Consider the following 54,232-nt stretch of genomic DNA (forward strand, 5'->3'; position numbering starts at 1 on the left):
GCGGGGACCGGCGGCGGTGGTGTCGCCGGCGACGACCGGGGAGAGCGCGTAGTACCAGGCCGCGAGCTGGCGGAGGTGAGCGGCGGCGCGCTCATCTCCCTGGCGCCACGACTCCTTATTCGTATTCGCCTCCTCGCCTCCGAGAACGACGGCCAACGCGACGAGGCGGGCCTTCGCGGGGTTCGCCTCGATGAGCGCGCCGAAAGTGTCGGCGTGGAAGCCGGAGGGCTGCGTGATCACGAGGAGGGTATGCGCGAGGGCGTTGCCGCCGCTCATCCCTGAGGACACCGAGAAGCGGTGCACGGTGAGGCCCAGGGCGACCACCCGGTCCGCGTCCTTCGGGAGGGTGTGCGGGAGAGTAACGAGGCGATCGACCCGCGGCAGACCGTCTCGGCCGCGTACCACGCCTTGTTGTTGGCGACGAAGATGCGCCGTTCGGCTTTCTGCTCGTCGGTCAAGGGGCCTGCGGTGGCGCCTCCTTCCTTGCCGAAGCCCGCAGCTTGCGGGTCGGTGAGGTAGTAGCTGACATCGGCGCTCTTGCCGGTAAACACGATCCGGACGTAGGCGGCGCAGCCGTCGACGTTCTCGATGCCCGACGCGCCCACGGTGGAGCCGCCTCGGGTACGACCAATTGGTGTCGGTGTCATGCCTGCACTCCCGACGTCACTACATCAGTGACACATTCTGATAAGCGCGCGGGAATGCTCGAACTGGGGGTGCCTGCCTCATCCTCTGACAGCTACTTTGAGGCCCGCCGGTCTGCATCTCGCCCTAGTCCCCGTCGCGTATCCGCACGACGACCATCGTCCTCGAAGCCAGATCCCGCGAGGCAAACCCGCCAGAATCAATTCGTCGTCGATGGCGATGATCTCCCCCCGCGCTCGACGCGGTCCACGCGAAAGCAGTCCCGTGACTTCTCGACAGTCCATCCTGAGCTGGTTCGCAACGGTGTCGGTGGTTGCCCTCATCGCAGTAGGCGCACCCAGCGCCACTGCCGCCGAGGTGGAAGGCGCCTCGGTCAGCCGGTACATCGTCCGGACAGCAGGGAACACGGTCGCAGCCAGGGTGGCTGCCACGATCCCCACGGATCGGATCCTCCACCGCTACAGCCAGGCTCTGTCCGGCTTCGCCGCCGAGCTGACCGGAGCCGAAGTCAGGTCTCTCCAGCGGCTGTCGACAGTGATCGACGTCACGGCCGACGAAGAGAGCCGCGCCAGTGCAGAGCAGGTCGATCCGACCTGGGGCCTGGACCGCATCGATCAGCGGCCGACGAGCGGTGACGGCGTCTACCGGTACTCCACGACCGGGTCTGGAGTGACGGCCTATGTTCTGGACACCGGCGTCAGCGCCAGCCACAACGAGTTCGGCGGGCGGGTGCATGGCGGATGGGACTTCATCGACGGGGATGAGGACGCCCGGTCGGACTGCAACGGCCATGGCACGCATGTCGCCGGAACCATCGGCGGAGCGACCTACGGAGTAGCCAAGGACATCGGCATCGTCCCCGTGCGCATCTGGAACTGCAACAGCCGAGGCTGGATGAGCGACATGATCGCCGCGATCGATTGGGTGATCAGCGATAGGAGCGGGCCGTCCGTCATCAATATCAGCGGATCCGGTGGCGCTTACCCGCTCACCGATGATGCGGTGCAGAGAGCGGTCGACAGCGGGATCCCGGTCGTCGTCGCCGCGGCGAACGACTACACCGACGCCTGCACCGCCAGCCCTGGCCGTGCGACCAACGCTCTCACGGTGGGAGCCACCGAATACGACGATCTCCCCGCTTACTACTCGAACTACGGATCCTGCCTGGATGTTTGGGCGCCCGGCTCCTCCGTCCTCTCCGCCTCGCCCGCATCGGACGATGCCTCCGCCTACTTGAGCGGAACGTCGATGGCGACTCCCCACGTCTCCGGAGTCGTCGGTCGTCTCCTGGAGGCCGAACCGTCGGCGACCCCTGCACGCCTGGCCTCGCTCGTCACGTCGACCGCCACCTCCGCAGTCAGCGACCCCAACGGATCGACGAGCAAGCTGCTGTACGCGGCCGGCCCGACGACTCCGAGCGTGCCGACCGCCGTCTCGGCGACCTCCGACGCTGGGACCCGTGCGGCGACGCTCGCCTGGCAGCCACCGATCTCCGACGGAGGCTCCCCCATCACCGGATACCGCGTCTCTCGCACCGGGACCGACGCCGCGGGGAACGGCCCGTGGTCGACGATCGTGTCGTCGTCGTCCAGAACCCAGCGCTTCACGAACCTCACCGCCGGTTCGACCTACAGCCTGAGTGTCCAGGCGGTCACCGCGACCGCCAGCGGGACAGCCGCATCGGCCAGCGTCCTGGTCGCCGGCGTCACGACACCGGGGGCGCCGACCGACGCCACAGCCGTGAAGAACGATTCGACCCGATCGGCCACCTTCAGCTGGTCACCTCCCCTCTCCGACGGCGGCTCCGCGATCACGGGCTACCGCGTCTCGCGTGATGGCACGGACGCTGCCGGCAACGGCTCCTGGACGACCGTGGTGCCCTCCTCCTCCCGGTCGCAGGAGTTCACCAACCTGGCGATCAGCTCGACCTACACCTTCACGGTGAAGGCGATCACTGCGATCGGGACCGGAGCGGCATCGAGCGCTTCCGTCCGCATCTCGCCGACCTACAGCCTCACCACCGCCACCCCGACGATCACCGGCAGCGCGAGGGTGGGCTCGGTCCTCACGGCGACCACCGGCACGTGGGGTCCCGCTCCCGTGGCCCTCGCCTACCAGTGGAAGGCGAACGGCACCGTGCTCTCCGGAGCGACGGCGAGCACCTACACGCCCACGAGCGGCACCGTCGGAAAGACGATCACTGTGACCGTGACCGGGACCAAGACCGGATACACGACCACGGCTCGCACCTCGACGGCGACCGCAGCCGTCGGCTCAGGCACCTTGACCACCTCGACGCCGACCGTCACCGGCACGGCCAAGGTCGGTTCCACTCTGACGGCGAACCCCGGCACCTGGGGTCCGTCATCAGTGGCCCTCGCCTACCAGTGGAAGGCGAACGGCACCGCGCTGTCCGGCGCGACGAGCAGAACCTACAGCCCGTCGAGCGCCACCGCGGGCAAGGCCATCACTGTGACGGTCGCAGGTACGAGCGCCGGCTACACCAGCGCGACTCGCACCTCGGCCGCCACAGCAGCGGTCGTGGTCGGCACTCTCACCGCGCCGACTCCGACCATTACCGGCACCGCGAAGGTCGGCTCCACCCTCACCGCGAATGCCGGGGCGTGGGCCCCTGCCCCGGTCGCGCTGACCTACCAGTGGAAGGCCAGCGGGACCGCCATCAGCGGCGCGACCGCCGCCACCTACAAGCCGACCAGCGCGACCGTCGGCAAGAAGATCACCGTCACCGTCACGGGGAAGAAGACGGGATACACCACCGTCGTCCGCACGTCGGCTGCTACAGGTGCGGTGGTCCGGTAGTGACCCGAGTGCCAGTGCGGTCGCCTTCTCCGGCACGAGTCGAGGTGACCGCGCCGGGTCGGGCGGAGTGGGTAGAACCTCTCTGAGGTGACGATCTCTGATTCCTGTCCAGAACTCGCCGCTGACGAGCTGGGTTCCGTCTCCCTCCTCGTGAAGTGGTGACCCGCCTGGGCGGCATCGGCCCTTTCCCGATCGACGGATCGCCCCTACTCTCAGGGCTACTACAGCCCGGAGTGGGAGGGCGCGGTTCATCGACGCTCACGACACGGACCAGGAACAGAGTGCAAGCACCCTGGGAGTCGTACGCGTCCGCGAGTGAAGTGACGCCGGAGAGCGCGGCTCGACACGAGCGGTCTCGTGTCGGCACCAGCAGACGATCGGAGAACCGATGAACCAAACGCCCGACAACACCCTCCTGCTGTCGCCGCTCATCGTTCCGCCCGAGGCCGAGATGAAGAAGGCCCTGCTGCTGAGCGAGCGGTTCGCGACGATCTCTCCGCGAGGATTCCCACCCACCGAGACCCTCACCGAGATGGAGGATCGAGGCTGGTGGATCCCTGCTGACCTCGACGACCTCGACGAGCACACGCGAGAGCAGGCCGTCGGCGAGTGCATCCGCGCCGCAGAGCGGTACACCTTCACGACCGACGACTGGCAGCAGTCAGACAGGCTGTTCGCCCGCAAGCTCCCGTATGAACTGGAGCACTGGCTCGTCGAGAACGACTACCTCAGGCCCGCTTCTCGCGACGGATCCCAGTTCCGGGCGACCAGACAGAACCTGGTCCCCGCGCTCCTCGCGATCTGCGGCCGGCGCCTCTGCCAGGCGAAGGGCTGGCAGTACGGCGTGGCCACGACGGCGACTGCCCGGCAGGCGCTGTTCGCGATCGACGACGCCTCCGATCAGCGTGCACTCGCCCTCACGCTCTACGACATTCCCGAGCCGCATCCGAATGCGACCTTCGACGACATAATGGCCTTCCGGCAGAGCAAGGAGAAGCTCCTCGCCCGGTACATCGACGGTCTCCGGGACGTGCGGCTCGCCGTCGCCGAGGCGGAGGACGGCCGGGAGCTCAAGGACGCGCTCCTCACCTACAAGGCACGCGTCACGGAGCTGCATCGAGCGTCCGGTCCTCTGAAGGGCAAGACCGGCGGGCGACTCGATCCGATGACTCTGCTGATCCCGATGACCGAGGTCGGCGTCGCGGTCGGAGACTGGTTGACCTCAGGGCCGAGCTTCGCTCCGATCGTCCTGGCGGTGAGAGCCGTCGCCTCGGTCGTCACCCTGCGCCGGCACGACGCGACGTCCTACCTCTCCGCTGCGGCGGCGAAGAACCTGATCGAGGCGCCAGAGAGCCGGGCGGTGACGGTCGGCCTGCGGGACTGACCGCTTCACAGCGGCTCCCGTCATAACTCCGCCGACCGCGGGCCCGGCCAGGGGGCTGCCACCCCCGCTTCGGTACCGTCTCCCCCATGCCCGACCTCACTCCCGACGCCCCCGAGGTCGCCGCCGAGCACCTTCGAGCGGAGCTGCAGCTGCGGCGCTTCGGGCGGCTCCGCCTCACCATCGACATGGCGCTGGGCAGCGGGTTCCTCGCGCCCTACGACCTCGTCGTCGTCCGCCTCGATACCGGGGCCGAGATCATCCGCGTGAAGGCCGATCTCACCGATCCCCACTACCTGCTCGGGCAGGTCGAGCTCGACCTCGAGACGAAGACGGTCGCCGAGTTCCTCGAGGAGTGGCGCCCCGCCTGACCGGGCCGGCGCCGAAGCGACCTGAGCAGGACTGCGGAGATCCGCCCCCCTCGCCTCACAGATCCGCAGGAACCCTGTCGCGCTCCTCGTCGGCGGCCACTACCGGCACCCATGCGCCGCGCGCCGGCCGCCCCGCCCACCACACGTACACTCCGGCGGCTACCACGGCGCCTCCGGCCCCGACCGCCCACCACGGGAACCCGGCGACGTCGGGCGACTCCCCCGCCGCGTCCACGTCCGACTGCGGCGTCGGGATCACCCGTTCGCCGGTCACGAGGATGCGGTGGGTGTTGATCCCGAGCGGGGTGCAGGTGACGAGGGTCAGGAGGTCCTGGCCGGGCTGCACGAGGAGGCTCTGCGTGTCCTCCGGCTCGACGACCAGCGTCTCGCGCACGCGGTAGGTGATCACCTCGCCGTAGACCTCGATGGTGAAGGTGTCGCCGACGTCGACGCGGTCGAGGTGGGTGAAGAGCTCGGCCGAGGCGAGGCCGCGGTGGCCGGTGAGCACCGAGTGGGTGGAGGGGCCGCCGACCGGCAGGGCGGTGCCCTCCAGGTGGCCGACGCCCCGCTCGAGGACGGCGTCGCTCGTGCCGTGGAAGATCGGCAGGTCCACGTCGATGGCGGGGATCCGGATGCGGGCCATCAGTCCCTCGGCGTCGCCGCGCAGGAGGGAGGAGTAGCGCTCGCGGTCGGCGACCTGCTCGTCGTCGGCGAGGGGGAGGCGCTCGTTCGCGGCGACGGCCGCGCCGCCTCCGCTGAGGCTCTGGTTGTAGGCGCGGGCCTCGACGAGGTTCTGCCGGAGGGTCTCGGCGCCGAGGTCGGTGATGTCCTGCGTGAGGGAGTCGATCTCGCGCGCCTGCTCGACGGCGCTGAGCCAGCTGGCGGCGACGGGGTACAGCAGCAGCGCCACTCCCGAGAGGCTGATGAGCGCGATGACCAGCGGGGCGATCGGGAGCCGCCAGCGCGGCCGGCGGTGGATCCGCCTCCGCGGAGGAAAAGGGCTGGAGACAGAGGAATGCGAGGCACCCGACGGGTGCCCCGCATTCGACTTCGTCATGGTGTGACGTTACTCCGCGGTCTGAGCAGCCAGCGCGGTGCGGCGGCGCGAGGCGATCAGGCCCGAACCGATCGCGAGGGCGAGGAGCGCGCCTCCACCGAGGGTGAACCACTGCGCGCCGCCACCGGTGAGGGGCAGGGCGAACGCCGGCACCTGGGTGTGGAGGAACTCGACGTAGTTCTGGATCGGCGCGGTGGCCGAGCTCGGTCCGGCGACGACCTGCGTCAGCACCTGGGCCGGGGTGGGCAGACGGAATCCGGCGGGCGGGGTCAGCTCGCGGACGTAGTAGTTGCCCGGCGTGATGATCGGGATCTCGACGATGCCGTTCGCTCCGGTCGTCCAGTTCTGGTTGCCGTTGATGAACACCGGGTTCTGGCCGAGGTTGGCGTCGTTCTCGGTGAGGAACACCTGGTAGACCGCACCCGCGAGCGGCACGCGGTTGGCGCCGTTGTTCTGGTAGGCGTACACGGTCAGCTGACCGATCGGGGTGCTGCCGGTGACCGTCTCCGTGGCCCCGTTCACGACGCTCGTCGCCGAGTTGGTGATGATGCCGTTGGCCGGGATGGCGGTGGCGCGGGTGAGCACCGTGAGGGTGACGACGCCGCCCTGAAGACCCTGGAGCTTCGTGAGGCCGGGCTGCAAGAAGTTCAGCGTGACGTTCCGGGTCGCGGCGTCGTAGCCGAGCGTGTAGTCGGTGTTCGCGATGAACGCCGGTGCGGGCGCGGTGCCCGCGGCGCTGGTCACCGTGATGCCGGTGGGCGCGACGCCGGCCGGTCCGGTCGGCAGGTAGGTCAGCTCGGCGGGGAGCGTGTCGGTGAGGGTGAACGTGTCGAGCGTGTCACCGGCGGCGAGCACCGGGACGTCCGAGGCGATGGCCCAGCGGATGAGGTCGGGGTTGCGCGCCTCGACCGAGTTCGCCGCCGCGGGGACGCGCGTCTTGGTGAGCTCCGTGACCGCGTTCTTGGGGTAGACGTGGACGTCGTAGATCCACTGGTTCGCCGGCGCACCGGTCGGGCCCGTCGGGAACGGCAGGGTGACGAGGAACGGCGCCGCGCCGTTGGTCGCTCCGGCGGGGAGCTGGGTCTCGGTCACGAGGTAGAGGCCCAGCGGCATGCTCGCGCCGTTGTTGAAGACGGCCTCGCCGTCCGCGGCGCTGGTGGCGGTGAAGGTGTCGGCGGCGGTGACGCGGGTCGCCGCGGTGCCCGGGGTCAGGTTCGCGACCTGGTTCCAGCCGTCGGGAGTGGTGAGGTCGACGCCCTGGACGCGCGCGGCGGTGAACACGGCGCCGGGCAGCGGGTCACCGGGGACCGAGATCTCCTGGCCGGTGCCGATCTGCTGGCCGTTGTTGGAGCTCAGCGCGAGCTTGTGCACGGTGAGGGTGCGGTCGATGCTCGTGTCGATGTTGCCGGGCAGCGTGACCGCTGACGCCGGCGCGATGGCGGTGAACACCGCCGCAGCGCTCAGCGCGAGGACGCCGGCTGCGGCGGCGAGCCGCCTGGTGAGTGTGCGGGACATGTGATCTCTCCTACTGAGGTCGTGAGTGCTGGTGTCGTGGAGTCGAGGGTGTGCGGGAAAGGGTCTGCGGGAGAGCGCCGGGGCTCTCGGTCGGGGCGTCACCGGGAAGGGCCTCGCAGCCTTCGGCGCCGCTCCCAGAGGAGGAGGCCGAGTGCGAGAGTGAGCACCGACCCCCCGCCCAGGAGAAACGCGTCGGTGCTGGCGCCACCGGTCAGTGGCAGGCGTGTGGGGTCCACGGGGGCGTTGACGAAGCGGTAGACCGCTGTCTGCCCGGCCGTGGGGGCCGTGATGGTCCGCGAGGCCACCGGGGACCACGTCGTCCCGGTCAGGCGCTCGAGACGCAGCTCCTGGTAGGCGAGGCGACGGGTCGGGTCCGTCGCCGCCTCCGACAGCGTGTAGCCGTGGCCCGGTCGCACCTCGAAGGTGCTCGCGGGGTTGCCCGTGGCCACGTACTCCGCGCCGGCCCGGGTCTCGGTCGGGAGCGTCGCCCCGGCCAGTGCGGCGGGCGTCGCGGTGACGCGCCAGTCGGGTGCCCGGAAGCCGGTCTGGGGGCGCAGGACCTGCTTGACCAGCGTGATGGTCGCGCTGGCGTTGTCCACGGTGCAGGTGACGGCGGCTCCGTTGGTCGGGGTCACGTCTCCGGCCGCGCTCACGGTGAGGGCGGCGCCGGTGTCGGTGCGGCACTGCCAGGGTCCGGTCTGCACGTAGGTGGCGGAGCCGCCCGTCTCGGCGAGCCGGTAGGCGGCACCCGGGGTGACGGGGATCGCCGACACGCTCGAGGAGCCCGCGCGGCCGTTCGGGCCGGGCAGGGCGCCGGTCGGGCCGGTGGCGCTGAGCGTGAAGTCACTGGGCAGCGCGCTGCCGGAGCTCACCGTCTTCACGAGCGTGAGGGACGCCGTGGGCCGGTTCACGATCGAGCACTCGACGACCGCCGCGGAGGCGATGCCGGTGAGGCTCGCGCTGATGACGGTCCCGGACTGCGAGAAGGTCGTGGCCCGGGCGGCGCCGTTGACCGTGCAGGCGCCGCTGACGAACGCGAAGCCCGTCTGCTGCACCTCCGAGACGGTGAGGGTCGCCCGCGACGCCTCCGTGCCGAACAGGACGGTCCAGGTGGCCTGGCCCGCCGCGTCCGTCTGCTGGCGGGGCGACTGCTCCGGCAGCAGGGCGACGGTGCCGGCGGTGGCCGTCGCCGTCGTGCCGACGGTCCAGTCCGTGCCGGGGCGGGTGGTCCCGGAGGCGTCCCGGATCGTCTTGGTGATCCGCACGGTGGAGGCCGGGCGCGGGGAGTTGAAGAAGGTGCAGGTGACGTTGACGCCGAGCCGGTTCGGGAGGGTGACCGTCCCGGTCGGGTTCGAGCCCGTGCTCACCCGTACGCCGTCCGCGTAGCACTCGTAGATGCTCGTGTAGGCGGTGATCGGGGAGGCGGAGCCGGCCGCCATCGCCTCCGAGACCGTGACGGTGCTGTTGATGGGCGTCGGGAAGGGGCCGATCTGCGCGGTCTGGCGACCGGTCGTGGCGCCGGTGGTGGTGGCCGTGGCGAACGGCGTCACCGGCGAGCCGGCGGAGGCCGTGAGCTGGAACTGGTCCGCCGCGGCCAGGCGCCCGACGACGCTCTTCTGCACGGTGATCGTGGCCGGCGAGGAGCAGCCGGAGAGGTCGACGGCGTTGACGCTCACGCGCGGCGTGCCGCTGACGCGGGTCCAGGTGGTGACGTCGAACTCGTACGCGCTGCCGGGGATGGCCGGGACACCGTTCGCGGCGGCGACGTCGCCGTTGGCGAGGTAGACGGTTCCACGCGGCGAGAAGGCGATGCCGTTGATGTTGGCGAAGGCGGCGTCGGTCCCCGTCACGGCCTTCGCGATCGAGGTGTTCACCGGGAGGGCGCCGCCGGTCGCCGCAGCCAGGGCGTCGGCCGGCACGGTGAAGATCGCAGCGCTGCTGGCGTTGTTGACCGAGCCCGCGCCGACGACGTAGAGGTTGCCGCGAGCGTCGAACGCCATGTCGCCGTTGCCGTTGGGGGTTCCGGAGGTGGGGAAGGAGCCGACGAGGGCGAACCGGGTGGCGACGGGGTTGGCCTCCGTGAAGCTCCAGATGTAGAACTGGCCGCTCGCGAAGCTGCCGAACAGGTACCGGCCCGTCCGGAGGTCGACCGCGCCGGCGACAATGCTGCCGGTCACCTGCGCTCCGCCGGCCACGGTCGTGTACGCGCTGTTCGCGATCCTCTGGAAGCCGGCCTCCGGCGTCCACTTGAGGACGGCGTCGATGTCCGTCGCGTCGGACGAGCGGTCCAGCGCGTAGGCGAAGGCGCCGTTCGCACCGACGCCGAGCGCGTTGGCCTCGGCGGTCCCCGACCAGCTGCCGATCGGGGTCAGGGATCCCGTGACGATGTCGGCCTGCTGCAGGGCGCCGGCCGCCGTGAGGGAGTAGAAGCGGCCGGTGTCGCAGAACAGGCGCGGCGTCTGCACCGTGTTCGTGAAGGTGCAGAGCACCTCCGCTCCCGCCTCGCTGGGGATCGTGATCGACCCGGCGGCGGAGGCTCCGGAGGCGATGACCGTGCCGCCGCGCGAGCACTCGTAGCTGTTGGAGTACCCCAGGCCCGCGCCCGCGGTCTGCGCCTCGGCGATCGTGTACGTCGCTCCGGACTGCACGGTGAGGCGGCTGATCTGCGCGGCCTGGATCCCGGTGGCGGTGCCCGTGGTCGTGGCCGACGCGAGGACCGTCGTGCCGCTGCGCACCGAGAGCGTGAACTGGTCGCCCGTGGCGCTGCGCACCGGCAGGTTCTTCCGGACGGTGAGGGTCGTCGCGGCCTGGATCGTCACCGACGTGGGGGCGGAGGCGATGAGGCCGGTGGGAGTCGTGGTCCCGGTGCTGTAGGTCCCGGCGGCGGCGGCCACCACGTCCACGGAGATCGTGCACGAGGTCGCACCCGCGGCGAGGTCGCCGCCGAGCGTCGAGACGGAGGAGGATCCGGCGGCCGCAGTCACGGCGAACGCGGTTCCGGTGACGTCGGTGCAGGACCCGCCGACAGCAGCCGTCGGGGCCACGACGAGGCCGGCCGGGAGAGCGGTCGAGAAGCGCCAGTCCGCCTTCGCGAGGAGGTCGCTGGTGTTGGTGACCGTGTAGGTCAGCGTGGTCGGCACCGTCGCGGTCGGCACGGCCTGTGTGAAGGCCGCGTCGAGCGCGGGGGTGACGTCGAGCACGCGGACGTCGTCGACGGCGAAGGCGCTTCCCGTGCCGGCGACCGTGTTCACGAGCTGCACCTGGGCCGCGGCGATCTGCGCTGGAGTGAGGAGCGCGGTGCTCGTGCCGGTGTAGGCGGCGGCGCGGGCGGAGGCGGGGAGCGCGGGATCCACGAGCGCGCCGAGCCCGCCGACCAGCGGGAGGGTCGGGGACGTGTAGAACACGCCGCCGGTCGCGGCGCAGGGCACGACCGGTGCGGCGAATCCGGTGAGGACGGTGGACCCGCCCGAGACCAGGTTGAGGGAGAGGGACGCGTTGTTCGTCCCGCACTGCCCGCCGGCGGCGTTCATGCCGACGGCGTAGTAGCGGGCGGCGGGAGCGGAGACGCCGATCCCCGCGGCGCTCTGGGCGACGGTCGTGCCGCCGGTGATGGTGGCGTACGGGTACTCGACCAGGGCGTGGTTCGCCTGCGTGCCGGTGTTCGAGCCGTTGGCCGGTGCGGTGCTGGAGGTGGACCCCGGCACTCCGGCCGCCACCTGACCGAGGACGTCCGCCATGCGGCGGGTCTCGCGTGCGGCCGACGATCCCGTGCCGACGGTGAGGAGGGGCCGGGTCGGGCAGAAGGCGGAATTGGGGTAGGGCGCCGTGTAGTTGACCAGGACGCCGGTGCAGTTCGTGGCGGTCGACCAGCCGGTGGCGGCCGTGTAGCGGCCGTTCGCGTAGGCGGTGAGCGCGCTCGGAGTGGCGGTCAGACCCTGCTCGAAGGTCTCGGTCCACACCTGCCGCGGGGCCTCGGCGACGCCGGCCGCGAGCGTGGAGAAGCCTCCCGCTGCTCGCGCCGTCGCGGGCGGGCCGCGGTCCGACTCCTGGTCGTCGTCCGAGGCCGCCGTGGGAGCGGGCGCCGACTCGGCGGGCGTCGGCTCGACGGGCCGCTCCGTCTCTGCGGCGCCGCGGGGTGCTGCGGGATCGGGCTCGTCCTGAGCGGGCTCCTCCGCCGTGGCACTCGGCGACTCCGCGGCCTCGGCGGGTGCGGGCGGGGCGGACGTCGACGGGGCGGACGCTGACGGAGTGGGTGCCGAGGTGGCAGATGCGGAGGGGGCGGGTGCCGGATCGGCCTCGGGGGCTGCCGGCGGTGTCGGTGCGACGGGCGTCGGGAGAAAAGCGGGGGCGTCGCCGGCGACCGGATCCGCCTGGTTCGCGGCCTGAGCGGGAGACGAGGCGGAGACGTCGCCGAGCCCCCACGAGCCGACGAGGAGAGCGCCGATCGTCGCGACGACGACGGCCCGCATTCCGAGGCGCGACGGCGCACGGTGCCGTGAGGGACGGCGCCGCCGGGTCGTGAAAGCCATGGTTCTGCTTCTCAGTCGTGTAGTCGGTCGTGGAGATGAGCGAAACGTCGACACGACGAACGACACGGATGTCGCAGCGAGTGCGGAGGCCCCAGACTCCGGAGGGGAGCACGCATTCCGCGCGGGCTTCCGAAGATGAACGTATAGGTCGGCCTCCCTCTCGCCATAGAGAAGTGAGCCCCCCTTGTCGGGGCCATAACCGATGAGAAAAGGACCGGGGTGAAGCCGAATATGGCGCCTTTTGACGGGTCCTCGCGAAGGAGTTCTAAGAAGTGAGCGCGCGCGACCGGCTCGGCTCACTCCTCCCGTCAGGTCCCGTGCAACGCTCGGGCCCCACCCGGCCACGTACTCGGTACACGCCCGACCGACGAAGGATGGACCCGATGACGCGACGCACACTCGACGACCTGCTCTCCCGCAGCGACCCCGCGACCGACGACCGGGCGCCCGGTGTCCGCACCGCCCTGCACGCCGTGGTCGCCGAGACCCGCGAGCGCGCGCCCCGCCGTCCCGCGCGGTCGAGGGCGTGGTGGCTGGCGGCTCCCGTCCTCCTCGTCCCGGGTCTCGTGCTGGCGACCAGCGCCGGCACCGACGTCCGCTCGGTCCCCGACTTCACGATCCCGATCAGCTACACCACCGACTCCGGCGCGGCGGTGTCGTGCTCGATCGACTACTTCAACGGCGAGATCGACTACCGCGAGGTCACCACCTCCGCGACCGACTACCTCCGCGCGCAGGACTGGAGCGGCGTCGGCCAGCGGATCCACGACGACGCGCTCGCCTACACGACCGATCCCGCCTGGCTGGCCTCGGACATGAACAGCGACGGCCCCGGCCTCTCGGAGGAGACGATCCGCTGGCGGGCCTGGATCACCGCCGCGGACGACCACATCCTCGACACGATCCCCGAGGGCGTGATCGTCGAGGGCGACGGCGGCCTGGGCGGCAGCACCGACTGCACGGGAGAGCTGTGATGAGCGCCGGCGAGGCGGCGCCGTCCATGGCGCGCAGCGTCGTCCGCTCCCTCGCGCGCGACCGGGAGGCCGAGATCACGGCCCTGGTCGAGCGGGAGGCGCCGGACCTGCTCCGCTACTTCGCGCGGCGGACGGCGAGCCCCGAGGACGCCGCGGACCTCCTCAGCGACACCCTCCTGATCCTCTGGCGGAAGGAGCGGTCGATCCCCGAGGACGAGACGCGCGCGCGGATGTGGGCGTTCGGCGTCGCCCGGCGGGTGCTCTCGGGCCAGCGCCGCACCGCGACCCGGAGGAGCGCGCTCGTCGAGCGGCTGGCGGAGGAGCTCCGCATCACCCCGCCCGCACCCGCCGACGACGCCGCGGAGGACGTCCGCGCCGCGATCGCGCAGCTGAAGCCCGTCGACCAGGAGATCATCACGCTCGTCTACTGGGACGGCTTCTCCCTCGCCGAAGCGGCCGAGATCCTGTCCCTCCGCGCCGCGACCGTGCGGAGCCGGCACGCGCGGGCGCGGGCGACGCTGCGGGACGCGCTGGGGGCGGCGATGTGAGGAGGGGTGCGGGGCACGGTCGCACCCCTTCACCCGGCACCCCCTCCTGAGTAGCATCCCCCGCATGAGCAGGCTCGTCGTCTCCGTCCTCACCTCGCTCGACGGCCGCTTCGAGGGGCCCGGGCACGACCTCTCGGCGCTGCCGTTCGAGGACGCGTTCAACGACCACAACCTCGAGCTGCTGCGCCGCGCGGGCACGCTCGTCTACGGCGGCCGCTGGTTCCGCGACAACTGGGACAGCTGGAGCGCCGTCGCCGCGGACGGGACGGCGGGCGAGCGGGAGCACGAGACCGCGCGGCTGGTCACGTCGCTCGACGCGCTGGTGATCAGCGACTCCCTGGCTCCCGATCCGGAGGCGCCGTGGGCCGCCACCACCCGGATCATGCCGCGGGAGCAGGGTCCGGCCGAGATCGAGCTGCTCAAGCAGGCCGACGGAGGCGACCTGCTGATGTTCGGCAGCGGCACCACCTGGAATCCGCTCCTCGAGCAGGGTCTGGTGGACGAGCTGATCGTCCTCGTCGGCGCCGGACTCGCGGGCGGCGGGACGCCGCTCTACTCCGGGGCGCCGCAGCACGGCCTACGCCTCCTCGACGCGACGGTTCTGCCGGGCTCTGAGCTGGTGCGGCTCCGCTACGACGCGAGCGGGGCCGGCGGGCGCTGAGCGGGACCTGCCGACGCGCGAGGACGCCGGCGGACCTGCGCCCTTCGAGCCGTCGAGGCGCTCGCCTCCGCCGGGGTGCGCACGACCCCGGCTGAGACAGGGCGGCCTCCCTCAGGAGCCGACGCCCCCTCCCGTCAGCTGACGTCGTGCGCGCGAGGCGCAGGGGCCGCCCCGGACAGCGAGCGGTCGCCCGACGCTGCAGGCCTGCGGAGTGCCCCGGCGCACAGCCGGACCCCCAGAACGACGCTCGTCACGCCTCCCGCCAGCAGCCCGGCACACACCGCGGTCCAGATCGTCATGCTCGAACTCGGCACGGCGTGCAGCCCGAATACGAGCCCCGCTCCGCTGCCGACCAGCGCGGCCGCGACCAGTGGGATCGTGAGCGCCGAGCTCTTCTCGGCGGCGGTCCACGACGAGCTCCACAGGACCAGAACGGCGCCGATCGGCCAGCCGATTCCGGGGATCAGCAGCCAGCCGAAGGCGAAGACCAGGGAGGCCGCGACCGCGAACCACCGACGGGCGAGAATCCCCCGCACATTTCCGTGCTGAACTCCGGCCTGGACCTGATCTGACATGCGTCGGAGCCTACGGAGACGGACGGGACCGCGGCACGAACTGGCGCAGGGCCCCCGCGCACCGGCACACGGCGCGGCGAGAATCGCGTCTGTGGCGCAGCGAACGCGCCACCGTACTCCGAAGCCTTGGCCACCTGTGCACGCCATCAGTACCTTGTCACGCAATGTTCCACCCGGAACAAGAAACGGAGACACTCATGTCTGGATTCAGATCCAAGCTGATGGCGGGGATCGCCGTCCTCGCACTCGCTCTCACCGGAGCCGCGCCTGCGAGCGCGAGCACGGAAGCCGAGCACTCGGAGGTCGTCATCGCCCGCGAGTTCCTCTCGGAGTACGGCGTTCCCTCCGAGACGCAGGACGACCTGGTCGAGGCGTACCTCGCCGGCGAGGCGTGGGACTCGCTGTCGAGCGCTAACCCGACCGTGATTCTCAATCAGATTTGTCAAGCCAGCGGGGATGGTTTGGCTCGCCTGTTCTTCCTTCTCTCCCAGCGTTTTTTTGCCTGGAAGGCACGTAGTGCCGAGCAGGGTCGGGGGCGGGAGCGCAACCCGGAGGGCGGAGGAGGAGAGGTTGTCGGCGCGATGTGAGGGAGCGCAGCGACCGCGTGCCGAGAACCTCGGAGGAGCCGGCCGCGCAGCGGCTTGCGCGGACACTGGAGGCCCGTACGCTGCCGAAGGCTTCCAGGCAAAAATGCGCACAGCGCTCAACACCGCCGCCGGCCAGAGGCCGGTGTTCGCTCGGGTCTGTGAACCGCGACGCTCGTCGCGGCGGCTCTCAGTGGTCTTCGGTGAGGTGGCGGTAGATGGTGCCGCGAGACACGCCGAAGGTGTCGGCGATCTGCTGGACCGTGTAGGTCTTCTCGTCGTACATCGCACGCGCCTGTTTCGCCTTCGTCGGCGTCATCTTGAAGCGCCCGCCGCCCTTACGTCCGCGAGCTCGAGCGGCGGCAAGGCCGTCGTGGGTTCGCTCCACGATGAGGTCGTGCTCGAACTCCGCGATCGCGGCGAGCATGTGGAAGAACAGCCGGCCGCCCGGAGTGGTGGTGTCGATGCCCTGAGACAGCGCCTTCAGTCCGACGCCGCGCTGCTGGAGGCCGTCGGCTACCTCTTTCAAGTTCCGCACGGACCGGCCGAGGCGATCGAGCTTCGTCACGACGAGGGAGTCACCCTCGCGGAGGTAGTCGAGAGCGTCCTCGAGCGCGGGACGCTTCGCGAGTACTCCGGAGGCGTGCTCGACGAACACCTTCTCGCAGCCGGCTGCCGTGAGCGCATCGGTCTGAGCGTCGGGGTTCTGGTCTCTGGTCGAGACGCGCGCGTATCCGATCGAAGCCATAGGCCTGACTGTACTGCGAACGTAGGTTGCGGGTCATAGCTCTCGGACACGGGCCGTGGAACACGGCGCGCCGATTGGACCGCCGCGCTGCTCGACCGTCTCGTAAACGATCGTTCGCGAACACCTCGGCAGTGGTCGCTCAAATCGATTTCTGTCGATAACATCGGTGCATGCCGATTGATCACGTGCGGGGCACCTCTGCCGCCGTCTCCCTCTTTCACTCTTTGGCCGACCCGAAGCGTCTCCAGATCGTGCGGCGACTTCAGCATGGTGAGGCTCGGGTCAGTGATCTAGTGGCGGAGCTGGGCGTGGCGCAGTCGACGGCTTCTGAGCACATGAGCTGCCTGCGCGAGTGCGGCCTGGTCGTGGGGCGTGCAGAGGGACGGCAGGTGTTCTACTCGTTGGCCCGTCCGGAGCTGATCGATCTTCTCGAGTCCGCTGAGGCACTTTTGGAGGCGACGGGGTTCCAAGCGGATCTGTGCGGCACGTTCGGGGCGGAAGCACGGAGCGCACGTGACGTGGACGCTGCCGCATCGGAGGTCCGTCGGGGCGTGGAAGTGGCGCCGTGATCGGCACTATCGCGGCGGCAATCGGACTGTTCGCTGCGACGAACATCGATGACATCGTGGTTCTGACGGTGCTGTTCCTCGCGTCCGCCCGTGGCTCGCTGCCGGGCTGGAAGGTTGTGGCGGGGCAGTACCTCGGCTTCGCGACTCTCGTCGCGATCAGCGTCGTTGCCGCCGCCGGGTTGACGATCATCCCGGATGAGTGGGTGGGGCTTTTGGGCCTGATCCCGCTGGCGATCGGTCTGTACGGGCTCATCCGCACCCTGCGCAGCAGGGGCGATGATGACGACGACGATGACGAGAGTTCGATCAGTGCGGTCGGGCTGCTGGGCGTTGCGGGGATCACGATCGCGAACGGCGCGGACAACATCTCCCTCTACACGCCCGTATTCCGCACGAGCCCGATCGCGGACACGGTGGTCACGATCATCGTGTTCTTCCTCCTCGTCGCGGTGTGGTGCCTGATCGCTCGCGTCGTCGGCACGAACAAGACGGTGACCGAGCTGTTGGAGAGGGTCGAGCACTGGCTCGTGCCTGCCGTATTCATCGGCCTGGGTCTGTTCATCCTGATCGAGTCGGGTGTTCTGCCTCGACTCCTCGAGCTGTTCTGATGCCCGCCACGCGCAGGCTCGTCCTCCGAGTGGCTTTCATCGCTGCGCTGATTGCGGCCGCGTTCGGTCTTGATCAGCTCACGAAGAGCTGGGCCCTGACAGCGCTGGAAGACGGACGCACGATCGAGCTCGCTCTCGGAGCGCGGTTCGAGTTGATCTTCAACCCCGGCGTCGCCTTCGGGATGGGCTCCGAGCTGGGACCTGCACTGGCGGTCGGACTGATCGTCATTCTTGTGACCCTCACGGTGTGGGTGTTCGTGCGGACCATCCGCGGGGCTCCGCTGGGTGGACCGGCACTTCTCGCTCTCGCCGCCGGCGGTGGCGCAGGGAACATCTGGGACCGCATCAGCCGAGCCGCGGACACGCCGCTGGGCGGAGAGGTCGTCGACTTCATCGCGGTCGACTGGTTCGCGATCTTCAACGTCGCCGACATCTTCACCACCTGCGGCATCGCCGGCTGGGCCCTCCTGCAGGTCTTCGGCAGAGCGGACGCGCCCCAACCACAGACGAGCGAAACCTGATCGAGGCGCAGCCCTGAGCCTCACCGTTCGCCGGATCACGGCGCCGTCCCCTTGTTTCTGCCGACCACCGGCCTGACAGAAAGCACCACCCGTGAAAACCAGCACCAAGGTCAACCTGATCGCCATCGCCGCGGCTGTCTTCGTCGTCGCGGTCATCGCCGCGATCGCGATCTTCCGGCCCTTCTCCGCCTCCCGCGAAGAGGTCGCCGCCGCGACGCCCGTCCTCGAGCAGAACACCCACATGCTCGATCAGGCGGAGGACGGGAAGGTGACGCTGGTCGAGTTCCTCGACTTCGAGTGCGAGGTCTGCGCGGCCGTCTACCCGACCATCGAGCAGCTGCGTGAGGAGTACGCAGGCCGGGTCACCTTCGCGACCCGCTACTTCCCGATTCCCTCGCATCGCAACTCCGAGAATGCCGCTCTCGCCGTCGAGGCAGCAGCGCGGCAGGACCGGTTCGAGGAGATGTACGACCGGATGTTCCAGACGCAGGCGAGCTGGGGCGAGAGCCAAGACTCCAAGGCCGACGTGTTCCGCGGCTTCGCGGAGGAGATCGGCCTCGACCTGGAGCAGTACGACGCGGATGTGGCCGACCCGTCGACGCTCGAGCGGGTGCGCTTTGATTTCGAGGCGGGCAAGGACCTGGGGGTGCAGGGCACGCCGACGATCTTCGTCAACGACGAGGCGATCCAGCTCGAACGCCTCGAAGACATCCAGGCCGCTCTCGACGCCGCTCTCGCCTCGTGAGCGCCCTCAGCCGCCGCGCCCTGCTGGCCCTTCCCCCGCTCGCGATGATCGGCATCGGGACCAGCGGATGCGCGCGGGACGACCTCGCGGAGCAGTACCGCGGCGGGTCGAACAAGAACTACGTCGCCGGTGACGGCACCGTCATCGAATGGCCTGTCGGCAGCCGCGGCGAGCCGGTCGACTTCGCCGGAACGAGCGAAACGGGCGACGCGATCAGCTCCGAGGATTACCGCGGGCAGGTGCTCGTCGTGAACTTCTGGTACGCCGCCTGCGCCCCCTGCCGCGCCGAAGCACCCGACCTGCAAGCGCTGCACGAGCAGTACGACGGGAACGGAGCGGCGTTTCTCGGTGTCAACGTTCGCGACCAAGCCGACACCGCCACCTCGTTCGCGAACACCTACGGCATCACCTACCCCTCGATCATCGATACCGACGCCGCCGTGGCCCTCGCGTTCTCTGGGAAGTTCGCCGCGAACGCCGTCCCTACCACCCTCGTGCTCGACGTCGACGGCCGACCCGCCGCGCGGATCCTCGGCCGGGTCACCGCCCGCTCCATCCTCGACACCCTCATCGCGGACACCATCGCGGAGGCGGCCTCGTGAACTGGGGAGAGGCTGTGTTCAGCGGCCAACTCCTGCTCGCCGCGCCCATCGCGGTCCTCGCCGGCCTCGTCTCGTTCGCGTCCCCGTGCGTGCTCCCCCTCGTCCCCGGCTACCTCGCCTACATCGGCGGAAACCCCGACCTCGCCACAGGCAGCCGGCGCCGCCTCGTCGCCGGAGTGGGCCTGTTCATCGCCGGTTTCGCCGTCGTCTTCATCGCCTACGGCGCCGCGTTCGGCGCCCTCGGGACATGGCTGCTCGAATGGCAGGACACCGTCACCCGCATCCTCGGAGTGCTCGTGATCCTCATGGGCGTCGTGTTCATCGGGCAGGTCCGGTTCCTGCAACGCACCATCCGCCCCCGCTGGAAACCCGCGACCGGACTCGCCGGAGCACCCCTGCTCGGTGTGGTGTTCGGGCTCGGCTGGACACCCTGCTTCGGGCCCACCCTCGCCGCGATCTCCGCGCTGAGCCTGGACGGCGCCTCCGCCGGCCGCGGCGCGTTCCTCGGCCTGCTGTACTGCCTGGGCCTGGGACTGCCGTTCCTGCTGATCGCCCTCGGATTCTCCTGGGCCGCCACCGCGACCAGCTTCCTCAAACGCCACATCCGCACCATCAACCTCCTCGGCGGAGGGCTACTCATCCTCATCGGCACCGCCATGGTCAGCGGCCTGTGGACCCAGTTGATCTACCGCCTCCAGAACCTGATCAACGGATTCGTCCTCCCCATCTGACCCGTCACCCCCGCCCCGAGAGGACCACCGAATGAGCGCACTCACCCCCGCCGAGACCGAACAGCTGACCCGACGCGGGCTGCGCCTGGCGCAGTTCACCGTCGCCTACAACGTCATCGAGGGCATCGTCGCGATCGCGGCCGGTATCGCCGCGGGACTCGTGTCCGTGATCGGGTTCGGCATCGACTCCGGCATCGAGTCGATCGCCGCCGTGCTGGTAGGGCTGCGCCTGGCGGCGCGGCTGCGGCATGGTGAGGCGGACGAAGCGAAGGAGCGGCGCACGTTGAAGTTCGTCGCCGTGACGTTCTTCCTCCTCGCCGCCTACGTGAGCATCGAGGGCATCCGCAGCCTGATCGCGGGTGACGCTCCCGAGTCCTCCCCGGTCAGCATCGTGCTCCTGATCCTCTCGATCATCGTCATGCCGGTCCTTGCGGCGGTGAAAACGCGTGTCGGGAAGAGGCTCGGAGACCCCCTGATCCTCGCGGACGCAGCGGAGACTCGGATCTGCGTGCTGTTGAGCGTCTCCACCCTCGTCGGGCTCGTCCTCTACGCCCTCACTGGAGCCGCGTGGCTTGACCCGGTTGCAGGGTTCGTCATCGCTCTCTTCGCCATTCACGAGGGACGCGAGGCCTGGGAAGGCGAGCTCGTAGAAGACGACGATGACGATGACTAGAGCGGGCGCCGACAGGCGAGCCACGAGCGGGCTGACGATCGATGTTCCGGGGCAGACACCCTCAACCTCAGAAGTGCTCTCCTCGGGTGCGACGCGCACGGCGGGAGGATGATCGGAGAATGATGATCGAGGTTCTTCACATCGACGACTGCCCGAACTGGAAGGACGTCGGCCCTCGCCTGGACCAGGCGCTGAAGTCCACCGGCCACTCCGACATCCCCGTCACCTACCGGCTTCTGGCGACACCGGAGGACGCCGCCGGCGTCGCTTTCGCGGGTTCCCCGACGATCACCCTCGACGGGGAAGACCTGTTCCCGTCGGGCGGGCGGACCACGGATCTTGCCTGTCGGATCTACTTCACGCCGAGCGGGCTGGCGGGTCTTCCGACGACGGAGCAGCTCGTGGAAGCGATCGCTGCCCGTGAACCCTGATTCCTCCGTCACCTGTTCCTGCTGCGGACGGGCCCGCCGTCGACGTCAGGTTCACGCACTCAACGATGGCGCCGCGTACGTGTGCCGGCGGTGCGGGCTCTGGATAGCGCTGCGCCCGGGCAGCGATCACCCCCGCGCCTCCTCATTGTCTCGGCGCTGACACGCCGGAACTCAACGCCGGTCAGGTCGTTCGGGTTGCTCTCAGCCCGAGCCGGGTGCGGCCGCGAGGCTTGAGGACGGACAGGGCGGTGATAACCACGAGAACGACGGCGCCGCCGGCGGTCGCGACGACCAGTTGCGTGCGGGTTCCCTCGAGCGTGGAGGGGATGAGCCCGTGGCGGGCGGCGAGGGACATCGTCTCGATGAGGCGCGTGTGCAGCAGGAGGACTGCGGTTGCGAAGACACTCAGCCACAGCTTGATCGCCACCCAGTAGTGGCGCACCAGTCCCCAGTGCGTTCCGAGGCCTTGCAGGATTCCGGTGGCGAGGGAGGCGAGGGCGAACGGGATGATGACGAACGTCCCCAGCGGGTCCAACGCCAAGTAGGCGCTTCGGACCGTGAAGGGGTCGCTGCTGGTCGCTCCGACGAGCGCGATCGCGAGGAACGCGCCCACCGCGCCGAACCAGCCCACGGACACCAGGACGTGGACGGTGAGGGCGACTCGGCGAGCTCGCGGGCCGAGCATCATCAGTGATTCATCATCTGCGCCCCGCCGCCGGTGAGCAGGTGCACGACGATGAAGCCGATCGCGAGGACGACGACGACGACCATGAACACCTTCACCCAGCGGGGGCGCTCCGGGACGGGCGACGGCGTGCCAGACGGGTTGGAGTCACTCATGCGCTCAGCCTAGGCACCCGCCCAACCCATCCCGTATCGATGTGGTGCGTTGCCCCTGCCCCGACATCTTCGGTCAAGTCGGGAATCTTCCGCCCGATCACCCCGTTGTCTGATACCCCCGGGGGGTATACCGTCGGATCAGGCCGGAAGCGGCCGGAAGGAGTCATGATGGCGCAGCACCACCTGCACGATGACGAGCACGAGAGTGCTCACCGCACCGTCGAAGCACGCGACGTCGACGCGGGAAGGACAGGTCATCACGTGAGTACGGCCCCTGACGGGCACGCCGGGCACCAGATGCGCGGAGCGCCTGATCCTCACGCAGGCCACAACATGACGGCGGGCGCTGCCGGCCACGGCGGCCACGGCGGCCACGGCGGCCACGGCGGCCACGGCGGCCACGGCGGCCACGGCGATCATGTCGGCCAGTTCCGGCGGTTGTTCTGGATCATGCTGGTGTTCGCGGTGCCGGTGGTCGTGTTCAGCGGCATGTTCTCGATGATCCTGGGCTACTCCCTCCCCGACGTTGCGGGGGTCGGCTGGATCTCGCCGGTGCTCGGGACGGTGATGTACGTCTGGGGCGGCCGGCCCTTCCTGCAGGGGGCGGTGTCGGAGCTGCGCTCGAGGACGCCGGGGATGATGCTGCTGATCGCTCTGGCGATCACGGTCGCGTTCCTCGCGTCGTGGGGTGCGAGCGCGGGGCTGCTGGATCACGAGCTGGACTTCTGGTGGGAGCTGGCGCTGCTGATCGTGATCATGCTGCTCGGGCACTGGATCGAGATGCGCTCTCTCGCGCAGACGTCCTCGGCGCTGGACTCTCTCGCGGCGCTGCTGCCGGATGAGGCGGAGCGGGTGCGCGAGGGTGAGGTGGAGAAGGTGTCTCCCGCGGACCTGGTGCAGGGGGATGTCGTGGTCGTGCGTCCCGGCGGCCGGGTGCCGGCGGACGGCCGGGTGCTGGAGGGCACCGCGGACGTGGATGAGTCGATGATCACCGGGGAGTCCCGCCCGGTCAGTCGCGGCCCGGGATCGATGGTCGTGGCCGGCACGGTCGCCACGGACACGGCGTTGCGGGTGGAGGTGACGGCCGTCGGCGACGACACCGCTCTCGCCGGCATCCAGCGCCTGGTCACGGAGGCGCAGAACTCGTCCTCCCGGGCGCAGCGCATCGCTGATGTTGCCGCCGGGTGGTTGTTCTGGTTCGCGTTGGGCGCGGGAGTGATCACCGCGATCGTGTGGTCGCTGCTGGGCAGTCCCGACGAGGCGGTGATCCGCACCATCACGGTTCTGGTCATCGCGTGCCCGCACGCGCTAGGACTCGCGATCCCGCTGGTGGTGTCCATCGCGACCGAGCGGGCCGCGAAGGGCGGCGTCCTCGTCAAGGACCGTCTCGCGTTGGAGAGCATGCGCACGGTGACCACGGTCCTGTTCGACAAGACGGGCACCCTGACCAAGGGCGAGCCGACGCTCGCCGCCGTGCACACTGTCGACGGGGTGAACGAGGAGCAGCTGCTCGCGGTCGCTGCGGCGGTCGAGGCGGACAGTGAGCACCCTCTCGCTCGGGCGATCGTGGCAGCCGCGAACAGCCGCGGCGTGCGGGTGCCGGCAGCGACCGGTTTCCAGGCGTCGACCGCTGTCGGCGTCACGGCGCAGGTCGAGGGGCGTGCGGTGAGCGTGGGCGGTCCGTCGATGCTGCGCGCGCACGACGCTGCCGCGCTCGAGCAGACGCGCGCGTGGGAGGCGGAGGGGATGATCATCCTCCACGTCCTCGCCGGCGGTCGGGTCATCGGGGCTCTCGGGCTCGCGGATGAGGTGCGGGAGGAGTCCCGGCAGGCTGTCGACGCGCTGCACGCGATCGGCGTGCAGGTGGTCATGATCACCGGCGACGCGGAAGCGGTCGCCCGCACCGTGGGCGAGGAGCTCGGCATCGACCGGGTGTTCGCCGGCGTGAAGCCGGAGGACAAGGCCGCGAAGGTCATCGAGTTGCAGCGCGAGGGCCGACGGGTCGCGATGGTCGGTGACGGCGTCAACGACGCTCCCGCTCTCGCGCAGGCCGACGTGGGAATCGCGATCGGCGCAGGCACCGATGTCGCGATCGCATCCGCCGGGGTGATCCTGGCCTCCGATGACCCCCGGTCGGTGCTGTCCGTGATCGAGCTGTCCCGGGCCAGCTACCGGAAGATGAAGCAGAACCTGTGGTGGGCGGCCGGCTACAACCTCCTCTCCGTCCCCCTGGCCGCGGGAGTGCTCGCGCCGATCGGGTTCGTGCTGCCGATGTCGGTCGGGGCTCTGCTGATGTCCGCGTCCACGGTCGTCGTCGCCGTGAACGCGCAGCTGCTGCGCCGCCTGGAGCTGTCCCCGCAGGCCAGCACCCGCGCCGCGCGCGAACGCGACACCAGCCCAGTCCGTCACGAGGAGGGCCGCAGTACCGTCCAGGTGCGCCCGTAGTCGCCGGAGGCGACCACTCCGCGCTCGTCGGCGGCAAGGACCCACTGTTCTTCGCCGTCGACGAGCGCGAACGCCTCCGGCTGCCCCTCGAGGGTTCCGTGGCTCTGCCAGGAGCCCTCGAGAGTTCCCGTCCACAACGTCCCGTCGACGTCGACACCGACCAGCTGCCCGCCGGCACTGCCGTCCACGAGGAACAGGGCGGGCGCGCCGGAGACGGGCCGGAACGTGACCGCGGCGTCCTCGCTGACCTGTAAGCCCGTCTCGGTCGTCGCGAACACCCGGTCGGGACGCTCGGGGTCCACGGTCAGATCGCGCAGCGGCAGTTGCGCAGACGGGGTCCATGCGGCGCCGGAGTCGTCGCTGCGGAGGATGACGCCGCGGCTCGCGTCGTACCCGTACACGCGGGTCGCCGCATCGGTGAGAGCGACGGTCGCGAGGTCGTGGAAATCCGTCTCCCCACTCAGGGACACCGGCTCCCAGGTCGCGGCCGCATCGATGCTGCGGATCAGACCCAGGTTGGGTCCTGGCGCGGACCTGTCGGCGGGGTCGGGATGCCCGGAGGCGTAGAACACTCCCTCCGGGGTGATCGTGAACCCCATCGTGTCCTGCGCCCGGCCGGCGACCGGCCCTCCGCCCGCTTCGTCGTCGGTCGGGGTGGGGCTGGCCGGGTAGGTGTCCGGGAGGGTGTCGGTGGGGATCACCCACACTCCCGAGTGCGCAGCCGCGTAGGTGAGCCCGGTCACCGGATCCCAGCCCAGCCCGTGCACGTGCTCCAACCCTGCCGGCGCGGCCACGAGCGCGCCCGTCTCCACGCGGCCTGACGAAACGCAGCCGGTGAGCAGCGCCACCGTCACGGCGGCGCCGACGATGACGGCGAGACGCCGCGTGCGGCGCGAGCGGTGCCCGCAATGCTCAGCCAAGGCCGACACCCAGATCGCTCATGAAGCCTTCCGGGTCCACGGGGCTCCCGTCCACGCGCGTTTCAAAGTGCAGGTGACAGCCGGAGGAGGCGCCGGTGGAGCCCACGAGAGCGATCAGGTCGCCGGCGGCGACCGTGTCACCCACGTCCACGAGCAGGTCGCTGTTGTGCGCGTAGCCGGTCTCGATGCCGTCGCTGCTCGCCAGCAGGATCCAGTTGCCGTAGCTGCCGGCGTAGCCGGCTTCCTCGACCGTGCCGCCAGTCGCTGCGACCACCGGGGTTCCGCAGGGGGCGGCGAGGTCGGTGCCCTTGTGGAACGCGCTCACGCCCGCGACCGGGGCATCCGGGCGAGGACCGAACGTGCTCGAGATGCGCCCCGCGACCGGCACCCGCCAGGTAGCGGACGCGACCTCGCTGTCCTCAGTGGATGCGGCGGACTCTTCTGATGCGTCGTCCACGAGTTCCGTGGCGACGGCGGCGGTCACCAGCACCTCGGGTTTGGCTTCCGCGCCGAACGTGTCCCGGGTGACGGTGAGCTGCACCGCGCCGGCCGCGACGAACGTCTGCGGCTGCGCCTCGCTGACGGCCAGGGTCGTGGTCTTGGTCGGGGTGCCGTCGACGGCGAACGCGGGCATGGAGGAGGTCACCGCGATCATCGTGACGAGAGTCATCGCGGACATCCCAGCCAGGCGCGGCCGCATCGTGGCCGTGCCCGGCGGGGCCGGGCGCGGGCGGGCCGCGACGCGGGCGGCGTGCTGCAACGCCTGCGCGTCGGCTCGCGAGGGCGCCGTGTACGTCACCCGGCGTCCGAGCGTGAGCGCAGCCTGCCGCGGGGAGGCATCGCGGGTGCGGGTTCGGGTGCGGTGCACGTCGCGGCGGCGCGGGTCGCTCGTCGGCGTCGACGCGGCGCTCACCGGGCGACTCCCGAGCGAAGCGGACGGGGGTGAAGAGGAAGGCGGTGCATAGGGGGACGTTTCTGGTTCGAGCGCCCTCAGAGGGCGCGAAGAAGTAGAGGGTGGGGATCGCCAGGTACGGCGACCCCCACCGGGGCGCGGCGGTAGCGCGCACGGGCGCGACGCAGCAGCGCTCCGCCTGCCCAGGAGGGGGAAGGGGCGTCAGAAAGACGGGTCAGCGGGACGCGAGGAGATCCTGCATGGTTGCGATCTCCTCGGTCTGGGTCTGCACGATCGTGTTCGCCATGTCGATGGCGTCCGCGTTCTGGCCCTCGTCGACCTCGGTCTGCGCCATCTCCACGGCGCCCTCGTGGTGCATCATCATCTGCTCGAGGAACAGCGTCTCCGCCTCGGCGCCGGTCGCGCTCTCCAGCGAGGACATGTCCTCGTCGGACATCATCCCGTCCATGCTGTGATCCATGCCCGACATCGAGTCCTCAGCGCCCCACGCGCTGATCCACTCCTCGAGCTGCGCGATCTCCGGACCCTGCGCTTCCTTGATCTGGGTCGCGAGGTCGGTGACGTCGGTGCTGATGCCGTCCTTCGCGAGGATCATGTCGGCCATCTCCACCGCCTGCTCGTGGTGGGGCTTCATCATCTGCGCGAACATCACGTCCTGATCGTTGAAGTCCGCCTCCGCCGCAGCAGTCGAAGACGGCGACGCGGACGCGGACGAGGAGGAGCTGCTGTGGTCCATCCCCTCCATGCCGCCCGTGCCGGAGCTGTCCGAGCAGGCGGCCAGAGTAATTGCGGTCGCCAGAGCGAGAGTCGAGGCGAGAAGAGTGCGCTTGTTGTTCATGAGTGTCGTATCCGTTCAGTCGGTAGCAGGAATCGCCGGAACCGCGCCCTGCGGGCGGGGTGATGAGGTCGCAGCGGACGCTGCGACGACAGGCGAATCAGGTGCGACTGATCGACAACACCGTCAACGACGGCAGATACACATGGAACTTCGCGCGCGGAACGAGCAGCAGAAGACGCGGACCCGCGTCGAGCACGCGCGCGAACAGCGCCGGCACCCGGGCCAGGAGGATCAGGGACGCGAGGAAGAAGACGATGACGCACGTCGCCGCCATCAGAGCGCACCCCATCGCGCAACTGTCATCACACGGCACCATCGGCACGACCGCGCCCTGATCGGCGCCAGCCACGAGAGCCATCCCGCCTGTCGACGCAGCTACCGGGTCGGCGTGAGCATCGGTCTGCGCATGCGTGTGTCCTGCGGACACAGACGCGTCGGAATGGCTGCCCATCATCGAGTGCATCGCGAACACGCCCAGCAGCAGAGCCGCCAACGTCAGCACCACGACCACCGCGCGCATCAGCGGCGCGGACAGCTTAGAAACGACGCTGTCGCTCATGATCCACACCTCCGACACTGCTCGTCACTCGTCCGAGGGCATCAGAAGGGACGCCCATGCATACCCCCCTAGAGTATGCAGAAAGCAGCCGGAGCGGCTGAAAACCCCCTCCGTACCCGTCCGCCCCGCGCAGCAGCGGACGAGCTGCACCAGCACCCGGGGGATGAGGACACCGTGACCGAGCAGACGAGCGAGCAGACCGACATCACCGGCGCCCACGGCTACATCTCCGACAAGGACCAGTACCTCCGCCGCCTTCGCCGCATCGAGGGGCAGGCTCGCGGCCTGCAGAACATGGTTGAAGACGAGCAGTACTGCATCAAGATCCTCACCCAGATCTCCGCGATGACCAGCGCCCTCGAGTCCGTCGCGCTCGGTCTCCTGAACGACCACCTGAACCACTGCGTCCTCGAGGCCGCCGCAGCCGGCGGCGACGAAGCGAAGATCAAGCTGCAAGAAGCCTCCGACGCCATCGCGCGGCTCGTCCGCTCCTGACGTTCAAGTGCGCAACCCGCCCTGAATGACGCCGGCGGTCCTCGACGCAGCGGGATACCGGCGCCCTGGCTAAGCGTTCCCGCTTGTCCTTCGACGGCTTCACGGCAGTTCGATCCGCTGCGATCCGTGGGATGAGGCGAACGAACACGACCGCAGTAGCGCCGCAGCCTGGCGCAGGCGTGCCGAGGTGAGCGATGACATCGGCTATCGGGGCAGCAGTTCGGTTCGTAGGGTCGGACTTATGGAACCGTCTCGACAGCTACCCGCCATCGGCGCCCCGGCCTCCCGCGCGCTCGAGGAAGCGGGCGTGCACGATGCGGACGACCTGCGGCGGGTGGGCCTGGACCACCTCGCGACCCTCCATGGGGTAGGACCTAAGGCTCTCCGACTTCTCCAGCAGACCCTCGACGCCGACGCGCGCAAGCGGTGACAGCCGATCGATCGGGTGCTCTCCATGCACCCCGAGCATGTGTGTTCCTGCGACATGCTCGCGCCTTTGAGCTGTCCGGAGCGGCCCGTCCGGGCTGTTCTGCCGCCAGTGGTGGCGGGGGTCGCTGACATGATGACGGGGTGCTGATCGCGTACCTGGACGAGTCCTACACACAGGACTTCTACTTCATCGGCGCTGCCGTGACGACACAGGAGAAGTGGGAGCAGCTCGAGCACGGCTACGCCGCTCTCCGGGAGCAGATCGCCGCGGATCACGGGGTGCCGGCGGATGTCGAGTTTCACGGGCACGAGCTGATGGGCGGCGCCGGCGAGTGGGCTCCTCTGCGCGGGAAGCATCGTGAGGCGGCGGGCATCTACGCGGCCGCGCTGCGCATCGCGCAGGAGGCAGAAGTCCGCTACCTGTTCCGGGGCGTGGACGTGAAGCGCCTGAACGCCCGGTACCGGTACCCGGAGCAGCCGCACAAGATCGTGCTGCAGCACCTGCTCGAGCGGGTGAACGAGTACCGCCGTGACGTCTTCTCCTTCGATACCGAGGAGGTGATCGTCGTCGCCGACGAGATCGCGACGCAGGAGGAGCACCGGCGGCAGTTCGAGAGCTACCGGTCACTGGGCACGCCGGGCTACCTGACGAGCCGCCTTAACCTGATTTCCTCCCCGATCCAGTTCGCGTCCTCGAGGAACGCCGCCGGGGTGCAGGCGGCCGACCTCGCGATCTACCTGCACCGGCGTCGGCAGACGGTGACGGAGACGCACCCGAAGTCCGCGGCGACGATGACGCGCCTGGGCGCTCTGATCGACGCGTCGACGTCGCACGACCGGATCTGGACGCCTTAAAAACGAAGACCCCGCTAGGCGGGGTCTTCGGCTGGCAACGTTCCGGGAACCGGCCCGTTGTGACGATCACGATACACGCGGATCCTGGACGAGTCACGGCGTCACGGGCGCCGCCGCTCGATGAGGATCGTGTCGCGCCAGCGGCCAGCCTCCGGCCCGTACGTCATCTGCGCGATGCGCTCCCGGATGCCCACACGCCGGAATCCAGCGCGGTCGTGGAGGGCGAGACTGGCGGTGTTCTCGGGGAAGATGCTCGACTGGATCGTCCACAGGTCCGCGTCGTCCGCCGCGGCGATGAGCGCGGCCAGCAGCCTCGATCCGACGCCGCGGCCACGTGCAGCGGCGGCGATGTAGACGGAGTGCTCGACCACGCCCCGGTAGACGGGGCGGGCCGAGACCTTCGACAACGCGGCCCAGCCGAGGATCTGTTCTCCGTCGACGGCGACCAGGCGCCCGACGTCGAGCTTCCCCGCGTCGAACGCCTCCCGCGTGGGCGGTTCGGCCTCGAAGGTGGCGTGCCCGGTCGCGATCCCCTCGCGGTAGATCGTCTCGACCGCCGCCCAGTCTCCGGGGGTCATCGGCCGGATCGCGGTCATGAGCAGCAGCTCCCTCCGGCGGATCCGATGTCGGTGGAGCAGACGCCGGTTTCGGGGAGCACGAGCTGGACGCGCCGGGCGGCGGCGTGATCGCCGGCGAGTTCGTCCGCGATGGAGCGGACCTGCTCGTAGCCGGTGGCGAGCAGGAAGGTCGGCGCACGGCCGTACGACTTCATCCCGGCGATGAAGAAGTTCGGCTCGGGGTGGGCGAGTTCCGCGACGCCGTGGGGGTCGACGGTGCCGCAGGAGTGCAGGTTCGGGTCGATGAGCGAGGCGAGGGCGCGGGGTGCTTCCACGATCTCGTCCAGGGAGACGCGGATCTCGCGCAGCATGTCGAGGTCGGGCCGGAACCCGGTGGCCTGCACCACGACATCGACTTCCACGCTCTCGCGCTCCTTCCGGCGGCGCCCCATCACCGTGACGCCGCCGGAGGGGGTCTTCTCGAGGCGGTCGATTTCGAAGCGGTCCAGGAGGGTGATCGCGCCGTCGCGGACGAGCTGGTGGACGGTGCCGCCGAGCTTGCCGCGCTCCTCGAGCTCGTCGTCGCCGGAGCCGAAGACGCGCACCGGGCTCGTGCCGCGGATCGCCCACGTGATCCTCGTCTCCGGTTCCTCGCGGGCGAGTCGAGCGAGCTTGATCAGGGTGTTCGCGGCGGAGTGGCCGGCGCCGACGACGAGGACGCTTTTCCCGGCGAACCGGGCACGGTCCGCACCGAGCACGTCTGGCAGTGCGTGGCTGAGGTGCTCCGCGACATCAAGGACACCGATTGGGTCAAGGCCCGCGGAGGCGAGCGCGTTGGGCGTGGAGTAGGTGCCGGAGGTGTCGATGACCGCGCGCGCGGTGACGTCGACGGCGCCCTCCGGAGTGTCCAGGCGCAGCAGGAACGGGGTCGCAGCGCGGCCGGTGGAGCGGGTGCGATCCATGCCCTCACGAGAGACGGCGGTGACACGGGAGCGGTAGCGGATGACCGGGGCGAGCTCCGGGGTCGCGGCGAGAGGAGCGAGGTAGTCGCGGACGAACTCGTGCCCGGTGGGCAGCTTCTTCGCTGCGGGGGCCTCCCAGCCGGCGGCGTCGAGCAGGCGCCCGGCGGCCGCGTCGACCAGGAACTCCCACGGGGAGAACAAGCGAGTGTGACCCCACTGCTGCACAGCGGCACCTGCGCTCTCACCCGCCTCGTAGACGATGACGTCGAGGCCGCGCTCGAGCAGCTGCGCGGCGGCGGCGAGACCCACGGGGCCGGCGCCGATGACGGCGACGGGCAGGCCGGTGAGGCGGCGCTCGTCGGTGCGGGGCGGGACGGTCAGCAGCAGGGTCATCAGGTGCACTCCTCAACATCGACGGTCATCGATGGATCGAGTCTGCCCCGGCATATCGATGGCTGTCAATGTGTGGGAGGGTGGAGGCATGGCGACGACCGAGCTGACTCTCACCGCGGCGGCGGCCGCGTGCTGCGCGCCGCTCGCGCGCGAGCCGCTGAGCGCCGAGGGCGCGGAGCTGCTGGCGCGAGCGTTGAAGGCGATGGCGGATCCGGCGAGGCTCCGCCTGGTGTCGATCGTGGCGTCGAGCAGCTCGGGCGAGGTGTGCGTGTGCGACTTCACGGAGCCGGTCGGGCTGAGTCAGCCGACCGTGTCGCACCACTTGAAGATCCTCGTGGACGCCGGGATCCTGGCCCGCGAGAAGCGCGGCACGTGGGCGTACTTCTCCCTCGTCCCCGGCGCGCTCGACTCCCTCGCCGGGATGCTCACCCGCGTCTGATCAGGCGGCCGTGACCCTCGCCGCGAGAGCGTCGACGCGCGCGGCGAGCTCGTCGTAGGCCGCATCGAACGCGGCATCCGTGCCGGCAGGTACCGGGTCGGGGATCGACCAGTGCAGCGCGTCCGAGCCGAGTTCCTCGTGCGCGGCGTCGCAGACGGTGATCACGAGGTCTGTGTCGGCGGCGACGTCCGCGAGCTGCTGCGGGGCTCCTTCGGGTAGCGGGAGGCCGTGGCGTTCGGCGGTCGCAATCGCTCCGGCGGCCACCGCGGCGGCCGGGTGGGTGCCGGCGGAGGCGACGGGGATGGGGCTGCGCTGCGCCCAGAGCTGCGCGGCGAGCTTGGAGCGGGCGGAGTTCGCGGTGCACACGAACAGCACTCGCCGCGCTGCGGCGGTGGTCGAGGGCCCGAGCTGGTCGAACGCCCCGGGGATCAGATGGACGTAGCTGCGGCGCCGGTCCGCCTCCGAGCGGCGACGGAGGATCATGCCTTCGCGCTCGAGGACGGCGAGGTGGTGCGCGACGAGGTTCGAGGGCATCCCAAGACGGTCCTGCAGCTCCCGCGGCGCGAGGTCTCCGAGGGTGAGCAGGTCGGTGATCCGCAGGCGCGCGGGGTCGCTGAGGGCGGCGTGCCGGGCGGCGCGCGCTTCGAGTTCGGTTCGCTCGGTGTTCATTGACTCAATCTTGACTGAGTGATCGTGAGCGGTCAAGATGGCCGACGACATGGACACCACTTCCCCTCCTCCGCTCGCTCGTCGGGCCGTGGCCGAGTTCCTCGGCACCGGTCTGCTCGTGGCGATCGTCGTCGGCTCCGGCATCGCCGCTCAGACGCTCTCCCCGGACGACGTCGGTCTGCAACTGCTGGAGAACTCCCTCGCGACCGCGCTGGGGCTGGCGGTGCTGATCCTCACTCTCGGCCCGGTGTCGGGGGCGCACTTCAATCCGCTCGTCTCCGCCGTGGACGCGGTCCTCGGTCGTCGCGACCGCACCGGCCTGCTGGGGCGGGAGCTGGCGGTGTTCGTGGGCGCGCAGCTGCTCGGAGGCATCGGCGGCGCGGTCCTCGCGAATGCGATGTTCGAAATCCCGTCCTCGATCGCGACGACGGAGCGGGTCACTGCCGGGCACCTGCTCGGGGAGGTCGTCGCCACCGCGGGCCTGGTCCTCGTGATCCTCTCCCTCGCCCGTACGCACCGAGGCCCGCTCGCGGCGGCCGCGGTCGGCGCGTACATCGGTGCCGCGTACTGGTTCACGTCCTCGACCTCGTTCGCGAATCCCGCCGTGACTCTCGGCCGCGTCTTCACCGACACCTTCGCCGGCATCGCCCCCGCCTCCGTCCTGCCGTTCGTCGCTGCGCAGCTCGTCGGCGCCGCGATCGGCGTCGGCATCGCCGTGTTCCTCTTCCCGGGCGCCGCCCGGGCCGCCGGGGACCTTGTGGTCCCGGCCACCTCGACCTCTTCACACGTCTGATTCGAAAGGCCCATCTGATGCATCTCGTCGCTATCGGCGGCAGCGACGCGGGGATCTCCGCCGCGCTGCGCGCCCGCGAGCTCGACCCGTCCGTCGACGTGACCGTCGTCGTCGCCGACTCGTACCCGAACTTCTCCATCTGCGGGATCCCGTACTACTTCTCCCGCGAGGTGCAGCCATGGCAGTCGCTTGCGCACCGCAGCCACGCCGATCTCGAAGCCACCGGCATGACCCTGCGCCTGGACACCTTCGCGACGGACATCGACGTCGCCGGGCAGCAGCTCACCGTCCGCACCCCCGACTGCTCGCTCGACCGGATCGGGTACGACGAGCTGATCGTCGGCACCGGCGCCCTCGCCTCCTCCGCCGGCATCGCGGGAGTGGACGCACTGGGGCCGGAGGACGGAGTGCACGTGCTGCACTCGATGGGCGACACCTTCGCGCTCGAGCGGTTCCTCGACAGTCGAGACCCGCAGACCGCGATCATCGTCGGCGCCGGCTACGTCGGCCTCGAGATGGCCGAAGCCCTCACCGTCCGCGGCCTCCGAGTCACCCAGCTCCAGCGCGGCCCGGAAGTGCTCTCCACCCTCGACCCCGAACTCGGCGCCCTCGTCCACACCGAACTGACCGAGCGCGGCGTCGAGGTTCTCACCCGCACCACCGTCGCCTCGATCGAGAAGACCGCCACCGGCCTCGCCGTGCACGCCGACCACGACGGCACACCTCTCACCCGCACCGCTGACGTCGTCCTCCTCGTCGTCGGCGTGAAGCCGAACACCGACCTGCTCGCCCGCGCCGGAGCGTCTCTCGGCGCCGGCCGCGCGGTCGTCGTCGACGAGGCGATGCGCACGGGCCTGCCGCACGTGTTCGCGGCAGGCGACGGAGTGACCACGCACCACCGTCTGCTCGGCAGCACCTACCTGCCGCTGGGCACCACGGCCCACAAGCAGGGACGGGTGGCCGGCGAGAACGCTCTCGGCGGCGATGCCCGGTTCGCCGGCTCGGTCGGCACGCAGGTCGTGAAGGTCTTCGACCTCGTCGCCTCCCGCACCGGCCTTCGCGAGCACGAGGCCCTCGCCGCGGGCTTCGCGCCGGCGACGACGAGCGCGGTCGCGGACGACCACAAGCGCTACTACCCGGGCGCGCAGCCCATCACGATCCGCATCACCGGCGACACCCGCGACGGACGTCTGCTCGGCGCGCAGCTCGTCGGACGCCTCGGCACCGAGACCGCCAAGCGCGTCGACACGTACGCGACCGCCCTGTTCGCCGGGCTCACCGTCGAGCAGGTCTCCGACCTCGACCTCTCCTACACACCCCCGCTCGGCTCCCCCTGGGACGCCGTGCAGATCGCCACCCAGACCTGGACCCGCACCACCACCGGAAGCAGCATCCCCGCATGACCGAGAAGCCCACCGTCCTCTTCCTCTGCCAGCACAACGCCGGCCGCTCCCAACTCGGCGCAGGCCTGCTCGAAGTCCTCGCCGGCGACCGCTACACCGCCACCTCCGCCGGTCTCTCCCCCGCCGAGACGGTGAACCCCGCGATCGCTGCGACCGTCGCCGAGCTCGGCCTCGACATCAGGAACCACATCCCCCGCGCCGTCACCGTCGAGGACCTCGAGAACGCGGACATCGTCATCACCATGAAGCCCGGCCTCACCCTCCCCGCAACGCCGACCGGCCGATTCCTGGAGTGGAAGTTCCCCGACCCGACCGACTGGAGCACCGAGAACGTCCGCCCCCTCCGCGAGGCCGTCGCCGCCCGGATCCAGACCGAACTCCTCACCTAGACGCGTCAGGCGGCCGCAAGGGCGATGGTGGGTCTGCTCCTCGATGGCGACTCTGGACCGTGCTGCAGAAGCGGGGTGACGGGATCGTTCGGCCGGGGCGGGGTGGGGTTGAAGGTCGTCTGGTCACGGAAGATCGCCCAGATGACGTTCATACGGCGCCGGGCGAGAGCGATCAGAGCCTGCTTGTGCGACTTCCCCTCCTGGCGTTTCCGATCGTAGAACGAGCGCGAGACCGGGCAGTTCCTCGACGCGATGAACGCCGCCTGGAAGCAGGCGTTCAACAGCCGCCGGTCATAGCGACGTGGCCGGTGATGGTTGCCGGAGATCTTCCCGGAGTCCCGCGGCACGGGAGCGAGACCCGCGAAGCTGGCCAACCGGTCGGGCGTCTCGAACGCGGCGAGGTCAGTACCGGTCGCGGCAAGGAAATCCGCGGCGAGCCTGCGCCCGAACCCAGGAATCGACACCAGAAGATCCGCGGATCTGCTGTCCTGCAAAGCGGCTTCGATCTCCCCGTCGAGCTCGGCGACCTCGTCGCGGATGCGGAGGAGATCACGCGCGGACCGGCTCACCAGCCGAGCCGCTGCCCCCTCCCCCACGACGACCGATGTCTGCTCGCGCGCGGCTTCCACCGCCGTCTTCGCGACCGCCGCGGATTTCCAGCAGCCCTGTCCCTTCAACCACGCCGCCAGCCGGCTCTCCCCCATGCGCCGGATCGCACCGGGGGTCGCGTACCGGGTGAGCAGCACCAGAGGTCCCCTGGTCGTCGCGTAGTTGAATGCCCCCTCGAGCGACGGAAAGTAGTGGACCAGGATGGCGCGCAGGCGATTCACGGCGCGGGTGCGATCGTGCACCAGGTCTTCTCGTCGCGCCGAGAGCAGGCGCAGTTCCGCCGTGACCTCGTCGGCCTGGCGCATCAGCGTCACGTCTCGCCGGGTCCGCGCTTGGTCGGCGATGATGACCGCGTCCTTCGCGTCTGTTTTGGCTTCGCCGCGGTAGGCGCCCGAGGCGTGATGCACGACGCGGCCTGAGATGTAGAACAGCGGCTGCGCATGCGAGTGCAGGAGCGTCTGCAGCAGCCCTGTCCCGCCGTGGTTGAGGTCCGTTGCCCAGGCGACGTCGGTGCCGCCTGGCAGGGAGGCGACGTCTCCCATCAGGGTCAGGATCGCCGTTTCTCGGTTCTTGAACCGTTGGGAGAGCAGCTTGGTTCCGTTGGCGTCGATGACGACGCAGTGGTGTTCGGTCTTGCCGGCGTCGATACCGGCCCAGAGTTGGGGCACGCAGGGTCCTTCCGTTGAGGGTGCGGTGCGCCGTGAACGACCTTGCCGGCATGTCCTTACGGGGCGATCTGGTCGCGTTTCTCAATGAGCGGTCCTGCCGTTGCGGGGTCCCGGGCGGCTAATCACGGCGTGCCATCAGTCGGCTGAAGGCGGTCAGCCATACCCGGGACCCCTGGCGCGTTCCGGAGCCTACAACTGCCCCGGATCCACGGAAATAACGGTAAGGAAGGTGGTCGAGGAGAAGCGTCCTGATGGCGATTACACGATCTCCACCTATGAGGACGGATCCGTCAGTGTCGTCCGCATCGGAGGAGAAGGCGCCGACGTGAAGACGCGCGGCATCAGCGAGTGCTCCGTGAGCGGGTCCGCGCGGAACGGCTGCAAGATCGACACCTGGGTCGGACTGGTGAGCATGAGCTTCTACACCTCCTACAACCTGTCGAGCAACACGGTGACCGCCAACCCGTGGGGCCCGGCCTGGACGATCGGGGGAGCCTGTGGCTCGTCGCTCAACTACCTCGGCCGACCGCTCGCCAACCGCGCGCAGATGCTCATCAACGCGCAGATGTGCGGCGTCCCCTACAACACGACCTTCGAGTTGCGCCTGACGGTCTCCGGAGGAGCCGCGACGGTGAGCTGGAGCTGACGAGCAGAGCTCATCCGGCTCACTCCAACGCGCTGTGCGCCCGCCGCGTCCTCACGAAGCGGGCGCACAGTCGCGTCCCGAGAACAAGGCTGGTGCCACCCCCGACCAGCCACGCACCAGCCAGGACCGTCCACGTCGTCATACCGGAACTCGGCATCGCCGACAGCCAGTAGTAGAGCCCGATCGCCCCGCCGACCACCACGGCAGCGACGACGGGGATCACCAGCGCCCCCCTCTTCTCCGAGACGGTCCAGGACGAGCAGAGGAGAATCGCGACGGCGCCGAGGAGCCAGCCGAATCCGGGAATCACCAGCCAGCCGAAGGCGAAGACCAGCGAGGCGACGACGGCGAACCAGGGGCGGTCGAAGATCGACCCGCCGCCCCCAGCGAGCGATCCGCCGGCGGCCTGCGCGATCCGAGAGGGACTTCCCAGTTCAGCGATCCGCTCACGGGCGGCATCGTCGTCGAGGCCGTCCAGCTCTTCGCCGATCCCGCTCCAGATCTCACTCCGGAGGTCGGCGGGCACGCCGGACAATGCGATCCTCAGCTCCTCGAGGTAGCGCGCCGCCGCCGGCGATGTCGTCGTGCTCATGACGTTCCCCTTCCGATCGTCTCGTTCACCTGCCCGACGAAGGACGGCCACTCCGCCCTGAACCGCCCGAGCTCGACCTTCCCCACGTCGGTCAACGAGTAGTACTTCCGAGCCGGACCCTGCGTACTCGGGACGACGACTGCGGTGATCGAGCCTCGGTCCCGCAGCCGACCCAGGAGTGGGTACAGGGTGCCGATGCTCCCGATCACACCGACCTCCTGCAAGCGCGTGGACAGTTCCCACCCGTACATGGGAACGGTGTCGAGCAGCCCCAGGATGCAGAACTCGGCTACGCCCTTTCGAAGCTGTGCCCCGACTCCATCTATCATGCGTGACAGCATACGCGTATGCCCGGAGTGGCGCCATACGACCGCGACGTCGGCGCGGTCGAGCCGAGCCCCGTCTGACCTCGGCACCGAGAGCGCCGCGACACTCCCGCGCAGCCGACGATCCATCCGGTCGCCCCGACGCGGTCAGTGGCGCAGAGGTTCCGCTCCCCGGCAACGTCCGCCGTGCCGATGGCCGGCAGGGGAGGAGCCGGATCGACGACCACGTCGCCTCCCTCCCCGCGGTCGACCGCGTCTTCCTGGTCGGCGCGGGCGGATCGCTGATGGGCGTCCAGGCCGCTCAGTACCTGCTCGACACGGCCGCGATCACGCCCGCCGCCTCCTACAACTCGGACGAGTTCTTCTTCCGCGCGCCCGCCTCGGTCGGCCCCGGCGCCCTCGTCGTCGTGCTCTCGGGCACCGGCGAGACCCCCGAGACCGTGCGGGCCGGCGAGTGGGCGCAGGAGCGCGGCGCCACCGTGGTCGGAGTGACCCTCAAGCAGGAGGGACCGCTCGCGCTCGCCCTCGACGCCGCCTTCGTCGCGCAGACCGGTCAGGGCACGCAGCTCGTGCTGCAGCTGCTCGCGCTCGCGGTCCTTCGCCGCGACGGGGTGGACGTGACGGATCGGCTCGAGGCGCTGCGCGCCCTGCCGTCCGCGATGGTCGCCACGGTCGCCGCCTTCGAGCCGAGGGCCGAGGAGCTGGCCGCCGCGATGAAGGACGTCCCTGTGACCTACCTCGTCACCTCCGGGTCGCTCATGGGCCCCGGTCAGACCTTCACCACCTGCTACCTGCAGGAGATGCAGTGGATGCACGCCGCGACGATCAACACGGACGAGTTCTTCCAGGGCCCCTTCGAGGTCTTCGACGGCGAGACGCAGAGCCTCGTCTTCCTCGCCGAGGACGCGACGCGGCCGATGGGCGAGCGCGCCCGGAACTTCCTCGACCAGTACAGCGGGACGACCCACTACGTCGACTCCCGCGACCTCGAGCTGCCCGGCATCGCGGCGCCCCAGCGCGCCTTCGTCGCACCGCTCGTGTACTCGACGCTGGTCTCCCGGCTCGCCGCCCACTGGGCCGCGGTCCGGGGCTACGCGCTGGAGGGGCGCCGCTACATGTGGCAGTTCGCCTACTGAGCAGCACCGGGACCGGGAGGCGGGGGCGACTGCGGTCGCCCCCGCGCCCCGCCCTCCGCTCACCCCGCGACTGTCAGTGACACCTCGACCGCCACGTCCTCCGTCCCCTCCCCCAGTACCGTCTGCCTCACCTCGACCGCGTCGAGCCGGAGGCCGCGGTCTCCGGCGGCGTCGAAGAGCGCGACGATCGCCGGATGCAGGGTCCCCTCGGGCAGTTCCTCCCCGTCGCGGGGGCGCCAGGTGGCGACCAGCTCGGTGCGCCCCGGGAGGATCGCGGCGAGACCGGCGAGGTCGCCCTCCGCCTCCGCCGACGTCGGCCAGCAGCAGACGAGCTCCGCCGAACCCGGCTCGCCCGCGCGGAGCGCCGTCCAGAAACGTCCCGTCGGCCCGAGCCCTGCCGCGTGCACTCGGGTGGCGAGCGCGCCGAAGATCTCGTTCGCCTCGTCGTCGCCCGGCCCGTCGGCCTCGTCCAGGGCGATCGTGAGGACCTGGCCGACGTACGGCTGCGCCGGCATCGTCCGCTCGGCGACCTCGACCGGCACGGCGAGCGCCCGCAGCGCCACCTCGGCGGCCTCGAACGCCCGGTCCTCCTGCTCCCGCTCCGCGAGCACGCGCTCCCTGTGCGCCTGCAGCGCCTCCGCCGCGGTGCCGGCTCGAGTCGCCGCCGCGACCTCGGGCAGCGGCACCCCCGCGCTCCGGAGGGCGCTGATCACGACTCCGACCCGGACCTGGGCGTCGGCGTACCGGCGGTACGACGACCGCTCGTCGACCTCCGCCGGGACCAGCACGCCCTTCTCGTCGTAGTGCCGGAGCGCCTTCACGCTCAGACCCGTCACGCCTGCGTACTCCCCGATGCCCACCATGCCTCCAGCATCCCGTCTCCCCCGGCGGGAGGGTCAACGAGCGGGAGGGTCAATGGGCGGCAAGGTCGACCGTCCCGCTGGTCGACCGGCGGGACGGGTCGACCGGCGGGACGGCTAGCAGCGGAGCCGGGCGGGAGGCGACGCGACCGGCGTCGGCGGACCCGACCCCGCATCACGTCAGGCGCCGACCCCTCAGCCCTTGCGCCTCACCGCGCGCTCACCAGCCCACGGGCCCCGCGCTCCCCGCCTCGTACTCGTCCAGCGGAGCGTCGCCCGCGGCCCAGGCGGAGAGCACCGGAGTGATGATGCGCCAGCACTGCTCGGCCACGTCGCCCGGGACCGAGAGCAGGGTGTCGCCCTGCAGGATCCCGGCGAGGACCTGCGCGTAGGGGTCGAGCGTGGCCGCGCCGGGCTGCGCCGTCAGGGTGGTTCGCTCGAGGTCGGTCAGCTCGTCGGCGCTGTTCACGACCAGGTCGAGGCTGACGTCGCCGCCCTTGAGGCCGATCCGGAGGACCGTCCCGGCGTCGCCCTCGGCCGCCTGCAGGCCGCGCGGGGGCGTGGCGGCGCGGAAGTGGATCGCCACCTCCCGGCGCGGGTCGCCGATCGCCTTGCCGGAGCGGAGGACGAAGGGGACGCCCGCCCAGCGCGGAGTGTCGACCTGGAGCAGCAGCTGCGCGAGGGTCTCGGTGCCGGTCTCGGGGTCGACGTCGGGCTCGTCGACGTAGGAGGGGAAGAAGCGGCCGTCGACGCGGCCCTCGGTGTAGCGGGCGCGGCGGGCGGAGGAGGGGTCGTCGCGCCAGAGCCGCACGGCGCCGAGCACCTCGGCCATGCGCGCGTGGACCTCGTCGGGCGCGACCTCGTCGGGGCGCTCCATCGTGGTCAGCGCGAGCACCATCAGGAGGTGGCTCTGCAGCATGTCGCGCAGCGCGCCGGTCTTCTCGTAGAAGGCGGCGCGGCCCTCGATGCCGAGCGTCTCGTCGTAGACGATCTCGACCTTCTCGATCCACTCGGCGCTCCAGCTCGCCTCGAGCAGGCTGTTGCCGAAGCGCAGGCCCAGCATCCCCAGCACGGTCGCGTTGCCGAGGAAGTGGTCGATGCGCCAGAGGCGGCTCTCGGGGAGGACCTTCGCGAACGCCGCGTTGAGGGCGATCGCGTCGTCGAGGTCCTCGCCGAACGGCTTCTCGATGGCGACGACCAGCTCCTCGGGGAGGTCGAGCTCGGCGAGCGAGGCGGCGACCTTGTGCCCCATCGCCGGCGGCAGGGCGACGTAGAGCACCGGAGTCGACGGGCAGGCGTCGAGGAGGGCCTTCAGCTGCTCCGGGTCGGAGGCGTCGGTGGCGACGAAGCGCGCGCGCGACGCGAGCGCCTCGACCGTGTGCGCGGCGACTCCGGCCGCCTCGAGGCTGCGACGGACGAGGCCCTGCCACTCCTCGTCGGTCTGGGGCGTGCGCGCCGCCCCGATCAGCGTGAGCTCGAGGTCGCGCGCGAGCTCGGCCACCCGGCCCAGGCCCGGCAGCAGCAGCCGCTCGGTGAGGTCGCCGCCCGCTCCGAGGATCGCGATGCTCCGCTGCTCGCTCCCCAGCGCCGCGGCCTCGGGGATTCCGATCTGCTCCGTCATGGTGTCTCCCTCGTAGCCGTCGTGAGTCAGCGGCCACAGTACGCGCCGGGCCCTGCCGCGAGGCCGGGAGCCGGGAGGGGTTGAGGAAGCGGGCGCGGAGTGGCAGGGCCGCGCGGTCGGGAGCGAGAGAGCTGCCCGACCTCCGCTGAGAGGCGGCCCGCCGTGTCGGGGCGGGGAGCCCCTTCTCAGCCGACGTCGGCGCGCGACCCGCGGACGCCCGGCCCGCCGCAGCCGTTCCGCACAGCACGTGATCCCCCTCCAGTGCTCGTCCGGCGGTACCCTGCCCGCATGCGCCTGCGCCAGGTCGTCCTCGACACGGAGGACGCCCGCGCCCTCTCCGCCTTCTACCTCGCCCTGCTCGGCGGCGAGTACCGCCCCGGCGACGAGCCGCCCGCGGACGGCTCCGACGACGAGGCGGAGTGGGTCGCGATCGTCACCGCCGACGGCGCGAAGCTCACGTTCCAGCGGGTGGCCGCCCTGCCGCGCGCGACCGGGCCGGAGGGGCCCGTCCCGCAGCAGCTGCACCTCGACTTCATGGTCGCGGACGCCGACGAGCTCGACCGGCAGAAGACCCGGGCGCTCACCCTCGGCGCCGAGCTGATCGAGGACAGGAGCGACGACCCGGAGGAGGCGCTCCACGTCCTCGCCGATCCGGCCGGCCACCCGTTCTGCGTCTTCGTCGCGCCCGACTACCCGGCGGAGTAGGGGCGCGCGGCTTCAGCGAGCCGCACGCGTCGGATCACATGCCGGTGATCGTGACCGTCGTCGTCGCGGCGATCACCGCGGCTCCCGTGACGCTCGCGGCGGTTCCCGCGAGGACGGCGGCGGCCGCCGGCCCTGCCCAGTGCTGCGCCGCGAGCGACCTGATCGCCTGCCGGTCCGGAATGCCGGGCCTCGGCGAGAGCGCTCCGGCCGCGTCGAGCAGGCCGATGAGCGCCGCGTCCGACGGAAGGGGCGCCGTCCGAGCCGCGAGGACCTCGGCGACCCGGATCCGCAGCCGCTCGTCCTCCGCCGGCTCCACGGCGGCGACCCGCTCGAGGAGGGCGGCATGCAGCTCCCTCCGAGTGAGGCGGGCGATCCACCAGGACACGCTGCGCGGTGCTCGCTCCGCTGCGATCCACCCGAGTGCCCCGTCGAGCACGGCGTCCCCGAGCGCGGACCGCTCCGGCCCGAGGGCGACGGCTCCGGCGTCCACCTCGACGCGCCGCTGGAGGGAGAGCTCCGCGAGGACGGAGGCGGCCAGGACGGTGTCGAGAGCGCCCGACGAAGCCGCGGGCCGCCCGTCGCTCCGCCGCAGCAGGAGGAGGAGAGCGACGGGGATGGGCGGCTGCCCGGCTCCGGGGGGCGCAACGGCCGGCGGGGTGGTGGGAGAGGGCATTTCCGAGGAGTTCCGTGTCGAGTCGTCCATCCCTCGAGCCTGGCACCCGACCCGTCGAGACCGCATCCGCCGGGCGACGGGTCCTCCGTCGTCCGCCCGATCGACCGGCCGGACACGCCCGAGAGCCCACGTCGCGCCCCGAAGCGGACCGCTCCTCCGCCACATCCGGCGTCAGACCACCCCCGCCGCCGTCCCCGACACGATCAGGTCGGCGCGGTCGCGAGTGGCCTCGATCAGCAGCGCGTTCCGCCCGTCGACCTCGGAGGCCCAGGCGGAGGCCGCCTCGGGGGCGCGGCCGAAGGAGACGTGGCGGTCGACCAGGCGCTCGAAGCGCTCGGTCTCGGGAGTCGCGCAGAACCAGGCCTCGTCGAACTCGGCGCGCAGCAGCGCCCACGGGCCCTCGTCGACGAGGAGGTAGTTGCCCTCCAGCACGACGAGCGAGGCGGAGGGGTGCACGGCCAGCGCGCCGGCCACTCCCTCGTCGACGGTGCGCTCGAAGGTGGGCGCGTAGACGACGTGGTCGGTCTCGGCGCGCAGCCTCCGCACCAGGGCGAGGAAGCCCCAGCCGTCGAACGTGTCGAGGGCACCCTTGCGGTCGTGGCGGCCGAGCTCGTCGAGCGTGGCGTTGGCGAGGTGGAAGCCGTCCATCGGCACGAAGGCGGCGGTCCCCTCCCCCGCGAGCTCGTTCGCGCGGGCGACCACGGCCCGGGCGAGCGTGGTCTTGCCGGCCCCGGGGCTGCCGGCGATCGCGACGATCGCGCGGCGGCCCGGCGAGGTCAGCGCGAGCGCGCGCCCGGCCAACTCGTCGAGGCCGGGCCGCACCGCGTCGGGCGCGACCTCGGTCTCAGGCCTCGCCACGGCTGCTCTCCAGCGCGTTCACCAGGAAGCCGTGGGCGTGGCGGGCGAGCGCGGGGCCGTCGTTCCAGAGGTTCCGCCACACGGCCAGGTCGTTCGAGAGGGTCGGCGAGACGACGGCCGACGAGAAGGACTCGAAGGTGATGGGTCCGCGGTAGTCGATCGCGGCGAGGGCGTGGAAGAACGTCGTGAAGTCGAGGTGGCCGCTGCCGAGGTAGCCGCGGTGGTTCTCGCCGATGTGGACATACCCGAGACGATCCCCGACCAGCAGCACCGGGCGGAAGAAGTCGTCCTCCTCGATGTTCATGTGGTACGTGTCCAGGTGGATCAGGACGTTGTCGGCGCCGATGTCGTCGGCGAGGCGCAGGGCGTCCGCGGCGGTGTTGATGACGTTGGTCTCGTAGCGGTTGCAGATCTCGAGGCCGAGAGTCATGCCCTTCGTCGCAGCCTCGGCGGCGAGGTCGGTCAGCACCGAGACGACGTTCGCGCGGCCCGCGGCCGAGAGGGGCGCGCTGTACTTGCCGAGCGCGCTGTAGAGGGCGCCGGTGAAGTGGGTGCCGCCGAGCGCGTGGGTGGTCTCGAGGGAGTCGGCGAGCAGCTTCGCGCCGCGGGCCACCACCTCCGGGTCGTCGCTGGAGACGTCGGCCGAGAAGGCGAGGCCGCGCGAGCAGACGATGCCGAGGTCGTTCGCCTCGAGGGCGGCGCGGGCGGAGGCGGTGTCGAGGTTCTGCACGTCGTGCAGCGAGAGCTCCAGCAGGTCGAATCCGGCCGCCTTGGTCTGCTCGATCGTCGCGGTCACTTCGTCGGGGGTGGTGCCGCCGGCGAAGACGAGGGCGTGCACTCCGAGAGGGTTCGTGGTCATGGTGGTGCTCCTTGGTTCGAGAGGTTCAGAGGCGGCGTCGGGCCGCGGGGTCGGTGTCGAGCAGGTCCGCGAGGAACGCGTGGCCGGAGGTCGCGAGGGCGACGGGGTCGTGCCAGAGCTCGCGCCAGAGGCCCATGCCCTCGGCCGAGGCCGGGGGCTGGACGGCGGGCGAGAAGCTCTCGAGGGTGAGCGGGCCGCGGTAGCCGGAGTCGGCGAGCGCCGCCGCGAGCCCGGTCCAGTCGGTGCTCCCGGTGCCCAGCTCTCCGCGGTGGTTCTCGGAGGCGTGGAGGTAGCCGAGCAGGTCGCCGGCGTCGCGGACGGCGCTCGCGAGGTCGACCTCCTCGAGGTGGGCGTGGAAGGTGTCGAGGTGCAGGAGCACGTTCGGCGCGTCGAGCTCGCGGAGGAACGCGGCGGTCTGGGCGGCCGTGTTCAGCAGGTTGCTCTCGTAGCGGTTCACGTACTCCGCTCCGACGACGACGCCGGCGGGAGCGGCGGCCGTGGCGACCCGCCGCAGCACGTCGAGCGAGCGCGAGCGGGCAGCCATGTCGGCCGCGTGCTCGTACTTGCGCATGGCGGAGTAGGTGACTCCGCCGACGTACCGCGCGCCGATCGCCTCGGCGAACCGCACCCCCGCCAGCAGCCGCTCCTCGCCGCGGCCGGCCGTGGCCTGGTCGGTGATGTCGGAGTCGGCGTCCAGCGCGAGCGAGACGACCGCGTCGATCCCGTGCTCGTCGAGCAGGTCGGCGGTCCACGCGGAGGCGTCGGGGTCGGCGGGAGCCGGGATCTCGATCAGGTCGAAGCCGATCGAGGCGGCGGCGCCGATCGCGAGGCGCCCCGACTCCGGCGTCCAGTCGCCGACGAGCAGGCCCGCGTGGACCCCGATCGGCGACGAGCGCTCCGTGCTCCCGCGGTGCAGGAACTCGGGGTGCATCAGGCGGCCTTCGCGCCCGTGATCAGCGAGACGAGCTCGTCGCCGCTGGTCTCGGCGGTGCGGCGGCCGGCGACGGCGAGGCCCGCGCGCATCACCCACACCTGGTCGCTCAGGCGCATCACCTGGTCGAAGTTGTGGCTGATCAGCAGCACGGCCACTCCGGCGTCGCGCAGCTTGAGGATGATCTTCTCGACGCGTGCCGTCTCCTGAACGCCGAGCGCCGCGGTCGGCTCGTCCATGATCACGATCTTGCTGCCCCAGCCCGCGGCCCGGGCGATCGCGACCGCCTGGCGCTGGCCGCCCGAGAGGCGGCGGACCTTGCTGGTGACCGGCGGGACGTTCACGGCGAGGTCGCCGAGCAGCTCCTGGGCCGTCTTCTTCATCTGCGTCCGGTCCAGGAACCGCACCCCGGGCACGCCCTTGGTGAGCTCGCGGCCGAGGAAGAAGTTCTGCCACACGGTCAGGTCCTCGACCAGGGCGAGGGTCTGGTGCACCGTCTCGATGCCGCCGTCCCGCGCGCCGAGCGGAGTAGTGAAGTGCACCACGTCGCCGTCGAGGGTGATGGTGCCGGAGTCGGCGGGGTGCACCCCGGAGAGGCAGCGGACGAGGGTGGACTTGCCCGCGCCGTTGTCGCCGATCAGGGCGGTGATCTCGCCGCGGCGCATCGACATCGACGCTCCCTTGAGAGCGTGGACGCCGCCGAAGGACTTCTTGATGTCCCGCGCTTCGAGCAGGATGTCGCTGGTCATGGCTGGGCTCACTTCTTCTGGTAGCGGGTGATGAGGGCGGCGAGCACGACCACCAGGCCGACGGCGAGGGGCTGGTAGAACTGCGAGACGCCGAGCAGGGTCAGGCCATTGGTCAGCGCGGTCAGGAGGAACGCTCCGATGATCGGGCCGACGATCTTGGCCTTGCCGCCGGTGAGGCTCACTCCGCCGAGCACGACGGCCGCGATGGAGTTGAGCAGGTACTGCGTGTTGATGGCCGGCTCCGCGGCGCCGACGCGGGCGACGAGGAGGAGCGAGCCGACTCCGGCGAGGACGGCGGCGATGATGTACACCGCGATGCGCACGCGTCCGGCCTTGATGCCGTTGGCGACCGCGCTCTCCTCGTTGCCGCCGACCGCCTGCACGTGCAGGCCGAAGCGGGTGCGGAACATGACGACCCAGGCGACGACTCCGATGACCGCGGCCAGGATGATCGGGTAGCCGATGATCCCGATCGAGCCGGTGGTGAGGCGGAGCAGCTCGGGGCTGCCGACCGTGATCGGCTTGCCGTCGGAGACGATCAGCGCGAGACCGGTCGCCACCGAGAGCGTGCCCAGTGTCGCGATGAAGTCGGTGACCTTGCCCTTCGCGATCAGGAAGCCGTTGATCACTCCGATCAGCCCCGCGAAGAGCAGGGCCGCGAGCGCCGAGAGCCAGAAGCCCCAGCCGGCACTCCAGCCGATGCCGAAGCCGACCGCTCCGACGGTCATCGTCGCCGAGATCGAGAGGTCGATGCCGCCGGTGGTGATGACGAAGGACTGGCCGATCGAGAGGATGACCAGGATCGCGGCGGCGACGAGCATCGCCTTGATGTTGCCGAGGCTGAGGAACGTCGGCGTCGCGATCGAGAACACGATCACCAGGGCGACGAGCCCGATCGGTGCGGCGTTCTCGGCCCAGAAGCTGAGCTGACGGAGGTTCGCCAGCAGCGGGGAGGCGCTGGCCGGGGGTCGGGCGGTGACTGAGGTCATGGTCGCTTCCTGGGTTGCCATGGGCGGGAGGTCCTACTTGCCGGGGACGAGCGCGGCGAGCGGGTTGTCGAACTCCTCGAACGGCTGGGGGAAGGCGCCGAGGGCCTGCTCCGCGGTCTCGGAGGTCACGAGCGCGGTGGGCGACTCGATCTCGGCGGGGATCTCCTCGCCGGCGCCGACGGCCTCGCACGCCTGCACGCCGAGCTGGCCGATCGCGAAGGGGTACTGGGCGACGGTGGCGGTGAGGCCGCCGTCCTTGACGGACTGCAGCGCGTCCTCGTTGCCGTCGACGCTGACCACCTGGACGGAGCCGGTGAGGCCCGCGTTCTCGACGGCCTTGACGATGCCGAGGCCCATGTCGTCGTTCGCGGCGAAGAACGCCTTCACGTCGGGGTTCGCGGCGAGGATGTCGGTCGCCTTGGTCAGCGCGACCTCGCGCTTCCAGTCGGCCGCGGCCTCCTGGACGACGGTGAGGTCGGAGCCGATCGCGGCGGTGAAGCCGTCGACGCGGGCGGCGCTGGTGACGTCTCCCGAGACTCCGCCGATGACGGCGACCTCGGAGCCGGCGGGCAGCTGCTGCAGGAGGAAGTCGCCGGCCTTGCCGCCCGCGGCCTCGTTGTCGGTGCCGATGTAGGTGGTGACGTCGAGGTTCGCTGCCTCGACCGCGTCGGGGTCGAGCGGGCTGTCGATGTTGACGATCGTCTTGCCGGTGGCGGAGGCGAGGGCCTGCACCAGGTTCGTGCCGCTGATCGGGTTGACGATCAGGCAGCCGAAGTCCTGGCCGGCGACGGTGGTGAGCTTGTCGGCCTGGCCGGTGGTGTCGCCGATGTCGGCGGCGGCCTGCACCGAGACGTCCACGGAGTCGTCCTTCGCGGTGTCCTCGATGCCGTTCTCCATCGCCTGGAAGAAGGGGTTGTCGAGGCCCTTGATGACCGCGGCGACCTTGGTCGATCCGGAGCCGCCGGCGGCCGTGTCGCCACCCGAGGCGCAGCCGGTGAGGAGGAGTGCGAGGGCGCCGACCGGTGCGAGAACCGGGAGGAGGCGGCGTGCTGTGCGGTTCATCGTCATCCTTGAGGATCAGTGGCACCACTGCGTGCCGGTGTGTGAAAACTACCGGGGCTTTCGCGTTACCGCAATACGAAAGTCGGGGAACTTCAGGTTTCCCGTCGGCAGGCATGTACGCTGACCGTGACAAGAGGGGGAGCGATGACGGGGTACTCCACCGGCGAGGCCGGTTCGCACGTGGCCGACGTCCTCGCGCTGTTCCGCGAGCAGGGCGAGGTCTCGCGCAACGCCGTGATGGAGCAGACGGGGCTCTCCCGCTCCACCGTCAACCAGCGCCTCGCGACCCTCGTGGAGCTCGGCCTGATCGCCCCCACCACCGGCGGCGAGTCGACCGGCGGGCGCCCCTCGAGCATGTTCGCGATGAACCTGGTCGGCACGGTCTTCCTCACCGCCGACATCGGAGCGAGCGGGTTCGTCGCATCCGCCTGCGACCTGCGCGGCACCCCCCTCCGGCACGAGAGCGGCGTCGTCGACGTCTGGGAGGGACCGGACGCCGTGCTCTCGCTGGTGATCGCCGCGTTCGAGCGGCTGCAGCAGGGCGACGCGGTCGCCGGCATCGGCGTCGGAGTCCCGGGGCCGGTCGAGTTCGCCGCCGGGCGCGTGCGCAACCCGCCGATCATGACCGGCTGGGACGACTTCGACATCGCCGGCTACTTCGCCGAGCCGTACGAGGGCGTGCAGGTCGTCATCGAGAACGACGCGAACGCCCGCGCCCTCGCCGAGTCGCGCCACCACGGCTCCGACAACCTGATCAGCCTGAAGCTCGGCACCGGCATCGGCTCGGGCCTCGTCTTCAACGGAGCGACGATCCGCGGAGCCGTCGGCGCGGCCGGCGACATCGGCCACACCCGCGCGGTCACGGGCACGGTCGACGCGGATCCGCTGCCCTGCCGCTGCGGCAACGCCGGCTGCGTGGAGGCGTACGCGAGCGGCTGGGCCCTCGTCCGCGACCTCTCGGCCGACGACCCCTCGATCAAGCACGTCGCCGACGTCACGGCCCGCGTGCTCCGCGGCGACATGCGCGCCACCCAGGCCGTGCGCCAGGCCGGCCGCGTCCTCGGCGAGGCGGTCGCCGACCTCGTCAACATCCTCAACCCGCGGACCATCGTGATCTCGGGTCAGCTCGGCGACTGCGGCGAGGTGCTGATGTCGGGCCTGCGCGAGCGCGTCTACCTGCGCACCCACCCGCTCGCCACGCGGCACCTGACCATCCACACGTCGGACCTGGGCGAGCTGGCGGGCGTGATCGGCCTCGCTCTGACGACAGCCGATCAGGTCTTCAGCCGCGAGCGCTTCGACCGCGAGGCGAGCGCCGAGAGCCCCCGCGCGGCGGCCGCCGCGAGCTGAGCGGGAGCGCCCGGCAGCGGCGGGACCGGCGTGAGCGACCCCCTCCGCCCCGCGCACTGTTACGCCCGGCGACGAAGGGTTACGCCGGGCGACGCGGGCCGGGACGGGCGGGCCCGCGGTGCTCCATCATCGTGTCCGGGACGACGCGGAGAGGCCGCGGCCGCCCGACCCGTCCGAAGGAACGCGATGATCCGGCTCGAGCAGCTCAGCAAGTCGTACGGTCCGGCGACCGTGCTCGACCGCCTCGACTTCTCGGTCGCGACCGGCGAGATCTTCGCCGTCGTCGGCCCGAGCGGTGCGGGCAAGAGCACGCTCGCCGCCTGCGTGAACCTCCTGGAACGGCCCACCTCGGGCACGGTCGTCGTCAACGGGGAGGCGCTCTCGCAGCTCTCGGAGGAGCGGCTGCGCGTCGCCCGCCGCCGCATCGGCACCGTCTTCCAGTCCGACGGACTCTTCAGCCGCCGCACGGCCGAGCAGAACGTGGCCCTTCCGCTGGAGTACCTCGGCGTCACCGCCGCCGAGACGAAGCGCCGCGTCGCGGAGCTGCTCGAGCGCGTCGGCCTCTCGGACCGCGCGCGCTACTACCCGCACCAGCTCTCCGGCGGTCAGCGCCAGCGCGTCGGCATCGCCCGCGCGCTCGCCCTCCGCCCCTCGGTGCTGCTCTCGGACGAGGCCACCTCGGGCCTCGACCCCGCCTCGACCACCGCGATCACCACGCTCCTGAAGGAGCTGCGCGACGACCTGGGCCTCTCGATCCTCTTCATCACCCACGAGATGGAGACGGTGCGCCAGGTGGCCGACTCCGTCGCCCGCCTCGACCACGGCCGCATCGTGGAGTCGGGACGTCTCGTCGACCTGCTGCGCGACCCCGCGTCCCCGCTCGGCCTCGCCCTCAACCCGGTGCGCCCCGCCGTCGCGCCCGGCCCGGGCCTGGGCGAATGGGTGGTGGGCTACTCCCGCTCCGGAGTGCCGACCGACTGGGTCACCCGGCTCGCGGAGGCGGTCGGCCCCGTCTCGCTGCTCGGCGCGGCGATCGAGACGGTGGACGGGCAGGCGGTCGGCCACGCGACGATCGGGCTCGGCCCGGTCGACGAGGCGCGGCTCACCCGTGCGGCGGCCGAGCTCGGCCTGTCGGTCCGGCCCGCCGGCGTGCGCGTCCTCGCCGAGGAGGTGGCGGCGTGATCCTCCACCTCGACAACAAGGTCCCGCTCGAGCAGATCCCCGCGCTGGTGCTGCCGGCGCTCGGCGAGACGCTGATCATGGTCGGCATCGTCATGGCGATCGTGGTGCTGGTCGGCGTGCCGCTGGGCGCTCTCGTGCACAACCTCGCTCCGGGCGGGCTGGCCGAGAACCGGGCCGCCCACCAGGTGCTCAGCGCCGTCATCAGCGTCGGCCGCTCGCTGCCGTTCCTCATCCTGATGGCGTCGATCATGCCGTTCACGCGCCTGATCACCGGCACCAACATCGGGATCGCGGCCGCCGTCGTGCCGATGTCGATCGCGGGGATCGCCTTCTTCACCCGGATCGTCGAGAACGCGCTGCGCAGCGTGCCGCTCTCGCTCACCCGCGTCGCCCGCGCCTCCGGAGCGTCGCGGCTGCAGGTGGTGCGGACCGCCCAGCTGAGCGAGGCGGTGCCGCAGATCATCGGCGGCCTGACGATCAACACGATCGCGATGATCGAGTACTCGGCGATCGCCGGCACGATCGGCGCCGGCGGCATCGGCTACGTCGCGGTGACCTACGGCTACCAGCGCTTCGACACCACCGTCATGCTCGCCACCATCGTGATCCTGGTCGCCACCGTCGCGACCGTGCAGCTCACCGGCGACGCCCTCGTCCGCGCGACCACGCCCGGCGCCTCCCGCTCGCGGCGAGCGCCCCGGGTCGCGGCCGCCGTCTAGAACCACTCCTCCTCCTGCGCCCTCGGGCGTCCCTCGCGCGCGCCCGCGCGCTCCCTCTTCGAAAGGCATCGCCATGTCCACTCCCGACGACCTCGGATTCGATCTCAAGAAGAAGCGCCGCTGGCCCTGGATCGCCGGAGCGGCCGTCGTCGTCGTCGGCGTCGCCTCCGCGATCGCCGTCCCGCTCCTCTCCCCCGCCGTCTCGGCCAACGAGCAGGAGGGCGCGACGCTCTACGTCGCGACCGCCGAGGGCAACGCCTCCGAGCAGGCCCTGGTCGACTTCGTCGCGAAGGAGGTGGCGCCGCGCTACGGCATCACCGTCGCCTTCAAGGGGCTCTCGGACAGCAACACCATCAACCGCGCGGTGAGCGAGGGCGAGGTCGCGGCCACGGTCTACCAGCACAAGCTCTGGCTGGGACAGGTGCTCGAGGCCAACCCCGACTTCGAGGAGGAGGCGGCCACCCCCGTCTTCCGCTGGGGCTTCGGGCTCTGGAGCGACAAGTACTCCGACGTCTCCCAGATCCCCGACGGCGGCACGGTCTCGCTCTACTCCGACCCCGCCAACGAGGCGCAGGGCCTCTGGCTGCTGCAGAACGCCGGCCTGATCACGCTGAAGCCGGGCACGGAGCCGGGCACCGCGACCCAGGACGACATCGCCGAGAACCCGAAGAACCTGCAGTTCACGCTGCTCGACTTCGCCGCCCAGTCGCGCGCGCTGCCGGACCTCGACGCGGCCGTCGGCTACACCGAGTACTACCTCGCCGCCGGCATCCCGATCGAGCAGCAGATCTTCGCCCCGCAGGCCCCCGACGACTTCGCCGGGCAGCTCACCATCGGCTCGAAGTACCGCGACACCGAGAACGTGAAGAAGCTCGTCCAGGCCTTCCAGGACCCGGCCGTGCAGGAGTTCCTCGCCACGGACGAGACGGTGAAGGGGATCCTGCTGCCGATCGACGGCTGAGCAGGGCCGGAGCGACGGGGTCGCCTGAGGAGTCGCGCGCGGCTTCTCGGGCGACTCGGCGTCTGCGGACGTAGCGTGGGCTCATGAACACGTTCACTCTCCACAACGGTGTCGAGATCCCCGCCCTCGGACTCGGCGTCTTCCAGTCTCCGCCCGACGAGACCCGCGCCGCCGTCGCCGCCGCGCTCGACGCGGGGTACCGGCACATCGACACGGCGGCGGCCTACGGCAACGAGCGCGAGGTGGGCGAGGCGATCGCCGGCCGCGACGACGTCTTCCTCGAGACGAAGGTGTGGATCAGCGACTACGGCTACGACGAGACGCTGCACGCCTTCGACAAGAGCGCGGGCAAGCTCGGCGTCGAGCGGATCGACCTGCTGATCCTGCACCAGGCCCTGCCCGAGGCCTTCGACCGCACCCTCGACGCCTATCGGGCACTCGAGCGGCTGCTCGCCGACGGGAGGGTGCGGGCGATCGGCGTGAGCAACTTCATGGTCGAGCACCTCACCCGCCTGCTCGCCGAGACCGACGTCGTCCCCGCGGTGAACCAGCTCGAGGTGCACCCGTACTTCCAGCAGCGGCGGGTCGAGCGCTTCGGCTGCGAGAACGACATCCTCACCCAGGCCTGGTCACCGATCGGCGGCATCACCGCCTACCGCGACTCCCCGCGCCGCAGCTTCGACGACCCGGTGCTCCTCGAGCTCGGCGCCAAGTACGGGAAGACGGCCGCGCAGGTGATGCTCCGCTGGCACCTGCAGGAGGGCCGCCAGGTCATCCCGAAGTCGACCCGCCCCGAGCGCATCGCCGAGAACATCGACGTGTTCGACTTCGCGCTCTCCGGCTCGGAGCTCGCAAGGATCGACGCCCTCGAGGCCGGCGTGCGCGGCGGACCGGAGCCCGAGGCCGTGACGCTGGAGGCGTACGGCCGCGACATCCCCGAGGCGTGAGGAAGGCGCCCGCGACGGGAACACCGGAGCCGTCGCGGGCGTTGCCCTCACCATGAGCGTTCCCCTCTCCATCCTCGACCTCGCCCCCATCGCCCCCGGTGAGACCGCTCGCGACAGCTTCGCCGCCTCCGTCGCCCTGGCCCAGGAGGCCGAGCGGAACGGCTACCGCCGCGTCTGGTACGCCGAGCACCACAACATGGCGAGCATCGCCTCCAGCGCGACCTCGGTGCTCATCGCGCACGTCGCCTCGCAGACCTCCACGATCCGCCTCGGCTCCGGCGGCGTCATGCTGCCGAACCACTCCCCGCTCACCATCGCCGAGCAGTTCGGCACCCTCGAGACGCTGCACCCGGGACGGATCGACCTCGGACTCGGCCGCGCCCCCGGCAGCGACCAGGCGACCTTCCGCGCGCTCCGCCGCGACCCCGACTCCTCCGAGCGCTTCCCGCAGGACGTGCTGGAGCTGCAGGCCTTCCTCGCCGGCGAGTCCCGCATCCCCGGAGTGAGCGCGACGCCCGGTGCCGGCACCCGCGTCCCCCTCTACATCCTCGGCTCCTCGCTCTTCGGCGCGCAGCTGGCCGCCGCGCTGGGCCTGCCGTACG

The 54,232-nt window shown here is 70.8% G+C and carries 58 protein-coding genes and 1 pseudogene (1 of these 59 cut by a window edge); 31 read left to right on the plus strand and 28 right to left on the minus strand.

Features of this window, described 5'->3' with window-relative positions; translation table 11 throughout:
• Both C5C69_RS08630 and C5C69_RS16705 read right to left on the minus strand, forming a co-directional pair.
• Positions 1-240 (minus strand): annotated as a pseudogene (locus C5C69_RS08630) (hypothetical protein); the annotation flags it as partial.
• A 32-nt stretch (positions 241-272) separates the two neighbouring features.
• A complete protein-coding gene (locus tag C5C69_RS16705) occupies positions 273-647 on the minus strand; it encodes a hypothetical protein (protein WP_146083621.1) in 375 nt (124 codons plus the stop codon).
• Positions 648-1,065: 418 nt separating this feature from the next.
• Here C5C69_RS16705 and C5C69_RS08640 point away from each other — a divergent pair, with 418 nt between their 5' ends.
• The 3 genes from C5C69_RS08640 to C5C69_RS08650 all read left to right on the plus strand — a co-directional run bounded on the left by C5C69_RS08640 (position 1,066) and on the right by C5C69_RS08650 (position 5,217).
• Positions 1,066-3,465, plus strand: a complete 2,400-nt coding sequence (locus C5C69_RS08640; RefSeq protein ID WP_181127045.1) for a S8 family serine peptidase — start codon at positions 1,066-1,068, stop codon at positions 3,463-3,465.
• A gap of 388 nt (positions 3,466-3,853) precedes the next feature.
• Positions 3,854-4,849: a hypothetical protein gene (locus C5C69_RS08645; RefSeq protein ID WP_104257762.1), complete on the plus strand. Its 996-nt coding sequence runs from the start codon at positions 3,854-3,856 to the stop codon at positions 4,847-4,849.
• Positions 4,850-4,935: 86 nt separating this feature from the next.
• On the plus strand, positions 4,936-5,217 hold the full coding sequence (locus C5C69_RS08650; RefSeq protein WP_104257763.1) for a hypothetical protein: 282 nt from the start codon (positions 4,936-4,938) through the stop codon (positions 5,215-5,217).
• Positions 5,218-5,272: 55 nt separating this feature from the next.
• On the opposite strand, the gene C5C69_RS08655 is transcribed toward C5C69_RS08650, so the two are convergent.
• From C5C69_RS08655 to C5C69_RS08665, 3 genes are all read right to left on the minus strand, one after another.
• Positions 5,273-6,274, minus strand: coding sequence for a class C sortase (locus tag C5C69_RS08655; protein ID WP_104257764.1), 1,002 nt, complete (start codon positions 6,272-6,274; stop codon positions 5,273-5,275).
• A gap of 9 nt (positions 6,275-6,283) precedes the next feature.
• Positions 6,284-7,789: a SpaH/EbpB family LPXTG-anchored major pilin gene (locus C5C69_RS08660; RefSeq protein ID WP_104257765.1), complete on the minus strand. Its 1,506-nt coding sequence runs from the start codon at positions 7,787-7,789 to the stop codon at positions 6,284-6,286.
• Positions 7,790-7,887: 98 nt separating this feature from the next.
• Entirely contained in the window at positions 7,888-12,318 is a 4,431-nt protein-coding gene (locus C5C69_RS08665) for an LPXTG cell wall anchor domain-containing protein (RefSeq protein WP_146083622.1), read from the minus strand.
• A 383-nt stretch (positions 12,319-12,701) separates the two neighbouring features.
• Between C5C69_RS08665 and C5C69_RS08670 the strand changes: the two genes are divergently transcribed.
• The 3 genes from C5C69_RS08670 to C5C69_RS08680 all read left to right on the plus strand — a co-directional run bounded on the left by C5C69_RS08670 (position 12,702) and on the right by C5C69_RS08680 (position 14,501).
• Positions 12,702-13,292 carry a hypothetical protein gene (locus C5C69_RS08670; protein WP_104257767.1) on the plus strand — a complete coding sequence of 197 codons (591 nt, stop codon included), beginning with the start codon at positions 12,702-12,704 and terminating at the stop codon, positions 13,290-13,292.
• Between the two features lie 26 nt (positions 13,293-13,318).
• On the plus strand, positions 13,319-13,840 hold the full coding sequence (locus tag C5C69_RS08675) for an RNA polymerase sigma factor (protein WP_104257801.1): 522 nt from the start codon (positions 13,319-13,321) through the stop codon (positions 13,838-13,840).
• A 64-nt stretch (positions 13,841-13,904) separates the two neighbouring features.
• Positions 13,905-14,501 (plus strand): dihydrofolate reductase family protein, encoded by a 597-nt coding sequence (locus C5C69_RS08680; protein WP_104257768.1) that lies wholly within the window; start codon positions 13,905-13,907, stop codon positions 14,499-14,501.
• A gap of 134 nt (positions 14,502-14,635) precedes the next feature.
• Here the strand turns inward: C5C69_RS08680 and C5C69_RS08685 are convergent, their stop codons facing one another.
• Positions 14,636-15,076: a hypothetical protein gene (locus C5C69_RS08685; RefSeq protein ID WP_146078440.1), complete on the minus strand. Its 441-nt coding sequence runs from the start codon at positions 15,074-15,076 to the stop codon at positions 14,636-14,638.
• A 197-nt stretch (positions 15,077-15,273) separates the two neighbouring features.
• On the opposite strand from C5C69_RS08685, the gene C5C69_RS08690 reads away from it, so the two are divergent.
• Complete coding sequence (locus C5C69_RS08690) at positions 15,274-15,663, plus strand: hypothetical protein (protein WP_104257770.1); 390 nt, start codon at positions 15,274-15,276, stop codon at positions 15,661-15,663.
• Between the two features lie 187 nt (positions 15,664-15,850).
• On the opposite strand, the gene C5C69_RS08695 is transcribed toward C5C69_RS08690, so the two are convergent.
• Positions 15,851-16,408, minus strand: a complete 558-nt coding sequence (locus C5C69_RS08695; RefSeq protein WP_104256092.1) for a recombinase family protein — start codon at positions 16,406-16,408, stop codon at positions 15,851-15,853.
• A gap of 170 nt (positions 16,409-16,578) precedes the next feature.
• Here C5C69_RS08695 and C5C69_RS08700 point away from each other — a divergent pair, with 170 nt between their 5' ends.
• The 8 genes from C5C69_RS08700 to C5C69_RS08735 all read left to right on the plus strand — a co-directional run bounded on the left by C5C69_RS08700 (position 16,579) and on the right by C5C69_RS08735 (position 21,288).
• The gene (locus C5C69_RS08700) at positions 16,579-16,977 is read left to right on the plus strand and encodes a helix-turn-helix transcriptional regulator (protein ID WP_055794452.1); all 399 of its coding nucleotides are present in this window, start codon (positions 16,579-16,581) and stop codon (positions 16,975-16,977) included.
• Positions 16,974-17,585, plus strand: coding sequence for a cadmium resistance transporter (locus C5C69_RS08705; RefSeq protein WP_055794455.1), 612 nt, complete (start codon positions 16,974-16,976; stop codon positions 17,583-17,585). Before C5C69_RS08700 ends, C5C69_RS08705 begins: the two co-directional genes overlap by 4 nt.
• A gap of 29 nt (positions 17,586-17,614) precedes the next feature.
• The gene (locus C5C69_RS08710) at positions 17,615-18,106 is read left to right on the plus strand and encodes a signal peptidase II (RefSeq protein ID WP_162238049.1); all 492 of its coding nucleotides are present in this window, start codon (positions 17,615-17,617) and stop codon (positions 18,104-18,106) included.
• Positions 18,107-18,197: 91 nt separating this feature from the next.
• A complete protein-coding gene (locus C5C69_RS08715; RefSeq protein WP_082481720.1) occupies positions 18,198-18,851 on the plus strand; it encodes a thioredoxin domain-containing protein in 654 nt (217 codons plus the stop codon).
• Complete coding sequence (locus C5C69_RS08720; RefSeq protein ID WP_104233615.1) at positions 18,848-19,453, plus strand: TlpA disulfide reductase family protein; 606 nt, start codon at positions 18,848-18,850, stop codon at positions 19,451-19,453. The genes C5C69_RS08715 and C5C69_RS08720 overlap by 4 nt, the downstream gene beginning before the upstream one ends.
• A gap of 14 nt (positions 19,454-19,467) precedes the next feature.
• Positions 19,468-20,184: a cytochrome c biogenesis CcdA family protein gene (locus C5C69_RS08725; protein WP_374952936.1), complete on the plus strand. Its 717-nt coding sequence runs from the start codon at positions 19,468-19,470 to the stop codon at positions 20,182-20,184.
• A gap of 31 nt (positions 20,185-20,215) precedes the next feature.
• Positions 20,216-20,857, plus strand: a complete 642-nt coding sequence (locus tag C5C69_RS08730; protein ID WP_055794460.1) for a cation diffusion facilitator family transporter — start codon at positions 20,216-20,218, stop codon at positions 20,855-20,857.
• A gap of 119 nt (positions 20,858-20,976) precedes the next feature.
• Complete coding sequence (locus tag C5C69_RS08735; RefSeq protein WP_055794463.1) at positions 20,977-21,288, plus strand: hypothetical protein; 312 nt, start codon at positions 20,977-20,979, stop codon at positions 21,286-21,288.
• 181 nt (positions 21,289-21,469) lie between these two features.
• Here the strand turns inward: C5C69_RS08735 and C5C69_RS08740 are convergent, their stop codons facing one another.
• Positions 21,470-21,976, minus strand: coding sequence for a DUF2269 domain-containing protein (locus C5C69_RS08740; protein ID WP_219812359.1), 507 nt, complete (start codon positions 21,974-21,976; stop codon positions 21,470-21,472).
• Positions 21,976-22,128, minus strand: coding sequence for a hypothetical protein (locus C5C69_RS16970; protein WP_157603228.1), 153 nt, complete (start codon positions 22,126-22,128; stop codon positions 21,976-21,978). Before C5C69_RS16970 ends, C5C69_RS08740 begins: the two co-directional genes overlap by 1 nt.
• A gap of 333 nt (positions 22,129-22,461) precedes the next feature.
• Here C5C69_RS16970 and C5C69_RS08745 point away from each other — a divergent pair, with 333 nt between their 5' ends.
• Positions 22,462-24,573, plus strand: coding sequence for a heavy metal translocating P-type ATPase (locus tag C5C69_RS08745; protein ID WP_258067510.1), 2,112 nt, complete (start codon positions 22,462-22,464; stop codon positions 24,571-24,573).
• On the opposite strand, the gene C5C69_RS08750 is transcribed toward C5C69_RS08745, so the two are convergent.
• The 4 genes from C5C69_RS08750 to C5C69_RS08765 form a co-directional block, all read right to left on the minus strand.
• Entirely contained in the window at positions 24,534-25,493 is a 960-nt protein-coding gene (locus tag C5C69_RS08750; protein WP_146078441.1) for a F510_1955 family glycosylhydrolase, read from the minus strand. The genes C5C69_RS08745 and C5C69_RS08750 overlap by 40 nt on opposite strands.
• The gene (locus C5C69_RS08755) at positions 25,486-26,163 is read right to left on the minus strand and encodes a M23 family metallopeptidase (RefSeq protein ID WP_146083184.1); all 678 of its coding nucleotides are present in this window, start codon (positions 26,161-26,163) and stop codon (positions 25,486-25,488) included. The genes C5C69_RS08750 and C5C69_RS08755 overlap by 8 nt, the downstream gene beginning before the upstream one ends.
• 457 nt (positions 26,164-26,620) lie before the next feature.
• The gene (locus C5C69_RS08760) at positions 26,621-27,244 is read right to left on the minus strand and encodes a DUF305 domain-containing protein (RefSeq protein ID WP_104257772.1); all 624 of its coding nucleotides are present in this window, start codon (positions 27,242-27,244) and stop codon (positions 26,621-26,623) included.
• A gap of 97 nt (positions 27,245-27,341) precedes the next feature.
• Positions 27,342-27,803 carry a hypothetical protein gene (locus C5C69_RS08765; RefSeq protein ID WP_146078443.1) on the minus strand — a complete coding sequence of 154 codons (462 nt, stop codon included), beginning with the start codon at positions 27,801-27,803 and terminating at the stop codon, positions 27,342-27,344.
• Between the two features lie 174 nt (positions 27,804-27,977).
• Here C5C69_RS08765 and C5C69_RS08770 point away from each other — a divergent pair, with 174 nt between their 5' ends.
• Both C5C69_RS08770 and C5C69_RS08780 read left to right on the plus strand, forming a co-directional pair.
• Positions 27,978-28,298, plus strand: coding sequence for a metal-sensitive transcriptional regulator (locus tag C5C69_RS08770; protein WP_055794478.1), 321 nt, complete (start codon positions 27,978-27,980; stop codon positions 28,296-28,298).
• 570 nt (positions 28,299-28,868) lie between these two features.
• Positions 28,869-29,582 carry a DUF3800 domain-containing protein gene (locus C5C69_RS08780; protein ID WP_055794482.1) on the plus strand — a complete coding sequence of 238 codons (714 nt, stop codon included), beginning with the start codon at positions 28,869-28,871 and terminating at the stop codon, positions 29,580-29,582.
• 101 nt (positions 29,583-29,683) lie between these two features.
• Here the strand turns inward: C5C69_RS08780 and C5C69_RS08785 are convergent, their stop codons facing one another.
• Both C5C69_RS08785 and C5C69_RS08790 read right to left on the minus strand, forming a co-directional pair.
• Positions 29,684-30,178 carry a GNAT family N-acetyltransferase gene (locus tag C5C69_RS08785; protein ID WP_055794483.1) on the minus strand — a complete coding sequence of 165 codons (495 nt, stop codon included), beginning with the start codon at positions 30,176-30,178 and terminating at the stop codon, positions 29,684-29,686.
• Positions 30,175-31,494 carry an FAD-dependent oxidoreductase gene (locus C5C69_RS08790; protein ID WP_055794485.1) on the minus strand — a complete coding sequence of 440 codons (1,320 nt, stop codon included), beginning with the start codon at positions 31,492-31,494 and terminating at the stop codon, positions 30,175-30,177. Before C5C69_RS08790 ends, C5C69_RS08785 begins: the two co-directional genes overlap by 4 nt.
• An 88-nt stretch (positions 31,495-31,582) precedes the next feature.
• Here C5C69_RS08790 and C5C69_RS08795 point away from each other — a divergent pair, with 88 nt between their 5' ends.
• Positions 31,583-31,933 carry a helix-turn-helix transcriptional regulator gene (locus C5C69_RS08795; RefSeq protein ID WP_055794488.1) on the plus strand — a complete coding sequence of 117 codons (351 nt, stop codon included), beginning with the start codon at positions 31,583-31,585 and terminating at the stop codon, positions 31,931-31,933.
• On the opposite strand, the gene C5C69_RS08800 is transcribed toward C5C69_RS08795, so the two are convergent.
• A complete protein-coding gene (locus C5C69_RS08800; protein ID WP_055794490.1) occupies positions 31,934-32,602 on the minus strand; it encodes a helix-turn-helix domain-containing protein in 669 nt (222 codons plus the stop codon). It lies immediately after the preceding gene.
• A 49-nt stretch (positions 32,603-32,651) separates the two neighbouring features.
• Between C5C69_RS08800 and C5C69_RS08805 the strand changes: the two genes are divergently transcribed.
• The 3 genes from C5C69_RS08805 to C5C69_RS08815 are packed head-to-tail and all read left to right on the plus strand — an operon-like array spanning position 32,652 to position 35,187.
• Complete coding sequence (locus C5C69_RS08805; protein ID WP_181028834.1) at positions 32,652-33,395, plus strand: MIP/aquaporin family protein; 744 nt, start codon at positions 32,652-32,654, stop codon at positions 33,393-33,395.
• Between the two features lie 17 nt (positions 33,396-33,412).
• On the plus strand, positions 33,413-34,798 hold the full coding sequence (locus C5C69_RS08810; protein ID WP_055794493.1) for an FAD-dependent oxidoreductase: 1,386 nt from the start codon (positions 33,413-33,415) through the stop codon (positions 34,796-34,798).
• Positions 34,795-35,187: a low molecular weight phosphatase family protein gene (locus C5C69_RS08815; protein ID WP_055794495.1), complete on the plus strand. Its 393-nt coding sequence runs from the start codon at positions 34,795-34,797 to the stop codon at positions 35,185-35,187. The genes C5C69_RS08810 and C5C69_RS08815 overlap by 4 nt, the downstream gene beginning before the upstream one ends.
• Before the next feature lie 5 nt (positions 35,188-35,192).
• On the opposite strand, the gene C5C69_RS08820 is transcribed toward C5C69_RS08815, so the two are convergent.
• A complete protein-coding gene (locus tag C5C69_RS08820; protein ID WP_235577278.1) occupies positions 35,193-36,464 on the minus strand; it encodes an IS110 family transposase in 1,272 nt (423 codons plus the stop codon).
• Between the two features lie 229 nt (positions 36,465-36,693).
• Between C5C69_RS08820 and C5C69_RS08825 the strand changes: the two genes are divergently transcribed.
• The gene (locus C5C69_RS08825) at positions 36,694-37,110 is read left to right on the plus strand and encodes a hypothetical protein (protein ID WP_104257773.1); all 417 of its coding nucleotides are present in this window, start codon (positions 36,694-36,696) and stop codon (positions 37,108-37,110) included.
• Positions 37,111-37,129: 19 nt separating this feature from the next.
• Here C5C69_RS08825 and C5C69_RS08830 read toward each other — a convergent pair whose 3' ends face one another.
• Both C5C69_RS08830 and C5C69_RS08835 read right to left on the minus strand, forming a co-directional pair.
• On the minus strand, positions 37,130-37,702 hold the full coding sequence (locus C5C69_RS08830) for a hypothetical protein (protein ID WP_104257774.1): 573 nt from the start codon (positions 37,700-37,702) through the stop codon (positions 37,130-37,132).
• The gene (locus tag C5C69_RS08835) at positions 37,699-38,031 is read right to left on the minus strand and encodes a PadR family transcriptional regulator (RefSeq protein WP_104223999.1); all 333 of its coding nucleotides are present in this window, start codon (positions 38,029-38,031) and stop codon (positions 37,699-37,701) included. The genes C5C69_RS08830 and C5C69_RS08835 overlap by 4 nt, the downstream gene beginning before the upstream one ends.
• A 2-nt stretch (positions 38,032-38,033) precedes the next feature.
• Here C5C69_RS08835 and C5C69_RS08840 point away from each other — a divergent pair, with 2 nt between their 5' ends.
• On the plus strand, positions 38,034-39,164 hold the full coding sequence (locus tag C5C69_RS08840; protein ID WP_258062843.1) for an SIS domain-containing protein: 1,131 nt from the start codon (positions 38,034-38,036) through the stop codon (positions 39,162-39,164).
• Positions 39,165-39,223: 59 nt separating this feature from the next.
• Here C5C69_RS08840 and C5C69_RS08845 read toward each other — a convergent pair whose 3' ends face one another.
• Complete coding sequence (locus tag C5C69_RS08845) at positions 39,224-40,027, minus strand: MerR family transcriptional regulator (RefSeq protein WP_104257776.1); 804 nt, start codon at positions 40,025-40,027, stop codon at positions 39,224-39,226.
• A gap of 217 nt (positions 40,028-40,244) precedes the next feature.
• Positions 40,245-41,645 carry a glucose-6-phosphate dehydrogenase gene (locus C5C69_RS08850; protein WP_104257777.1) on the minus strand — a complete coding sequence of 467 codons (1,401 nt, stop codon included), beginning with the start codon at positions 41,643-41,645 and terminating at the stop codon, positions 40,245-40,247.
• 288 nt (positions 41,646-41,933) lie between these two features.
• Here C5C69_RS08850 and C5C69_RS08855 point away from each other — a divergent pair, with 288 nt between their 5' ends.
• Complete coding sequence (locus C5C69_RS08855; protein WP_104257802.1) at positions 41,934-42,350, plus strand: VOC family protein; 417 nt, start codon at positions 41,934-41,936, stop codon at positions 42,348-42,350.
• Positions 42,351-42,384: 34 nt separating this feature from the next.
• Here the strand turns inward: C5C69_RS08855 and C5C69_RS08860 are convergent, their stop codons facing one another.
• The 7 genes from C5C69_RS08860 to C5C69_RS08890 all read right to left on the minus strand — a co-directional run bounded on the left by C5C69_RS08860 (position 42,385) and on the right by C5C69_RS08890 (position 48,471).
• Entirely contained in the window at positions 42,385-43,023 is a 639-nt protein-coding gene (locus C5C69_RS08860; protein ID WP_181110547.1) for a GPP34 family phosphoprotein, read from the minus strand.
• Between the two features lie 171 nt (positions 43,024-43,194).
• Positions 43,195-43,881: a nucleoside/nucleotide kinase family protein gene (locus C5C69_RS08865; protein WP_208543338.1), complete on the minus strand. Its 687-nt coding sequence runs from the start codon at positions 43,879-43,881 to the stop codon at positions 43,195-43,197.
• On the minus strand, positions 43,868-44,740 hold the full coding sequence (locus C5C69_RS08870; protein ID WP_104222717.1) for a sugar phosphate isomerase/epimerase: 873 nt from the start codon (positions 44,738-44,740) through the stop codon (positions 43,868-43,870). Before C5C69_RS08870 ends, C5C69_RS08865 begins: the two co-directional genes overlap by 14 nt.
• 25 nt (positions 44,741-44,765) lie before the next feature.
• Positions 44,766-45,671: a sugar phosphate isomerase/epimerase gene (locus C5C69_RS08875; protein WP_104257779.1), complete on the minus strand. Its 906-nt coding sequence runs from the start codon at positions 45,669-45,671 to the stop codon at positions 44,766-44,768.
• Complete coding sequence (locus C5C69_RS08880) at positions 45,671-46,420, minus strand: ATP-binding cassette domain-containing protein (RefSeq protein WP_104222715.1); 750 nt, start codon at positions 46,418-46,420, stop codon at positions 45,671-45,673. The genes C5C69_RS08875 and C5C69_RS08880 overlap by 1 nt, the downstream gene beginning before the upstream one ends.
• Positions 46,421-46,428: 8 nt before the next feature.
• Positions 46,429-47,409, minus strand: coding sequence for an ABC transporter permease (locus tag C5C69_RS08885; RefSeq protein ID WP_104222714.1), 981 nt, complete (start codon positions 47,407-47,409; stop codon positions 46,429-46,431).
• A gap of 33 nt (positions 47,410-47,442) precedes the next feature.
• A complete protein-coding gene (locus tag C5C69_RS08890) occupies positions 47,443-48,471 on the minus strand; it encodes a substrate-binding domain-containing protein (RefSeq protein ID WP_104257780.1) in 1,029 nt (342 codons plus the stop codon).
• 144 nt (positions 48,472-48,615) lie between these two features.
• On the opposite strand from C5C69_RS08890, the gene C5C69_RS08895 reads away from it, so the two are divergent.
• From C5C69_RS08895 to C5C69_RS08920, 6 genes are all read left to right on the plus strand, one after another.
• On the plus strand, positions 48,616-49,821 hold the full coding sequence (locus C5C69_RS08895; protein ID WP_104257781.1) for an ROK family transcriptional regulator: 1,206 nt from the start codon (positions 48,616-48,618) through the stop codon (positions 49,819-49,821).
• Between the two features lie 186 nt (positions 49,822-50,007).
• Positions 50,008-51,003 (plus strand): methionine ABC transporter ATP-binding protein, encoded by a 996-nt coding sequence (locus C5C69_RS08900; protein WP_104257782.1) that lies wholly within the window; start codon positions 50,008-50,010, stop codon positions 51,001-51,003.
• Complete coding sequence (locus tag C5C69_RS08905; RefSeq protein WP_104222708.1) at positions 51,000-51,722, plus strand: methionine ABC transporter permease; 723 nt, start codon at positions 51,000-51,002, stop codon at positions 51,720-51,722. Before C5C69_RS08900 ends, C5C69_RS08905 begins: the two co-directional genes overlap by 4 nt.
• 73 nt (positions 51,723-51,795) lie before the next feature.
• Entirely contained in the window at positions 51,796-52,683 is an 888-nt protein-coding gene (locus C5C69_RS08910; RefSeq protein WP_104257783.1) for a MetQ/NlpA family ABC transporter substrate-binding protein, read from the plus strand.
• Positions 52,684-52,766: 83 nt separating this feature from the next.
• A complete protein-coding gene (locus C5C69_RS08915) occupies positions 52,767-53,630 on the plus strand; it encodes an aldo/keto reductase (RefSeq protein ID WP_104257784.1) in 864 nt (287 codons plus the stop codon).
• A gap of 52 nt (positions 53,631-53,682) precedes the next feature.
• Positions 53,683-54,232 carry the 5' portion of an LLM class flavin-dependent oxidoreductase gene (locus tag C5C69_RS08920; protein WP_104257785.1) on the plus strand. The gene runs 458 nt beyond the window's last position, so the window shows 550 of its 1,008 coding nt (coding positions 1-550); the start codon lies at positions 53,683-53,685; its stop codon lies beyond the right edge, outside the window.

The sequence above is a fragment of the Rathayibacter sp. AY1C7 genome, assembly GCF_002931865.1.
In the GTDB taxonomy this organism is placed as follows: domain Bacteria; phylum Actinomycetota; class Actinomycetes; order Actinomycetales; family Microbacteriaceae; genus Rathayibacter.

What these genes read in the sequence shown, in the direction of transcription:
- C5C69_RS16705 (WP_146083621.1), bottom strand. Translation starts at nt 647, where the DNA reads ATGACACCGACACCAATTGGTCGTACCCGAGGCGGCTCCACCGTGGGC.
- C5C69_RS08645 (WP_104257762.1), top strand. Translation starts at nt 3,854, where the DNA reads ATGAACCAAACGCCCGACAACACCCTCCTGCTGTCGCCGCTCATCGTT.
- C5C69_RS08650 (WP_104257763.1), top strand. Translation starts at nt 4,936, where the DNA reads ATGCCCGACCTCACTCCCGACGCCCCCGAGGTCGCCGCCGAGCACCTT.
- C5C69_RS08655 (WP_104257764.1), bottom strand. Translation starts at nt 6,274, where the DNA reads ATGACGAAGTCGAATGCGGGGCACCCGTCGGGTGCCTCGCATTCCTCT.
- C5C69_RS08660 (WP_104257765.1), bottom strand. Translation starts at nt 7,789, where the DNA reads ATGTCCCGCACACTCACCAGGCGGCTCGCCGCCGCAGCCGGCGTCCTC.
- C5C69_RS08665 (WP_146083622.1), bottom strand. Translation starts at nt 12,318, where the DNA reads ATGGCTTTCACGACCCGGCGGCGCCGTCCCTCACGGCACCGTGCGCCG.
- C5C69_RS08670 (WP_104257767.1), top strand. Translation starts at nt 12,702, where the DNA reads ATGACGCGACGCACACTCGACGACCTGCTCTCCCGCAGCGACCCCGCG.
- C5C69_RS08675 (WP_104257801.1), top strand. Translation starts at nt 13,319, where the DNA reads ATGGCGCGCAGCGTCGTCCGCTCCCTCGCGCGCGACCGGGAGGCCGAG.
- C5C69_RS08680 (WP_104257768.1), top strand. Translation starts at nt 13,905, where the DNA reads ATGAGCAGGCTCGTCGTCTCCGTCCTCACCTCGCTCGACGGCCGCTTC.
- C5C69_RS08685 (WP_146078440.1), bottom strand. Translation starts at nt 15,076, where the DNA reads ATGTCAGATCAGGTCCAGGCCGGAGTTCAGCACGGAAATGTGCGGGGG.
- C5C69_RS08690 (WP_104257770.1), top strand. Translation starts at nt 15,274, where the DNA reads ATGTCTGGATTCAGATCCAAGCTGATGGCGGGGATCGCCGTCCTCGCA.
- C5C69_RS08695 (WP_104256092.1), bottom strand. Translation starts at nt 16,408, where the DNA reads ATGGCTTCGATCGGATACGCGCGCGTCTCGACCAGAGACCAGAACCCC.
- C5C69_RS08700 (WP_055794452.1), top strand. Translation starts at nt 16,579, where the DNA reads ATGCCGATTGATCACGTGCGGGGCACCTCTGCCGCCGTCTCCCTCTTT.
- C5C69_RS08730 (WP_055794460.1), top strand. Translation starts at nt 20,216, where the DNA reads ATGAGCGCACTCACCCCCGCCGAGACCGAACAGCTGACCCGACGCGGG.
- C5C69_RS08735 (WP_055794463.1), top strand. Translation starts at nt 20,977, where the DNA reads ATGATGATCGAGGTTCTTCACATCGACGACTGCCCGAACTGGAAGGAC.
- C5C69_RS08740 (WP_219812359.1), bottom strand. Translation starts at nt 21,976, where the DNA reads ATGATGCTCGGCCCGCGAGCTCGCCGAGTCGCCCTCACCGTCCACGTC.
- C5C69_RS16970 (WP_157603228.1), bottom strand. Translation starts at nt 22,128, where the DNA reads ATGAGTGACTCCAACCCGTCTGGCACGCCGTCGCCCGTCCCGGAGCGC.
- C5C69_RS08745 (WP_258067510.1), top strand. Translation starts at nt 22,462, where the DNA reads ATGACGGCGGGCGCTGCCGGCCACGGCGGCCACGGCGGCCACGGCGGC.
- C5C69_RS08755 (WP_146083184.1), bottom strand. Translation starts at nt 26,163, where the DNA reads ATGACTCTCGTCACGATGATCGCGGTGACCTCCTCCATGCCCGCGTTC.
- C5C69_RS08760 (WP_104257772.1), bottom strand. Translation starts at nt 27,244, where the DNA reads ATGAACAACAAGCGCACTCTTCTCGCCTCGACTCTCGCTCTGGCGACC.
- C5C69_RS08765 (WP_146078443.1), bottom strand. Translation starts at nt 27,803, where the DNA reads ATGAGCGACAGCGTCGTTTCTAAGCTGTCCGCGCCGCTGATGCGCGCG.
- C5C69_RS08785 (WP_055794483.1), bottom strand. Translation starts at nt 30,178, where the DNA reads ATGACCGCGATCCGGCCGATGACCCCCGGAGACTGGGCGGCGGTCGAG.
- C5C69_RS08790 (WP_055794485.1), bottom strand. Translation starts at nt 31,494, where the DNA reads ATGACCCTGCTGCTGACCGTCCCGCCCCGCACCGACGAGCGCCGCCTC.
- C5C69_RS08795 (WP_055794488.1), top strand. Translation starts at nt 31,583, where the DNA reads ATGGCGACGACCGAGCTGACTCTCACCGCGGCGGCGGCCGCGTGCTGC.
- C5C69_RS08800 (WP_055794490.1), bottom strand. Translation starts at nt 32,602, where the DNA reads ATGAACACCGAGCGAACCGAACTCGAAGCGCGCGCCGCCCGGCACGCC.
- C5C69_RS08805 (WP_181028834.1), top strand. Translation starts at nt 32,652, where the DNA reads ATGGACACCACTTCCCCTCCTCCGCTCGCTCGTCGGGCCGTGGCCGAG.
- C5C69_RS08810 (WP_055794493.1), top strand. Translation starts at nt 33,413, where the DNA reads ATGCATCTCGTCGCTATCGGCGGCAGCGACGCGGGGATCTCCGCCGCG.
- C5C69_RS08815 (WP_055794495.1), top strand. Translation starts at nt 34,795, where the DNA reads ATGACCGAGAAGCCCACCGTCCTCTTCCTCTGCCAGCACAACGCCGGC.
- C5C69_RS08830 (WP_104257774.1), bottom strand. Translation starts at nt 37,702, where the DNA reads ATGAGCACGACGACATCGCCGGCGGCGGCGCGCTACCTCGAGGAGCTG.
- C5C69_RS08835 (WP_104223999.1), bottom strand. Translation starts at nt 38,031, where the DNA reads ATGATAGATGGAGTCGGGGCACAGCTTCGAAAGGGCGTAGCCGAGTTC.
- C5C69_RS08845 (WP_104257776.1), bottom strand. Translation starts at nt 40,027, where the DNA reads ATGGTGGGCATCGGGGAGTACGCAGGCGTGACGGGTCTGAGCGTGAAG.
- C5C69_RS08850 (WP_104257777.1), bottom strand. Translation starts at nt 41,645, where the DNA reads ATGACGGAGCAGATCGGAATCCCCGAGGCCGCGGCGCTGGGGAGCGAG.
- C5C69_RS08855 (WP_104257802.1), top strand. Translation starts at nt 41,934, where the DNA reads ATGCGCCTGCGCCAGGTCGTCCTCGACACGGAGGACGCCCGCGCCCTC.
- C5C69_RS08860 (WP_181110547.1), bottom strand. Translation starts at nt 43,023, where the DNA reads ATGCCCTCTCCCACCACCCCGCCGGCCGTTGCGCCCCCCGGAGCCGGG.
- C5C69_RS08870 (WP_104222717.1), bottom strand. Translation starts at nt 44,740, where the DNA reads ATGACCACGAACCCTCTCGGAGTGCACGCCCTCGTCTTCGCCGGCGGC.
- C5C69_RS08875 (WP_104257779.1), bottom strand. Translation starts at nt 45,671, where the DNA reads ATGCACCCCGAGTTCCTGCACCGCGGGAGCACGGAGCGCTCGTCGCCG.
- C5C69_RS08880 (WP_104222715.1), bottom strand. Translation starts at nt 46,420, where the DNA reads ATGACCAGCGACATCCTGCTCGAAGCGCGGGACATCAAGAAGTCCTTC.
- C5C69_RS08885 (WP_104222714.1), bottom strand. Translation starts at nt 47,409, where the DNA reads ATGACCTCAGTCACCGCCCGACCCCCGGCCAGCGCCTCCCCGCTGCTG.
- C5C69_RS08890 (WP_104257780.1), bottom strand. Translation starts at nt 48,471, where the DNA reads ATGAACCGCACAGCACGCCGCCTCCTCCCGGTTCTCGCACCGGTCGGC.
- C5C69_RS08895 (WP_104257781.1), top strand. Translation starts at nt 48,616, where the DNA reads ATGACGGGGTACTCCACCGGCGAGGCCGGTTCGCACGTGGCCGACGTC.
- C5C69_RS08900 (WP_104257782.1), top strand. Translation starts at nt 50,008, where the DNA reads ATGATCCGGCTCGAGCAGCTCAGCAAGTCGTACGGTCCGGCGACCGTG.
- C5C69_RS08910 (WP_104257783.1), top strand. Translation starts at nt 51,796, where the DNA reads ATGTCCACTCCCGACGACCTCGGATTCGATCTCAAGAAGAAGCGCCGC.
- C5C69_RS08915 (WP_104257784.1), top strand. Translation starts at nt 52,767, where the DNA reads ATGAACACGTTCACTCTCCACAACGGTGTCGAGATCCCCGCCCTCGGA.